This window comes from Xanthobacter autotrophicus (assembly GCF_030015065.1).
GTDB classification, from domain to species: domain Bacteria; phylum Pseudomonadota; class Alphaproteobacteria; order Rhizobiales; family Xanthobacteraceae; genus Xanthobacter; species Xanthobacter autotrophicus_D.
The window spans coordinates 1-56242 of the sequence record NZ_JAIVFN010000004.1 but is presented as its reverse complement, the minus strand read 5'-3'; the positions used below and the strand labels follow the sequence as shown (position 1 = coordinate 56242).

General features: G+C 66.4%; 54 protein-coding genes (1 of these 54 cut by a window edge). 41 read left to right on the top strand and 13 right to left on the bottom strand.

Features of this window, described 5'->3' with window-relative positions:
* The 11 genes from K9U40_RS02160 to K9U40_RS02110 form a co-directional block, all read left to right on the top strand.
* Nucleotides 1–1630, top strand: partial view of a UvrD-helicase domain-containing protein gene (locus tag K9U40_RS02160; RefSeq protein WP_282888608.1) — the 3' portion only. Its footprint begins 1769 nt before the window's first position; only the last 1630 of its 3399 coding nucleotides appear in the window; the start codon falls outside the window, past its left edge; its stop codon occupies nucleotides 1628–1630.
* A gap of 4 nt (nucleotides 1631–1634) precedes the next feature.
* Nucleotides 1635–2813 (top strand): DUF6361 family protein, encoded by a 1179-nt coding sequence (locus tag K9U40_RS02155; RefSeq protein ID WP_282888607.1) that lies wholly within the window; start codon nucleotides 1635–1637, stop codon nucleotides 2811–2813.
* Entirely contained in the window at nucleotides 2803–4659 is a 1857-nt protein-coding gene (locus tag K9U40_RS02150; RefSeq protein WP_282888606.1) for a phospholipase D family protein, read from the top strand. The genes K9U40_RS02155 and K9U40_RS02150 overlap by 11 nt, the downstream gene beginning before the upstream one ends.
* Nucleotides 4649–7801 carry a helicase-related protein gene (locus K9U40_RS02145; RefSeq protein ID WP_282888605.1) on the top strand — a complete coding sequence of 1051 codons (3153 nt, stop codon included), beginning with the start codon at nucleotides 4649–4651 and terminating at the stop codon, nucleotides 7799–7801. Before K9U40_RS02150 ends, K9U40_RS02145 begins: the two co-directional genes overlap by 11 nt.
* Nucleotides 7802–8196: 395 nt before the next feature.
* The gene (locus K9U40_RS02140; protein WP_282888604.1) at nucleotides 8197–9165 is read left to right on the top strand and encodes an ArdC family protein; all 969 of its coding nucleotides are present in this window, start codon (nucleotides 8197–8199) and stop codon (nucleotides 9163–9165) included.
* Nucleotides 9166–9325: 160 nt separating this feature from the next.
* Nucleotides 9326–11470 (top strand): ParB/RepB/Spo0J family partition protein, encoded by a 2145-nt coding sequence (locus K9U40_RS02135; protein ID WP_282888603.1) that lies wholly within the window; start codon nucleotides 9326–9328, stop codon nucleotides 11468–11470.
* 105 nt (nucleotides 11471–11575) lie between these two features.
* Entirely contained in the window at nucleotides 11576–11992 is a 417-nt protein-coding gene (locus K9U40_RS02130) for a hypothetical protein (RefSeq protein WP_282888602.1), read from the top strand.
* Nucleotides 11985–12629 (top strand): hypothetical protein, encoded by a 645-nt coding sequence (locus K9U40_RS02125; RefSeq protein WP_011579882.1) that lies wholly within the window; start codon nucleotides 11985–11987, stop codon nucleotides 12627–12629. The genes K9U40_RS02130 and K9U40_RS02125 overlap by 8 nt, the downstream gene beginning before the upstream one ends.
* A gap of 118 nt (nucleotides 12630–12747) precedes the next feature.
* Nucleotides 12748–17082 (top strand): strawberry notch-like NTP hydrolase domain-containing protein, encoded by a 4335-nt coding sequence (locus K9U40_RS02120; protein ID WP_414114857.1) that lies wholly within the window; start codon nucleotides 12748–12750, stop codon nucleotides 17080–17082.
* Nucleotides 17082–18143 carry a DUF7146 domain-containing protein gene (locus K9U40_RS02115; RefSeq protein ID WP_282888600.1) on the top strand — a complete coding sequence of 354 codons (1062 nt, stop codon included), beginning with the start codon at nucleotides 17082–17084 and terminating at the stop codon, nucleotides 18141–18143. The genes K9U40_RS02120 and K9U40_RS02115 overlap by 1 nt, the downstream gene beginning before the upstream one ends.
* A gap of 354 nt (nucleotides 18144–18497) precedes the next feature.
* Nucleotides 18498–19421 (top strand): DUF2493 domain-containing protein, encoded by a 924-nt coding sequence (locus K9U40_RS02110; RefSeq protein WP_282888599.1) that lies wholly within the window; start codon nucleotides 18498–18500, stop codon nucleotides 19419–19421.
* A gap of 7 nt (nucleotides 19422–19428) precedes the next feature.
* On the opposite strand, the gene K9U40_RS02105 is transcribed toward K9U40_RS02110, so the two are convergent.
* Complete coding sequence (locus tag K9U40_RS02105; RefSeq protein ID WP_282888598.1) at nucleotides 19429–20181, bottom strand: hypothetical protein; 753 nt, start codon at nucleotides 20179–20181, stop codon at nucleotides 19429–19431.
* Nucleotides 20182–20475: 294 nt separating this feature from the next.
* Between K9U40_RS02105 and K9U40_RS02100 the strand changes: the two genes are divergently transcribed.
* From K9U40_RS02100 to K9U40_RS02015, 18 genes are all read left to right on the top strand, one after another.
* Complete coding sequence (locus K9U40_RS02100; RefSeq protein ID WP_011579877.1) at nucleotides 20476–20640, top strand: hypothetical protein; 165 nt, start codon at nucleotides 20476–20478, stop codon at nucleotides 20638–20640.
* Between the two features lie 141 nt (nucleotides 20641–20781).
* A complete protein-coding gene (locus K9U40_RS02095) occupies nucleotides 20782–21222 on the top strand; it encodes a hypothetical protein (protein WP_282888597.1) in 441 nt (146 codons plus the stop codon).
* 607 nt (nucleotides 21223–21829) lie between these two features.
* Nucleotides 21830–22156 (top strand): DUF736 domain-containing protein, encoded by a 327-nt coding sequence (locus K9U40_RS02090; RefSeq protein WP_011579875.1) that lies wholly within the window; start codon nucleotides 21830–21832, stop codon nucleotides 22154–22156.
* A 189-nt stretch (nucleotides 22157–22345) separates the two neighbouring features.
* Nucleotides 22346–22609, top strand: coding sequence for a helix-turn-helix domain-containing protein (locus K9U40_RS02085; protein ID WP_011579874.1), 264 nt, complete (start codon nucleotides 22346–22348; stop codon nucleotides 22607–22609).
* 120 nt (nucleotides 22610–22729) lie between these two features.
* Nucleotides 22730–22996 carry a DNA -binding domain-containing protein gene (locus K9U40_RS02080; protein ID WP_209351235.1) on the top strand — a complete coding sequence of 89 codons (267 nt, stop codon included), beginning with the start codon at nucleotides 22730–22732 and terminating at the stop codon, nucleotides 22994–22996.
* A gap of 115 nt (nucleotides 22997–23111) precedes the next feature.
* On the top strand, nucleotides 23112–23435 hold the full coding sequence (locus tag K9U40_RS02075) for a transcriptional regulator domain-containing protein (RefSeq protein WP_282888596.1): 324 nt from the start codon (nucleotides 23112–23114) through the stop codon (nucleotides 23433–23435).
* Complete coding sequence (locus K9U40_RS02070; protein ID WP_282888595.1) at nucleotides 23362–23886, top strand: DUF2285 domain-containing protein; 525 nt, start codon at nucleotides 23362–23364, stop codon at nucleotides 23884–23886. The genes K9U40_RS02075 and K9U40_RS02070 overlap by 74 nt, the downstream gene beginning before the upstream one ends.
* A 125-nt stretch (nucleotides 23887–24011) precedes the next feature.
* Complete coding sequence (locus tag K9U40_RS02065; protein ID WP_011579870.1) at nucleotides 24012–24293, top strand: helix-turn-helix transcriptional regulator; 282 nt, start codon at nucleotides 24012–24014, stop codon at nucleotides 24291–24293.
* Between the two features lie 10 nt (nucleotides 24294–24303).
* Nucleotides 24304–25365, top strand: a complete 1062-nt coding sequence (locus K9U40_RS02060) for a replication initiator protein A (protein WP_282888594.1) — start codon at nucleotides 24304–24306, stop codon at nucleotides 25363–25365.
* On the top strand, nucleotides 25362–26000 hold the full coding sequence (gene parA / locus K9U40_RS02055) for a ParA family partition ATPase (RefSeq protein WP_282888593.1): 639 nt from the start codon (nucleotides 25362–25364) through the stop codon (nucleotides 25998–26000). Before K9U40_RS02060 ends, parA begins: the two co-directional genes overlap by 4 nt.
* A complete protein-coding gene (locus tag K9U40_RS02050; protein ID WP_282888592.1) occupies nucleotides 25997–26236 on the top strand; it encodes a ribbon-helix-helix protein in 240 nt (79 codons plus the stop codon). Before parA ends, K9U40_RS02050 begins: the two co-directional genes overlap by 4 nt.
* Complete coding sequence (locus tag K9U40_RS02045; protein WP_282888591.1) at nucleotides 26233–26748, top strand: DUF2840 domain-containing protein; 516 nt, start codon at nucleotides 26233–26235, stop codon at nucleotides 26746–26748. Before K9U40_RS02050 ends, K9U40_RS02045 begins: the two co-directional genes overlap by 4 nt.
* A complete protein-coding gene (locus K9U40_RS02040) occupies nucleotides 26745–27290 on the top strand; it encodes a S26 family signal peptidase (protein ID WP_282888590.1) in 546 nt (181 codons plus the stop codon). Before K9U40_RS02045 ends, K9U40_RS02040 begins: the two co-directional genes overlap by 4 nt.
* Before the next feature lie 45 nt (nucleotides 27291–27335).
* The gene (locus K9U40_RS02035) at nucleotides 27336–27674 is read left to right on the top strand and encodes a DUF736 domain-containing protein (protein ID WP_282888589.1); all 339 of its coding nucleotides are present in this window, start codon (nucleotides 27336–27338) and stop codon (nucleotides 27672–27674) included.
* Nucleotides 27675–27677: 3 nt separating this feature from the next.
* Nucleotides 27678–28442, top strand: a complete 765-nt coding sequence (locus K9U40_RS02030; protein ID WP_282888588.1) for a lytic transglycosylase domain-containing protein — start codon at nucleotides 27678–27680, stop codon at nucleotides 28440–28442.
* A 247-nt stretch (nucleotides 28443–28689) separates the two neighbouring features.
* Nucleotides 28690–30453, top strand: a complete 1764-nt coding sequence (locus K9U40_RS02025; protein WP_282888587.1) for a relaxase/mobilization nuclease domain-containing protein — start codon at nucleotides 28690–28692, stop codon at nucleotides 30451–30453.
* Between the two features lie 27 nt (nucleotides 30454–30480).
* On the top strand, nucleotides 30481–32469 hold the full coding sequence (locus K9U40_RS02020) for a conjugal transfer protein TraG (RefSeq protein WP_282888586.1): 1989 nt from the start codon (nucleotides 30481–30483) through the stop codon (nucleotides 32467–32469).
* 7 nt (nucleotides 32470–32476) lie between these two features.
* Complete coding sequence (locus K9U40_RS02015) at nucleotides 32477–32899, top strand: CopG family transcriptional regulator (protein WP_282888585.1); 423 nt, start codon at nucleotides 32477–32479, stop codon at nucleotides 32897–32899.
* A gap of 18 nt (nucleotides 32900–32917) precedes the next feature.
* On the opposite strand, the gene K9U40_RS02010 is transcribed toward K9U40_RS02015, so the two are convergent.
* Genes K9U40_RS02010 through K9U40_RS02000 form a run of 3 tightly spaced genes read right to left on the bottom strand, consistent with a single transcriptional unit; the run spans nucleotide 32918 to nucleotide 35009 of the window.
* Entirely contained in the window at nucleotides 32918–33454 is a 537-nt protein-coding gene (locus tag K9U40_RS02010; RefSeq protein ID WP_282888584.1) for a gamma-glutamylcyclotransferase family protein, read from the bottom strand.
* Nucleotides 33451–34770, bottom strand: a complete 1320-nt coding sequence (locus tag K9U40_RS02005) for a type II toxin-antitoxin system HipA family toxin (protein ID WP_282888583.1) — start codon at nucleotides 34768–34770, stop codon at nucleotides 33451–33453. The genes K9U40_RS02010 and K9U40_RS02005 overlap by 4 nt, the downstream gene beginning before the upstream one ends.
* On the bottom strand, nucleotides 34767–35009 hold the full coding sequence (locus K9U40_RS02000; RefSeq protein WP_282888582.1) for a helix-turn-helix transcriptional regulator: 243 nt from the start codon (nucleotides 35007–35009) through the stop codon (nucleotides 34767–34769). Before K9U40_RS02000 ends, K9U40_RS02005 begins: the two co-directional genes overlap by 4 nt.
* Before the next feature lie 302 nt (nucleotides 35010–35311).
* On the opposite strand from K9U40_RS02000, the gene trbB reads away from it, so the two are divergent.
* The 11 genes from trbB to K9U40_RS01945 are packed head-to-tail and all read left to right on the top strand — an operon-like array spanning nucleotide 35312 to nucleotide 44875.
* A complete protein-coding gene (gene trbB, locus K9U40_RS01995; RefSeq protein ID WP_282888581.1) occupies nucleotides 35312–36301 on the top strand; it encodes a P-type conjugative transfer ATPase TrbB in 990 nt (329 codons plus the stop codon).
* Complete coding sequence (locus tag K9U40_RS01990) at nucleotides 36298–36630, top strand: TrbC/VirB2 family protein (protein WP_035599872.1); 333 nt, start codon at nucleotides 36298–36300, stop codon at nucleotides 36628–36630. Before trbB ends, K9U40_RS01990 begins: the two co-directional genes overlap by 4 nt.
* On the top strand, nucleotides 36630–36911 hold the full coding sequence (locus K9U40_RS01985) for a VirB3 family type IV secretion system protein (RefSeq protein ID WP_035599869.1): 282 nt from the start codon (nucleotides 36630–36632) through the stop codon (nucleotides 36909–36911). The genes K9U40_RS01990 and K9U40_RS01985 overlap by 1 nt, the downstream gene beginning before the upstream one ends.
* A 9-nt stretch (nucleotides 36912–36920) precedes the next feature.
* Nucleotides 36921–39359, top strand: coding sequence for a conjugal transfer protein TrbE (trbE, locus tag K9U40_RS01980; protein ID WP_282888580.1), 2439 nt, complete (start codon nucleotides 36921–36923; stop codon nucleotides 39357–39359).
* Entirely contained in the window at nucleotides 39356–40117 is a 762-nt protein-coding gene (gene trbJ / locus K9U40_RS01975) for a P-type conjugative transfer protein TrbJ (protein WP_086117941.1), read from the top strand. Before trbE ends, trbJ begins: the two co-directional genes overlap by 4 nt.
* Before the next feature lie 10 nt (nucleotides 40118–40127).
* Nucleotides 40128–40409 (top strand): putative entry exclusion protein TrbK-alt, encoded by a 282-nt coding sequence (gene trbK-alt / locus K9U40_RS01970; protein ID WP_099095808.1) that lies wholly within the window; start codon nucleotides 40128–40130, stop codon nucleotides 40407–40409.
* 3 nt (nucleotides 40410–40412) lie between these two features.
* On the top strand, nucleotides 40413–41762 hold the full coding sequence (gene trbL / locus K9U40_RS01965) for a P-type conjugative transfer protein TrbL (protein ID WP_099095807.1): 1350 nt from the start codon (nucleotides 40413–40415) through the stop codon (nucleotides 41760–41762).
* Nucleotides 41759–42448 carry a conjugal transfer protein TrbF gene (gene trbF / locus K9U40_RS01960; protein WP_066662412.1) on the top strand — a complete coding sequence of 230 codons (690 nt, stop codon included), beginning with the start codon at nucleotides 41759–41761 and terminating at the stop codon, nucleotides 42446–42448. The genes trbL and trbF overlap by 4 nt, the downstream gene beginning before the upstream one ends.
* Complete coding sequence (trbG, locus tag K9U40_RS01955; RefSeq protein WP_282888579.1) at nucleotides 42445–43425, top strand: P-type conjugative transfer protein TrbG; 981 nt, start codon at nucleotides 42445–42447, stop codon at nucleotides 43423–43425. Before trbF ends, trbG begins: the two co-directional genes overlap by 4 nt.
* Complete coding sequence (locus K9U40_RS01950) at nucleotides 43422–44621, top strand: TrbI/VirB10 family protein (protein WP_282888578.1); 1200 nt, start codon at nucleotides 43422–43424, stop codon at nucleotides 44619–44621. The genes trbG and K9U40_RS01950 overlap by 4 nt, the downstream gene beginning before the upstream one ends.
* Complete coding sequence (locus tag K9U40_RS01945; protein WP_011579845.1) at nucleotides 44621–44875, top strand: DUF2274 domain-containing protein; 255 nt, start codon at nucleotides 44621–44623, stop codon at nucleotides 44873–44875. The genes K9U40_RS01950 and K9U40_RS01945 overlap by 1 nt, the downstream gene beginning before the upstream one ends.
* Here K9U40_RS01945 and K9U40_RS01940 read toward each other — a convergent pair.
* Entirely contained in the window at nucleotides 44793–45791 is a 999-nt protein-coding gene (locus K9U40_RS01940) for a LysR family transcriptional regulator (RefSeq protein WP_282888577.1), read from the bottom strand. The genes K9U40_RS01945 and K9U40_RS01940 overlap by 83 nt on opposite strands.
* Before the next feature lie 412 nt (nucleotides 45792–46203).
* Here K9U40_RS01940 and K9U40_RS01935 point away from each other — a divergent pair, with 412 nt between their 5' ends.
* On the top strand, nucleotides 46204–46476 hold the full coding sequence (locus K9U40_RS01935) for a helix-turn-helix transcriptional regulator (protein ID WP_282888576.1): 273 nt from the start codon (nucleotides 46204–46206) through the stop codon (nucleotides 46474–46476).
* Here K9U40_RS01935 and K9U40_RS01930 read toward each other — a convergent pair.
* The 8 genes from K9U40_RS01930 to K9U40_RS01895 form a co-directional block, all read right to left on the bottom strand.
* Nucleotides 46454–47710, bottom strand: coding sequence for a tyrosine-type recombinase/integrase (locus K9U40_RS01930; RefSeq protein ID WP_282888575.1), 1257 nt, complete (start codon nucleotides 47708–47710; stop codon nucleotides 46454–46456). The genes K9U40_RS01935 and K9U40_RS01930 overlap by 23 nt on opposite strands.
* A gap of 294 nt (nucleotides 47711–48004) precedes the next feature.
* Nucleotides 48005–49579: a glutamine-hydrolyzing GMP synthase gene (guaA, locus tag K9U40_RS01925; protein WP_282888574.1), complete on the bottom strand. Its 1575-nt coding sequence runs from the start codon at nucleotides 49577–49579 to the stop codon at nucleotides 48005–48007.
* Nucleotides 49580–49693: 114 nt separating this feature from the next.
* A complete protein-coding gene (locus tag K9U40_RS01920; protein WP_282888573.1) occupies nucleotides 49694–49918 on the bottom strand; it encodes a hypothetical protein in 225 nt (74 codons plus the stop codon).
* Between the two features lie 600 nt (nucleotides 49919–50518).
* Nucleotides 50519–51820, bottom strand: a complete 1302-nt coding sequence (locus K9U40_RS01915; protein ID WP_282888572.1) for an RsmB/NOP family class I SAM-dependent RNA methyltransferase — start codon at nucleotides 51818–51820, stop codon at nucleotides 50519–50521.
* A 10-nt stretch (nucleotides 51821–51830) separates the two neighbouring features.
* Entirely contained in the window at nucleotides 51831–52490 is a 660-nt protein-coding gene (locus K9U40_RS01910) for a 5'-methylthioadenosine/S-adenosylhomocysteine nucleosidase (protein WP_282888571.1), read from the bottom strand.
* A gap of 79 nt (nucleotides 52491–52569) precedes the next feature.
* Nucleotides 52570–52917 carry a hypothetical protein gene (locus K9U40_RS01905; protein WP_282888570.1) on the bottom strand — a complete coding sequence of 116 codons (348 nt, stop codon included), beginning with the start codon at nucleotides 52915–52917 and terminating at the stop codon, nucleotides 52570–52572.
* Nucleotides 52918–53146: 229 nt separating this feature from the next.
* Complete coding sequence (locus K9U40_RS01900) at nucleotides 53147–54871, bottom strand: tetratricopeptide repeat protein (protein WP_282888569.1); 1725 nt, start codon at nucleotides 54869–54871, stop codon at nucleotides 53147–53149.
* A 172-nt stretch (nucleotides 54872–55043) separates the two neighbouring features.
* Complete coding sequence (locus tag K9U40_RS01895) at nucleotides 55044–56123, bottom strand: UDP-N-acetylglucosamine-peptide N-acetylglucosaminyltransferase (protein WP_282888632.1); 1080 nt, start codon at nucleotides 56121–56123, stop codon at nucleotides 55044–55046.
* Nucleotides 56124–56242 lie beyond the last annotated feature (119 nt).

Here is a 56242-nt window from a genome sequence, read left to right as displayed (position 1 = left end):
TATCCCCGTGGCAACGCAGGCCGGCAAGGGGCTGTTCCGCCGCCAGGAGATCCAGGATCTGATCGCGTTGACCCGTGTTCTGGCTGATCGCCGTGACACGCTGGCGCTCGGCGCGCTGCTGCGCGGGCCTCTGGTCGGCCTTACTGAAGAAGAATTGCTGGATATCATCTGGGCGCTTCCACGTTCGGAGGAAGAGCCGGATCGGATTCCGCGCCTGGATCTCAGCATCGATCCGGCCGTCATCGCCCACCCGCTCGCGCGCGAGATCATTGAGCGGCTGCAATCGCTCTCCCGGCGCAGCAACAGCACGACGCCGCATGCACTGCTCTCGCAGGCCGTGGACGTGATGCGCGTCCGTCCGCTCCTCCTTGAACGTCATCGCGGCCAGGCCGAGCGCGCACTCGCCAATGTCGATCTCTATCTCAGCCTGTCGACTGGTTACGCAGTGCGCGGCCTGCGCGCCTTTGCCGAGGCGATGGCAGCTGCGTGGTCTGACGAGGCCCGTGCTGTCGAGGGACGGCCCGACGCGCAGGAAGAAGCGGTGGCGCTCTTCACCATGCACGCTGCCAAGGGGCTGGAATGGCCGATCGTCATTCCGGTCAACACCATGACCAGCGTCATGGCGCCCGACAGCGCCGTCATCGACCGCCAGCGCGAGACCTTCTATTGCCCGGTCCTCGGCGTCGCGCCCGAAGGCTACGAAACCGCGCGTCAGGCGGAAAAGGAGGAGCTGGACCGCGAACGCATCCGGCTCTGGTATGTCGCGGCCACCCGCGCTCGCGAACTCCTCGTCCTTCCCCGGCTCGACGTCACGCCGTCGAAATCGGCCTGGATCGGTCTCGTCGATCTGTCGCTCGCCGGCCTGCCAGGCCTGGACGTCTCTCACCTGCCTGCCGGCATCACGGCCGGAGGTGCAGGCGCGGGCAACATGCAGACGCGCGCCAGCTTCGCCGCCGAAGCCGAAGCCATCGCGGCCGCGCAGACGCGGTTGACCTGGCTTGCGCCCAGTCGCGATGAAAGCACCGCCGGGACCGTGTTGCGAGAAGAAGAAGCCGCGCTCTGGACGGGGGCGGCCGACGAGCAGCCTCCCGAACTAGAAGCCGCGGTTCTCGTGCAGGGCGGCCGCGAACGCGGGCTGATCCTCCATAAGCTCATGGAAGAGGTACTGACCGGCGAAACCCCAGAGACGGAGGCTGCCCTAATCGAGCGAGCAGCCGACCTTATCCGTGCTCTCGGTCAGTCTCCGGTCGCCGACCCGGCGACGGGACTGTCGGCTGATGAACTAGCTGAATGTGTCGTGCGGACGCTGGCCCTGCCCGACATCGCGGCCCTGCGACCGGGTCTGCTGGCGGAATTTCCCGTTTATTCTGCGCAGGCAGCCGACGGCGTGGAAACCGCAAAGGCCGGGATCGCCGACGCCCTGACCCTTACGACCGAGGGCCGCCCCGCCGTCGTTGTTGACTGGAAGAGCGATGTGACGCCGGCGCCGGGGACACTCGATCACTATCGCGCGCAGGTGCGAGCCTATCTCGACATGACCGGCGCCGAGCGCGGACTGATCGTGCTGATGACCTCCGGTTCCGTCATTCCCGTCCTGCCGACGAAGCCGACCGAGAGCGAGGCAGCCTGAGCCCATGTCATCTCTTGCCTGGATCGATTTCGATGAAGCTGAGCGGCAGCGTGCGCAACGCATCATGGCGCTCTTTCAGGAGCGCGAGACCCGCGACGAGCTGGGGCTGGGGGCGATCCGCGATTCCATCGCCGATCACCTCTTTCCGGGTACGAGCACGATCCAGACGCGCCTGCGATACATGCTGTTCATCCCCTGGCTCTATCGGGCGCTGGAGAAACGCGAAGTCCCCGAAGCGCAGCTCCGCGCCGAGGCGCGCGACACCGAAATCCGGCTTGCCGACGCCTTGAAAGCCGGCGGCGAGTCCAACGGCATTATCGGCCGCGATGCGGGACCGCGGCTCCAGCGGCTGCCGAGTTCCGTCTATTGGGCCGGGCTCGGCGCGTGGGGCATCCGGGTCTTTCCCGGCTCGCTCGACAGCTTGTTCGTCACCTTACGGGGCCGTGGCCGTTCGCGCGGCGCATCCGGCGGCGAAGACGCCCTGGCCGGCGCGCAGGCGCCCGCCGTCTGGAATCCGGCCTTGCCGCAGATGCCCGGCGACCTGCTCGAACGCGCCATCTTCCGCCTGACCACGGACGAGGCGCAATTCCTGATCGATCGCCTGGTCGCCAGCCAGCCCACCGCGCTACTCACGATGCTCGCGCGCGAAGGAAGCGACGCGGACTGCGACTATATCTGGACGCATCCCCATCTGTCGGCGTTTCCACCTGCCGCGCGCCGCCTAGTCCAGCATGGGGAAATCTTCTCCCATGTGATGCACGGCGCAGCGTTGCTCTACAACCTCGCGCTCAGTGAACTGCGCCAGCGCGACGACTGGATCGACAACTATCGCGGTCGGCTTGACGCCTGGAGCGACGAACTCGATGCTAGCGCCGTCCGCGCGTGGTCGCTCGATGATTTCTGGAGCGTCGTGGAGCACCCGGCGCACGCCGTCCGACCGGCCGCCAAGCGCTTCGTGACCGAGTGGCGTGAGCTGGTTCTTGCCGGGACGGAGCAGGTGCTATCAGCACCCACGGCGCGGCATCTCGTCGAGGAGCGAGAACGCCGGCTCAAGACCAGCCAGTCCCGCTACGCCAATCACGCTGTCCGCGACCGCTGGACCGGCGCATCGGGCGCCGACCGCCTCAGCTTCCGCTGGGCGCAAGCCAAATCCCACCTGCGGGACCTCGCCCATGCTGAATAGGCGCAGCCTCGATCCCGAACAGCGAACGCTCTACGGTGCCAATCTTCAGCCACCGGCGGGCTACGTCTTCGACGCGGCGGTCGCTACGACCTTCTCGCTCGACTTCGAGACCACGCTCGCCGTGCCGGTCAGTCTGGCGCTCTTCGCCGCCGAGAACCGCGACGACATTCTCTCTCACCCTCTGGCGCTGCTGGAAGGGGCCGAGCGCATCGCCGGCCGCCTCGTCGTCTTTACCGACGCCGGCCATATCCAGGCGAGCGCCCGGCCGCATTCTCGCCTTTGCTCTTTGCTCGAACGCATCATCGTCGAGGTCGCCGCCCCTCAAGGCGGGGCCTTCCATCCCAAGATGTGGGCGCTACGCTTCACGCCGCTTCGGCCCGAAGACCCGGCGCGCCTGCGCCTGCTCATCCTCTCCCGAAACCTGACGCGCGACCGCTCCTGGGATATTGCCGCCACCCTCGACGGCGTGATCACCAAGCAGCCCAAAGCCGTCAACCGCCCGGTCGCCGACTTCCTTCGCCAGCTCCCGAACCTCGCGACCGCCGGTGCTCCCGACGGAACGAAGACTCTCGTCGATGAACTGGCCGAAGACATGCGGCGCGCCGAATGGAGTCTACCCGAGCCGTTCCAGAGTGTCTCCTTCGCGGTCAACGGCCTCGGCGGCAAGCCATGGCGCCCGGAACCCTGCGCTCGGCTGGGCGTGGTGTCACCGTTCTGCGACGATCAGACCCTGTCGATGCTCGCTGGCCTAGCCAGCGCCGAAAAGCCCATTTTCATCGGGCGATCCGACGAACTCGCTCAGGTGCCCGGCGTCACGTTGGATGGCTTTGCCCGCGTGGCCGTGCTCGACGAGATGGCTGCCACGGAAGATGGCGAAGAGGAGGACGCGACGGCCCTGCAAGGGCTCCACGCCAAGGCGTTCATCGCCGAGCGCGGCTGGGACACCGCGATCACCGTCGGCTCAGGAAACGCCACCCGGCCGGCGCTGCTGACCGGCAGCAATGTCGAGATCTTCACGACCCTGACCGGCAAGCGGTCGCAGGTCGGAAGCGTCGAGGAAATCCTTGGCGACAAAGGATTCGGCCGGCTGACGCGGCCGTTCGTCCGCGACGAGACGAGCGCCGCCGATGCCGCACAACGAGCCGCCGAGGCGCGTTTGGACCAGGCCCGGCGCGAGATTTGCCGCAGCGGCCTCAAGCTCTGTTGCGAGCGTGGCGAGCCCGCCGCCGATGGCTCGCCAGTCTGGCAGGTCTGGCTGGTCCCGTCCGAACCGCTTCCGCTTGCCGGGGTCGGCGTCTTGCGTGTTTGGCCGATCACGCGGGGCGAAGGGCATGCACGCGATGTGCTGGAGCCGCTTCGGCAGGGACAACCCGCCGACCTTGGCGCAATGCCCTTGGTCGACCTCACGCGCTTCCTCGCTTGTCACCTGACGGACGAGACGGAAGACGTCTCGATCCTGTTCAGCACCGGGCTCATGATGGAGGGACTGCCGGCCGAGCGTCACGCAGCCATCCTGCGCTGGGTGATCGACAGCAAGGACGCCTTCTTCCGCTATCTCCGTCTGCTCCTCTCCGAATTGGGCGATCCCTTCGCAGCGGCCCTTGCAGCGCAGGACGGTGCGGGTCAGGGCGCCTGGCGCGTGGCAAGCGATGACGCGCCGATCCTCGAGGAGATGGTTCGGGCCTTCTGCCGGGGCGGCGACCAGCTCCGCGCCATCGAACGGCTGATCGCGCGCCTAGAAGCCGGCGACGGCGTCGATACCGATCTGATTCCGGCTGAGTTCCGCGCGCTCTGGAACACCTTCCGAATTGCGCTCGCCACCCAGGATGCCGCGCATGCCGAATAAACGGTTCCGCGCCGATGCGGCGCTCGCTCCTCTCAAGGCATTTCAGCGGCGCACCGTCGATTATGTCTTCGATCGGCTCTATGGCCAGGACGATCCAGTCCGCCAGTTCCTGGTCGCCGACGAAGTCGGCCTTGGTAAAACGATGGTGGCGCGCGGGGTCATCGCCCGCATGATCGAGCACCTGTGGGACACCACCAAACGGATCGACATCCTCTACATCTGCTCGAACCAGGCGATCGCCGCCCAGAACCTCAACCGCTTGAACGTCCTTGGGCGGCGCGAGCTGGCCTTGCCAACCCGCATGACCCTCGTTCCCCTGCAACTGCGCGACCAGGTGGGCCTCGACGCCAACAAGGTGAACTTCATCAGCCTGACGCCGGGCACGACCTTCGATCTGCGCTCCGCGACGGGCGTGACCCAGGAACGCGCTCTGCTGTGCCATCTCCTGCGCGATCTCGTGACGCGCCCGCGGGGCCTGCACAACCTGTTGCAGGTCACAGCCGGCATCGACGGCTGGAACCGCGCCGTGGACAATCTCACCCTCGAAGGCGTCGACAAGCGTATCATCGAGCGCTTCCGCCGCGACGTGCAGGCGGATCGCGACCTCTTCGAGGAACTCGAACGGGTTTGCGAACTCTTCCCGCGCCGCCGGGACGCCTATCCCCCGGAGATGACACAGCCCCGCAACAGCCTGGTCGCCCGACTCCGCGCCAAACTGTCCCATGCCTGCGTGGACGCGCTGCAACCCGACCTCATCATCATGGACGAGTTCCAGCGGTTTCGGGATCTGCTGCACGGCGACAGCGACGCGGCAATCCTCGCGCGCGAACTGTTCGACTATTCAGGAGGCGACGGGCACGCCGCCCGCACCCTGCTTCTCTCCGCCACGCCCTATCGGATGCTCACGCTCGCCGGCGACGAGCCAGACGAAGGCGATCACTATCAGGACTTCCTGGAGACACTGAGTTTCCTCTACGGCCGGGAAAAGGGGCCGGAGGTTACGGCCACGCTGGCGCGAGAAATGCGCGCCTTCCGTGGTCTCCTGCATGCCCTGCCGCAGTCACACGCCTCAGCGGTCGAGACCCGCCAGACCATCGAACGGCGCCTGCGCCGGGTGATCGCGCGAACCGAACGGGTCGCGTCCACGGTCGAGCGCGACTCCATGATGAGCGAGCCCGCCGTCACAGTCTCGGTCGCGCCCGCCGACCTCGCGCAGGCATCGGCCGTTTCCCAGGTGGCGCGCACGCTCGATGCCCCCGAGATCATCGAATACTGGAAATCCTCGCCCTACCTGCTCAACTTCATGCGCCACTACAGCCTGAAACGGCTGCTGGAAGACCAGGCCAACGCTCCTTCGGCCGCGCTCCGCACCGCAATCCAGGCGGCTCGACCGGCCATGCTCGATCACGACGCCATCGACGCCTACGCGCCGCTGGACCCTGCCAATGGCCGTATGCGCGCGATCATGGACGACATCTTCGGCCTGCACCTCGAACAAAATCTCTGGCTGCCTGCCGCTATGCCCTACTACGGCGACCCGAGATCCGGGGCGCCGCTGACCAAGGCGCTGATATTTTCGTCCTGGTCCATGGTGCCCGACGCGGTCGCAGCCCTCCTGTCCTACGAAGCCGAACGGCGAATGGGTGTCGGCGAATCCGGCCGACGCTATTTCGAGCAGCATCGCCTGCGCCCCTTGCAGTTTCGGCAGGATCACGGTCGGCTCGCGGGTCTGCGCGCGCTGCTGCTGATCTATCCTTCGCCATCTCTGGCCGAACTGGCCGATCCGCTGGCAGTGTTCAGCGAAACCGAGACCGCCTTGTCGCTGGAGGGAATGCGCGCCGCTGTCGGCGACCGCCTCAAGCCAGCCATCGGTGCTTTGCAGGAGGGAGCGGTATCGCATCAAGACGCGAACAGCGCCGAGTGGGCCGCCCCTGCCGTGATCGATGACCTGCTGGGCGTGCGGTCCCGCGCGTGGCTGGAGATGCCCCACGGCATGCGCGCGCTGGCGCGCGAAGACGCCTTCCACGATCATGTCGCCGAACTGGCCACAGCGGTGAAGACGCGCGACATTGGCGCTACGTCCGCTGATCTATCGGATCTGCTGGTTGACGTCGCGCTCGGCAGTCCGGCCATATGCGCGCTTCGCGCTCTCAAACGGATCGCTCCCGAGTTGGCTTGGGACGACCCGCGCATGCTCAGCGCCGCCGCCGAAGTCGCCTGGTCGTTCCGCACGCTGTTCAATCAGCACGACGCGGTCGCCCTGCTGCGGCGGGATACCGACGATCACTACTGGCGCCGCGTGCTGGTCTATTGCGCCCAGCACAATCTTCAGGCCGTCCTTGACGAATACGCCCACTACCTCGTCGACGCCGAAGGTCTTGGCGCCCGTCCGGCCGATGAGCGCGCAATCGGTGTCGCTCGCGCCATGGCCCAGGCCCTGGCAATCCGCCCGTCACAGATCGACGTCGATGACGTGCATGTCGATGGAGAGGCCCTCGCCATCAGCAAATTCCAGATGCGCGGACGCTTCGCGATGCGGCTCGCCGACTACAAGGACGAAGACGGCGCCGTCGCGCGGCTCGGAGGCGTGCGCGATGCGTTCAACTCACCGTTCCGGCCGTTTGTTCTCGCCACCACGTCGGTCGGCCAGGAAGGGCTGGATTTCCATCCCTACTGCTATCGCGTCTATCACTGGAACCTGCCGGGCAACCCGGTGGACCTCGAACAGCGCGAAGGCCGCGTACACCGCTTCAAAGGCCACGCGGTGCGCCTCAACCTCGCCGAGCGCCAAGCTGCTGTGGTCCGGGGAAGTGGGAAAGCTCCTGACGATCCGTGGAAGCTGATGTTTGAACGCGCGCGATCTGAAGCGCCGATCGACAGCGATATCATCCCATACTGGATCTACGAAGGTTCCGTGCGGATCGAACGGCGAGTGCCGATGTTGCCGTTCAGTCGGGAGGTTTCGCGTCTAGCCTGGCTGAAACGCAGTCTCACCGTTTATCGTCTGGCATTCGGACAGCCACGCCAGGATGATCTACTTGACTACCTGCAAAATCTGGCGGGCGAGGGCATGGAAGCCAGTCTGCTCAGCGACTTGCAAATCCGCCTCGAGCCCGAGCTTTCTGATAAGTCAGGAAGATAGCCGAGCAGAAGCGGCTGTCGACAATCACACATTATCCACCGATTTCCGCGCCATGCCGCCTTAGCTGCTTCATGAACGCGGTGATGCACGTCTGAAGCCCCTCTCGCGTCATTGGGTCGGCGCTTCGGAAACCACATTTTCTTCAAGACCGGTGATCCTGAGGCCATCCGAAGGGTCGGCAGATTTGTAGTCAACACCCCGCCGATTGGTTTCGTCAGCGGCGTGATATGGGAACCGAGGGAAAAGCCTTCCCCTGCTGCTGAGCTATTTCTCAGCCGACCCCTTCTGCGGAAAGCTCCCCGCAACGACCCCGAGAGTGAGAGTGCAGGCTGGCTGTGCCGTGACGGGTTGAAGGCTGGGAGAGAGGCTTCCGGCGCCCGTCGCGGAGACCCGCGATGTCGAAACGTGATCCACGCAGCCGGCCGAGCGCCGACCGGACGAGCCTGTATGACGAAATCACCGGCAAGATCCTGGCCGAACTGGAGGCCGGACGGTTGCCCTGGGTCCAGCCCTGGGGGACGGCCGCGGCCAAGGCGCCGCTCGCCATGCCGACCAACGCCGCAACCGGGCGCGGCTACTCGGGGATCAATGTGCTGATCCTCTGGGGCGCGGTGATCTCGCACGGCTTCCCGAGCCAAGGCTGGCTGACCTTCCGCCAGGCCCTGTCGCTTGGCGGCAATGTCCGCAAGGGCGAGCGCGGCACCACCGTCGTCTATGCCGACCGCTTCGTGCCGGACGATGAACGCCGTCGTGCGCGAGAGACCGGCGACGAGGCACAGGCGATCCCGTTCCTGAAGCGCTTCACGGTCTTCAACGTCGCTCAGTGTGCCGGCCTGCCTGAGGACCTCGTTGCCGCCGTGCCGGCGCCCGAACTTGGGCTGATCGAGCCCACGGTCGACGCGCTGATCCGGGCCAGCGGGATCGACTTTCGCATCGGCGGCGACCGGGCCTACTACGCGCCGGCACCTGACTATGTGATGGTGCCGCCGCCCCAAGCCTTCTTCGAGCCCATCAACTGGCATCGCACGGCGCTACATGAATGCGCCCATGCCAGCGGCGCGGCCCATCGGCTGGGACGCGATCTCACAGGATCGTTCGGCTCCAAGAAATACGCGTTCGAGGAACTGGTTGCCGAGATCGCCTCGGCCTTCTGCTGCACCGCCCTCGGCATCGCCCCGACCGTCCGCCACGCCGACTACATCGGATCCTGGGCCGAGGTCATGCGCGAGGACAATCGCGCCATCGTCCGTGCAGCCAGTCAGGCAAGCAAGGCAGCGGACTGGTTGCTGGCCTTCGCCCCAAACGCCGGAGAACCGGGTCAGGCAATTGCCACCACCCCCGAGGCCGCACGCCAGGCGGCATGACCCACTCGCATACGCTCCAAGCATCGGCGCAGTCCCGTCTTTCCGGCTCTACGGCGTTCCGGCTATCCGGAAGCGATGAGAGGAAGAGGGCTGCGCCGATTTTCGTGACGGGTTGGAGGTCGGGAGAGAGGCTCCCGGCCGCCCGTCGCGGAGACCTGTCATGGCCACTGCCATTCAGAAGATCATCCTCTCGCCATCGCGCGACATCCCCTTCAACAAGCTCTCGCTCTCGCAGGCGAACGTCAGGCGCATCAAAGCCGGTGTGTCTATCGAGGAACTCGCCGAGGACATCGCGCGCCGCGGTCTCCTGCAGAGCCTCAACGTCCGTCCTATCATCGATGCCGATGGCGCAGAGACCGGCCTGTACGAGATCCCGGCCGGTGGGCGTCGCTACCGGGCGCTCGAGCGTCTGGTGAAGCAGAAGCGCCTCGCCAAGACAGCCGCAGTGCCGTGCGTGGTGCGCGATCCCGCGACGCCGATTCTGGCCGAAGACGACTCCCTGGCAGAGAACCTTCAGCGTGCTCCGCTCCACCCGCTCGATCAGTTCCGGGCGTTCCAGGCGCTGCGCGACAAGGGCCAGTCCGAGGAAGACATTGCCGCGGCCTTCTTCACTTCCGCTCATGTGGTGAAGCAGCGTCTGCGCCTTGCCGGCGTCTCGCCGAGGCTTCTCGACGTCTATGCCGAGGACGGCATGACGCTGGAGCAGCTGATGGCCTTCACGGTCAGCGCCGACCATCCGAGGCAGGAACAGGTCTGGGAGACGATCGCAGGCTCCTGGTCCAAGGAGCCCTATCAGATCCGCCGCATGCTGACCGAGAAGACGGTGCGCGCGTCGGACCGCCGCGCCATGTTCGTCGGGCTCGATGCCTATGAAGCCGCTGGCGGCACGGTCCTGCGCGATCTCTTCCAACAGGACGATGGCGGCTGGCTCGCCGATGTCGCCCTGCTCGATACCCTGGTTGCCGCCAAGCTGAAGACAGAGGCTAAGGCCATCGCGGCCGAAGGTTGGAAGTGGATCGAGGTCGCTGCCGACTTCCCCTACGGTCACACCCACGGTCTGCGCCAGATCGAGGGTGTCGCCGCCGAACGATCGGCTGACGAGCAGGCGACGATCGACGCGCTCAACGCTGAGTATCAGCGGCTCGAAGCCGAGTATGAAGGTGCGGACGAATTGCCAGACGATGTCGATGCGCGGCTCGGCGAGATCGAGGCCCTGCTGGATGAGCTCGACACCCGGCCGGTGATCTTTGATCCCTGCGATATCACGCGTGCTGGCGTCTTCGTGAGCATCGGCGCGGACGGCAGGCTCGTGGTCGACCGCGGCTATGTTCGCCCGGACGACGAGGCGCCCCTCGTCCTGCCCGATGACGAGACCGATGACGCTACGGCGGCCACCAGCGCCCAAGCCGGCGAACCCGGACCGAGCGGCACGTCCCGCACCGTCATCACGGTCGGCGGGCAGCCGATCGAAAGCGAGGACGACGAGGACGACGTGATCAAGCCGTTGCCCGAGCGCCTGGTGATCGAACTGACCGCCCATCGCACGCTCGCGCTGCGCGACGCCGTGGCGAGCAACCCACAGATCGCGCTGACGGCGCTGCTGCACAAGCTCGTCATCGACACATTCCAGCGCACCAGCACTGGCGGCGGATGCCTCGAAGCGTCCGTGCGACACGTCTTCTTCCCCGCGCAGGCCGCCGACCTCAAGGACAGCCCCTCCGCATGCGCGATCGCGGAGCGTCACGACGCCTGGAAGGCCGATTTTCCGCAGGGCGATCAGGCGCTCTGGGACTGGCTGTCGGCACTCGACGATGCGAGCCGACTCGCGCTGCTCGCTCATTGCGTGAGCTTCGGCGTCAACGCGCTTTACGAGAAGCCGAACCCCTACGGCGGGAACGGCGTGTCCCAGCACGGGCTCGAACGCCGTCTCACCCAGGCCGACCGGCTCGCGCGGGCGACTGGTCTCGACATGGTGGAGGCCGGATGGCGTCCTTCGGTCGACAGTTATCTCGGCCGGGTGCCGAAGCGTCGCATCGTCGAGGCCGTGCGTGAGGGCGCGGGAGACCGGGCGGCGCAGCTCATCGAGCATCTGAAGAAAGCTGAAATGGCCAAGGAAGCCGAACGACTTCTCGCCGACGCCCGGTGGCTGCCCGAGCCGCTGCGGCTCGCCGACACGGACATATCCTCCGAACCGGCCGAACCCGAAGCTGAGGCAAGGTCCGTGGATCTGCCGGCGTTCCTCTCAGGCGACGAGGAACCTTCGGACGAAGATACCGAGCCGCTCCCGGCCATCGCAGCCGAGTAGCCGATCCAGGCGGGACCGCTCCGGTGGTCCCGCATCTTTCCTCAGACGCCCCTTCCATAAGCCCAGTCGCCGCGCCGGGCTTTTTCATTTTCGTGGGAGACTGTCATGGCAGACTATTTCACGCACTTCTCGTGCCTGCTCGACGTCGGCACAGCTCAGAACGCCGCGCGCGCACTCGATCTCTACAATGCCCTGTCCGAAGCGGGCGCGTCGGAAGAACCGCCGTCGGAGGGCTTCCTTGTCTCCATCCAGCCGGAGCACGGCGGCTCGCAGCTCTGGCTACGGGATGACGTCTCCGGCGATCCCGAACGGCTGATCCAGTTCGTGAAACTCTGCGCGGCGGAATTCAGCCTCAAGGGCCGTTGGGGCTTCCAATACGCCAATACCTGCTCGCGGCCCCGGCTCAATGGGTTTGGCGGCGGTGCGCACGTCCTCGACCTCGGCACGGGTGAGACCCTCGGATGGATCGACACCGATGGCTGGCTCGCCGCCGCGGTGGATGGAGGTAATCCCGATGCCTGAGATCATCGAAACCACCGTCTATCGCCTCGACGAACTCTCCGCTGCGGCGAAGGACGCCGCGCGCGGATGGTACCGCGACGGCAGCTTCGATTATGACTGGTTCGAGTTCGCCTATGACGACTTCGAACGCATTTGCATGATCCTCGGCATCAGCCTCAGGAGGCGCCCTGTCCGGCTGTTCGGCGGTAGCACCCGCTCGAAACCCTGCATCTGGTTTTCGGGCTTCTGGAGCCAGGGCGACGGAGCCTGCTTCGAGGGCGACTACCGACACGCGAGATCCGCCGCCGGCCGCATCCGGGCCTATGCACCGACGGATACCGCGCTTCACCGGATCGCCGATACCCTCCAGGCCGTTCAGCGGCGCAACTTCTACCAGCTCCGAGCCACGATGACCCACCGGGGGCGCTACTATCACGAGCATTGCATGGCCATCATGGTCGATCGCGACAGTCCCGTAGGTCAGGACATGACCGCCGATGCAGAAGATGCCGTCTCGGAAGCGCTCCGCGATCTGGCCCGCTGGCTCTACCGCCAGCTCGAACGGGAATACGAGCATCTGACCTCGGACGAGGTGGTCGACGAGGCGATTGCGGCGAACGGCTACACCTTCACCGAAGCGGGCCGGCGCTTCGGCTGATTCAGCCTACCGCTCGCACGTCGAGAGGCAGAGGGGGCCGGGACGGGTTTGAGCCCGGACGGTCGAGAGAGAGCGGCCGAGGGCTCGCCCTGTTCCCGCTCTCCTCGAGGTCTTCCCCATGCACGATCGTTCCGCACCATGCGCGCAAGAACATAGGCCGGCGTCTCATCTGCCACGCGTCGACCGAATGGCGGCCCTGCTCGATGCCGCCCGATCCATCCTCGTCCATCTCGAAGCCGGCCAACGTGTCGACGCCACCCTGCTTCGTGACGCGATGGGAGCGAGCTTCAACGCGAGCGACGCTGCCGGAGCCTGGGACTGGAAACTGGCCTACGACGCCTGCGAGGCAGCAACCGTTCTTTTCCTTCGGAAATACGGCAAAGCGCTTTTGCAAAAAGCCGGCTCTCCGGCCGCTGCCCTGCCGCTGGTCGCAAAAGTCGCCGGTCTGCTTCCCACGCACACGCGCCGCTCCCTCGAAAGCGAGACGTTCCAGCAATTCTCGACGCCCATCCCGCTCGGATTCATCGCGTCGCGCGCGGCCGCTTTTACACCTGCCGACCGTGTGCTCGAACCGTCCGCCGGGACCGGTTTGCTCGCCATTCTGTCCGAGATTGCGGGCGCTAGTTTGATCCTCAACGAACTGGCGGAAACCCGCGCCAGCCTCCTCTCCTCCCTCTTCCCGGCGGTCGCAGTCACGCGCTTCGACGCAGCGCAGATCGACGATCATCTGCACCCGGCCGTGGTCCCGTCGGTCGTGCTGATGAACCCGCCATTCTCGGCGATGGCGAACGTCTCCGGTCGCATGGCCGACGCAGCGCTGCGACACATCGCATCCGCGCTCGCCCGCCTCGCCGAGGGCGGGCGCTTGGTGGCCATCACCGGCGCCAATGTCAGCCCGGAGCATCCAGCCTGGCGCGACGCGTTCATTCGACTGCAGGAGCGCGGACGCGTCGTATTCACCGCGAGCATCGACGGCGCCGTCTACGCCAAGCACGGCACAACCATCGAGACGCGGCTCACCGTCTTCGACAAGCTGCCAGCAGACGATCCGGCCCGGTTTCCCGCATCACAGGGTCAAGCACCCGACACGCAGACGCTTATGGGCTGGGTCACGGAACACGTTCCCCCACGGCTCACATTGGCGGGTTTGGTCGCCCTGCCGGCGCCGTCGGCGATGGCGCCGAAGCAGGTTGCCTGTCCGATTGCGCGCGGCACCGCGAACGCGCCGCAGAGGTCGTCACTCGAGGAGCCGGTTTACCTGGACCTCGCCTATGAGACCCTCGACTGGAAGCCGGCCGAAGATGGTCGGCTGACCGACGCCATCTACGAGAAATACGGACTTCAGACGATCCGCATTCCCGGCTCTCAGGCCCATCCGACCAAGCTCGTGCAATCGGCGGCCATGGCGTCGGTCGCGCCGCCCAAGCCAAGCTATCGTCCACGCGTGCCTGAACGGCTCATCAACGAGGGCGTACTGTCGGATGCGCAGCTCGAAACCGTGATCTATGCCGGCGAGGCGCATATGGGCTTCCTCAGCGGCGCCTGGACTGTCGACGCGACGTTCGATGTCGTCTCTGCCGCACCTGACGAGGCGGCATCCGCCGTCCGCTTCCGGCGCGGTTTCATGCTCGGCGACGGCACGGGCGCGGGCAAGGGGCGCCAGTCCGCCGCCATAATCCTCGACAACTGGCTGCACGGTCGGCGCAAGGCCGTCTGGATCTCGAAGTCGGACAAGCTGATCGAGGATGCGCAGCGCGACTGGTCGGCCCTGGGCATGGAGCGCCTGCTGGTGACGCCGCTCTCCCGCTTCCCGCAGGGACGGCCGATCACACTGCCGGAAGGCGTCCTATTCACCACCTATGCCACGCTGCGGTCCGATGAGAAGGCCGACAAGGTTTCGCGCGTCCGCCAGATCGTCGATTGGTTGGGCTCCGATTTCGACGGGGTGATCATCTTCGACGAGAGCCATGCCATGCAAAACGCCGGCGGCGGAAAGGGAGAACGAGGCGATGTCGCTCCGTCGCAGCAGGGCCGTGCCGGCTTGCGGCTCCAGCACGCCCTCCCCGGCGCTCGAATCGTCTACGTCTCGGCGACAGGCGCCACCACCGTCCACAATCTCGCCTATGCCCAGCGTCTCGGCCTGTGGGGCGGCGAGGATTTCCCGTTCGCCACCAGGGCCGAATTCGTCGCTGCCATCGAGGCCGGCGGTGTTGCAGCGATGGAGGTGCTGGCCCGCGATCTTCGCGCCCTCGGCCTCTATACCGCCAGATCCCTGTCCTATGACGGGGTCGAGTACGAGCTGGTTGAGCACGCGCTCACCGACGAGCAACGCCGCATCTATGACGCCTATGCTGGCGCGTTCTCGATCATCCACAACAACCTCGATGCGGCGATGCGCGCCGCGAACATCACCAGCGAGACCGGCACGCTCAACCCGCGCGCCAAATCTGCCGCCCGTTCGGCCTTCGAAAGCACCAAGCAGCGCTTCTTCGGGCACCTGCTGACCTCGATGAAGACCCCAACGCTGATCCGCTCGATCCAGCGCGATCTCGATGACGGGCACGCGGCTGTCGTCCAGATCGTCTCCACCGGCGAGGCACTGATGGAGCGGCGACTGGCCGAGGTGCCGACCGAGGAATGGAACGACGTGCGCGTCGACATCACGCCGCGCGAATATGTGCTGTCTTACCTTCAACACTCCTTCCCGGTGCAGCTCTACGAGCCGTTCACCGACGCGGATGGCAATCTCTCTTCGCGACCTGTCACCCGCGACGGCCAGCCCGTCGAAAGCCGTGAAGCGGTCGCCCGGCGTGACCGGCTGATCGAGAAACTCGCAAGCCTGCCGCCGGTGCCTGGCGCGCTCGATCAGATCGTCCAGCGCTTCGGAGTGGACTTGGTTGCCGAGGTGACCGGGCGATCGCGGCGCATCATCCGCAAAGGTGATCGGCTCATGGTCGAGAACCGTCCGGGCTCCGCTAACCTCGCCGAGACCGCTGCCTTCATGGATGATGCCAAGCGCATCCTCGTGTTTAGTGATGCTGGCGGCACCGGGCGCAGCTATCACGCCGATCTCGCGGCGCGTAACCAGCGCCTTCGCATCCACTATCTCCTCGAGCCGGGCTGGAAAGCCGACGCCGCCATTCAGGGCCTTGGTCGCACCAACCGCACCAACCAGGCGCAGCCGCCGCTGTTTCGTCCGATCGCAACCGACGTGAAAGCCGAGAAGCGCTTCCTGTCGACCATTGCCCGCCGGCTCGACACGCTCGGGGCAATCACCCGCGGCCAGCGCCAGACCGGCGGACAGGGCCTCTTCAGACCCGAGGACAATCTCGAAAGCCCGCACGCGCGCGACGCGCTGCGCCAACTTTACCTGCTGATCGTTCGCGGCAAGGTCGATGGCTGCCCGCTCCAGCTCTTCGAGAGCGCCACCGGCCTCAGCCTGATGGACGACACGGGCATCCGCGACGAGCTGCCGCCGATCACGACCTTTCTCAATAGGTTGCTGGCGCTGACGATCGACCTGCAGGGCATATTGTTCACCGCCTTCGAGCAGCTTCTCAATGCCCGGATTGCCGGAGCACTGGCCAGCGGCACCTATGACATCGGGCTGGAAACGCTGAAGGCCGAAAGCTTCGTCGTCACCGACCGGCACACCATCTACACGCATCCCGCCACTGGCGCGGAAACCCGCTTGCTGACGATCACCCAGCGCGAGCGCAACCGGCCCCTGTCGCTCGACCAAGCCTTCGAGCTTCTCGCCGATCCACGTGCAGCTCTGCTGATCAACGAGCGATCCGCCAGGGCGGCGGTTCAGGTGCCTGCCCCGAGCATCATGCTGGATGATGGCGAAATCGAACGCCGGGTGCGCTTGCTCCGGCCGATGGAACATCACCATGCATCGCTGGCGTCGATGGCGGAAAGCCATTGGCGGGCGGCCGATCGCGAGGTCTTCGCGGCGGCGTGGCAGCGCGAACTGAGGCAGATCCCCGAGTTCACCGACAGCACGATCCATGTCGTCGCCGGGCTCCTGCTCCCGATCTGGAAGCGTCTCCCGGATGAGTGCACGCGTGTCTATCGCCTCCAGACGGACGACGGTGAACGCATCATCGGGCGACGCGTGTCTCCAGCCTGGGCGGCCAACGCACTCGCGATCGGAGCGCCCACGCTGACGGCTGCCGATGCCTTTGCAGCCTTGGTGGCAGGCAGCACCGTCCTCGACCTCACCGAGGGCCTCCAGCTTCATCGCGCTCGGGTGATGGGCATCCACCGCATCGAGCTATCGGGCTTCTCCGAAACGATGCGCGATCGCCTCCGGTCCTACGGCCTGTTCCACGAGATCATCTCCTGGAAGCTCAGGATGTTCGTTCCCACCGACGCGACCGGCGTGGCCGTTCTTGCCAAGGTGATGGAGCGCTATCCGGTCACGCGGATCTCTGAACGGGAGGCCGCGTGATGGCCAGCTTGGACGCATCCGATCTTGCGGCCCGCCTCGCCGGCCAAGCCGAAGCCGTGTGCCGGCACTATTTGTCCAACGGCACAAGGCAGGGAGGCTACTGGCTGGTAGGCGACGTTCGCAACACGCCGGGCCGCTCAATGTTCGTGCGGCTCAAGGGGCCGCAGACGGGTAAGGGCGCCGCCGGCAAGTGGACCGACGCCGCCACCGGCGAGCATGGCGATCTGCTCGATGTCATTCGCGAAACCTGCGGCCTTCCCGACTTCAAGCAGGTCGCCGAGGAGGCGCGGCGCTTCTTGAGCCTCCCGCATCCAGAGCCCGCACGAGAGTCGCGGCGGGCTAGGACGTCCTTGGCGCCAATGGGTTCACCAGAAGCGGCGAGGCGTCTCTTCGCGATGGCACAGCCTATCAGCCGTACACTCGGCGAGACGTATCTGCGCAGACGCGGCATTACGTATTTGCACGAAACCGGATCGCTGCGCTTTCATCCCCGCTGCTTCTTCCGCCCCGATGAGCATTCCCCGACCGAGATCTGGCCGGCGATCATCGCAGCCGTCACGGATCTCAATGGCGAGCTCACCGGCGCACAGCGGACCTGGCTCGACCCCGACGGCTTCAACGAAGCTACATTAGGCAAGGCGCCAGTCGACGCACCGAGACGGGCGATGGGCAATCTCCTCGGGTCTGCCGTGCGCTTCGGACTGCCGGGCTCGGTGATGGCGGCCGGCGAAGGCGTCGAGACCATGCTGTCGCTGCGCTGCGCCCTGCCGACCATGCCAATGGCAGCTGCGCTGTCGGCGGCGCATCTCGCCGCTATCCAGTTCCCCGACACCCTGCACCGGTTGTATGTCGCGCGTGATGACGATCCCGCCGGCGATGCGGCGATGATGACCTTGATGACCCGCGCGGAGGAAGCGGGCATCGAGGCGGTCATCCTGTCTCCGACGCTTGGCGACTTCAATGAAGACCTCCGGCTGCTAGGACTCGCAGCGCTCCGGGCGGCCATCCGTGTCCAGATCGCGCCCCAGGACGTCGCACGCTTCATGGAGCATGCAGCCTAACCGGGATGGAGGCAGGCGGTTGTTGGTCGAGCACTTCGTACAAAGCCCGCATCTGGGATCACCATTGCGCCAGAGGACTGCGCCCCGGCCTTCCAGAGGGCGATCGGCCATCAGACGGTCCGCCCGGGCAACCTTGTGGCCGACTATTTTCCGGCGGCCCGCTCCACCCCACGCGGTCAAGCCGCGCGGGGACCCCGGCTCGGGCCTTTCCATCGCGAGACAAAATAGCCGGCCCCGGCGGTCCTTCGCTCACGCTGCGGCCCCTCGCTTCGCTCCGGGTGCCAGTCCAGCCCGTCCGACGGCTTCGTCGCCATGAAGGCCGCGGCGGTCGCGGTCCAGCGAACGGAGCTTCCCATGAGCGAACATGACGAATTTGAGCCCGACCACATCTCCTCTCCAACCGATCATGTCCTGACTGAGCTTCAGCTTTATGGCTTCCACCCTCGCGAGGATGAACCCGATCCGCGGCCTATCCCAGAAGATCGCATGATCGCCGGCGCCGTCGCCGACATCTTCGACGCGCTGATAGCCACCATGGCCGATACCGGCCTCGACGCAGATCTCGACGACCTGCTGTGGTCAACGGTCAACACCTTCCACCGCGCCGTCGAACGGGTCGAACGCACACTCGACGACAACGAGCAGGCGCAGAAGCAGGGGCAGCGCGAACAGGATGGCTCCGAGGTGAAGGCCGTGCAGCTCGAAGCGCTGATCTCCACCGGACAGCGGCTCATCGAACGCCGCGACGCCCTCGAACTCTTTCGTGACACCGGCGCCGACCTTTACCGGAAAACGACCGGCTCGAACTGGTCTCCCCGCCACGGCTCACGCGTCAACCATCGACAGCTCACCTCTGCGATGATCGACAGCCGCGACTTCATCGCCGCCCGCAAACGCGCCGATCGAGAGGTGCTGCTGCCCGCCGGACCGAAGATCGCGCTGACCGGCGGGCTCGACTTCAACGACCATCAACTGATCTGGGCCAAGCTCGACCAGGTCCGCATGAAGCATCCCGACATGGTGCTGATGCACGGCAAATCTCCGAAAGGGGCCGAGAAAATCGCCGCCCGCTGGGCCGACCACCGCGGCGTCGCGCAGATCGGTTTTGCCCCCGACTGGACCAGGCACGGCCGTTCAGCACCGTTTAAGCGCAACGATCAGATGCTGGACGTGCTGCCGATCGGGGTCATCGTCTTCCCCGGCACCGGCATCCAGGACAACCTGGCCGACAAGGCGAAGAAGCTCGGCATCCCTGTCTGGAGATTCGGCGGCGCGTGAGCGCCGCCTATCCCAAATCGACTTTCCAGAACTTCAGAACATTCTCGACCTCAGTCTTCGGATAGTGAAGCAAATTGGCACTGGCGAGAGCGGACCGAATCTTCGACTTTCGCTTTTCGATTTCGCGTTCGATGCGCGGCGTGAACGGCGCGGTCCCCGGAGGCAAGACGCCTCGCCGATCCGCGTTGGGCCAACTCTTCGGGTAGTCGGGAGGTGTCCAGCCAGATCGCACCTGTTCAGCCTGTTCGGCGACCGCCTCGTGCTCGCATGCCCATCCGTACAGATGGAAAGCGCATACGCGCAGCATGGCTTTGATTTCAGGAAGTGTGTCGGTGAAGCCCTTCAGCGACGTGGGCAGCCACACCATGTTCGCGACACAGGAGAAATAGCGTGGATCCTGCACCACGCTGCTGCCCTGCGCGAACGATGGATCGTCGTAACCCCAGATGTGACAGACGGTCCAGTTTTTCGGCCTTGGAGACGCTACGTCGAGCGCGGCGACAAGGGCGTTCAGCGCAGCCACATTTCCTTCGAACTTTTCCGCCGTGACGCCGGTCAGCTTGCGCGTGTTCGTGTATCGCCGCGCCCACCCGGCATCAAAGAGCGGCCGACCGCGCGCAGTGTGCGGTGCCCAGACCGGCAGCGCGCGAAACGTGTCGGGATGTACCCAACGTGCCGTCCGCTCGATGAGTTCGACGATGGCAGGAATATCCGACCTCAAGGCCTCGTTGCCATCCGGCACATGGAAACCGCTTGCCATTTTCCTCCCAGACGAAGTTGTCGCCTCGTATGCGCGAGACGTCCGTTTGAGGTCTTGGCGGCAAGGCTGTTGAGAACATCACAGCTACCATTTCAGACCGGCCGACACACCCCCGCTTATCTGCGCTGATCCTTGGTCAGACTGATCGCTTAACGCCATCAACCCGTAAAGGGTCGGCTATGCGAGCATGCCGCCGCTTCGGCTGCGCCTGCGCGGTGATTGCAGCGCTCAGTCCGACACTTCGGGCGCCTGTCAGCGGGGGATGGTCCTCCGCTCGGAACAGGAGCCGGACCGATGTCCCTCGACGCCGCTTATGCCTTCGCAAACAGCCTCGCTGGCACCCTGATGGTCGCCATCATCATCTTCCGAGCGGGCGACGGCACGCTGTCTGTCACTCCCTGCAACGAGTTTGACGGCGATGCCGAGGTCGTGGCCGAGATCGATCCGTTCGACGTCTGACGTCTGGCCGAACAGCTTCGCGGGCGGAGATCGGTTCGATTTCCGCTCCCGAAGCACGTCGAATTTCGCTATACTCTGCAATGCGCCTTGGTGGTGGTGGTTGGCGCACCCGTCAGACCTATTCTCACGGAGGCCACCACCATGATCGTCTTCGCCATTCTCGGTTCGCTTGCCGCCATCGGCGTGCTTTGCTGGCTTTTGTTCACGCTTGCCGTCTTTGCGCTTCCAGCTTTCATCGGCGTCAGCGCGGGGATCTGGGCGCATGAGACCGGCGCTGGCCTGCTCGGTGCCATCGTCATCGGCGCCGTTGGCGCCGGTATCGCACTCGGCGTCGGCCAGCTTCTGCTCGCCATCCTGCGGCCGGCCTGGCTGAAAATCCTCGTCGCTTTGGCTTTCGTCGCGCCCGCAGCCATCGCGGGCTTTCACGCGACGCATGGCATCGTGAAGCACACCATGCCGTCGGAAACCTGGCAGCTCGTGTTCTCGGTCATCGGGGCGATTGCCGTTGCGGTCACGACCTTCATCCGCGTGACGTCACTTACCCCGCCAGGATCGACCAGCCGGGGCGTTGCCAATGCCTGAATGCCGAACTGACCGAAGAGCCGGACCAGAAAGCGGACGTGCGCCACGCACCAACCGTCGACCGACCTGATGTGGGATCGGGCGAAAGGGCGCACGTCAGCGCGCAACCTGTCATGGCGCAGGGCTCGCTGATCGTCTGATCCCAGGCTGCTCATTCGCCGACTGACCAAACGCAGGCTGATGGGCGGAACCGTCAGGCGCTCCTCATCAGCAGGACGAGACGTGTCAGCTCAGCGCTCAGAAACGCCGATCGCGTAAGCCGCGCGTGCCAATTCGGCCGATGCCCTGCGCCGCCACGTCATCCCCTCGGGATCTTGCCAGATCGAGCGCACCCGAGCGGCCTCTTCAATGGCCTGATCTGGCCGAAGACCGGCTCACGCCTCGCTCGCCAATGGCGCAACAGCGGCGTCACAACTTTCTTCCCCTGCCGGCTGCGCCGTCATTCCTCGCGGGACAAGAAAGTTCCTCCTTTGCTGTCAGGCCCCAAGCCTACCCCAGCGAACTGGGGCCCCGAGGCTGGGGTGCGCCGCCGAGCGTCTCCGGCCCGCCGATCGCCATCGAGGCCGCAATGGTGCGGGCTCGAGACTTCAGATCGAGGAGAAATGACATGGCCACCATCGGCACCTTCAAGAAGACCGGCACGAACGAGTTCACCGGCGAGATCGTCACCCTGAGCGTTCAGGCCAAGAACGTCCGAATCGTCCCCGAGACCCGGGCCACCGGCGAGAACGCCCCCAGCCACCGCGTCCTGGTCGGTCGCGCCGAGATCGGCGCCGCCTGGTCCAAGCGCTCCAACGAGGGCCGCGACTATCTTGGTCTCAAGCTGGACGACCCGAGCTTCAACGCCCCGATCTACGCCAACCTGTTCGACGACGAGGACGGCGAAGCTTTCAGCCTCATCTGGTCCCGCCCCAGCCGCCGCAACGGCGACTGAGGCTCCGGCGACGCCCCGTCCGGTCGATCCGGACGGGGCCTTCGTCGACCAAAGCATCCGAATCAGGTTGCGGCCTGAACTACTCGAGCGACCGCAATAGACGCTCTTCAGTCTGGCCCGAGAAGCCAAGAACGACTATTATAGTCGTAGTTCTGGCGTGCGCTGAGGTCCGAGTGGAGGTGATCATGCATGATCACCGCCCGACTGTCGCGGGCCGCACGCGCGCTGCTGGGTTGGACACAGGAGACGCTCGCTGACGAAGCCCGTGTATCACTGACCGCGCTCAAGCGCCTCGAGTCGGAGAGCGACTTGAAGGTCTACGAGAGCACGCGCGATCAGGTGCGCCGGGCATTTGAAGCGCATGGCATCGTCCTCTTGCAGTCCGACCAAGGTGAAGGGGTGATGCTCGTCCATGGCCGAAAAGCCGCCAGCGACATGCGGAAGAGAAACTAGCGCCGTTCCACGACGGCCAACCCGCGTTGCGAGCCAGCAGCCATACCAGTTGCCGTCGAAGTCGGGCTTGGTTAACGCCATGCCGACACGCAGGGGCTCTGTGATTCCAGGTGGGGCGTCGTGACCAAGGCAGACTTCCTCGAACGGCCGCCGGAGAGCGCGTCGGTCACCGACTATGATCGGGCGCACATGACGCTCTACCTCCGTCTCCTTGATGCCGCGTCGGACGGCGCTGCTTGGGAAGAAGCCGTGTCAATCCTGTTCGGCATAGACCCGGCCGCCGAACCGGAGCGGGCCCGCCGCATCCATGACAGCCATCTCGATCGTGCCAAATGGATGACCCAGCACGGCTACCGCGAGCTCGCACATGAGCACCCGCGTCGTTGATGCGGGGGTGATGCCGCGGCGGCATCGCCCGTTTCCATTTCTCCGGCTTCCGCTTGCGCTTGCGTGGCGGAATCCTGCGCAGCGAAGCTGCTGCAGGTTTGCTGGCGGAGGATTCATGACCCCCGACATCTCGCACTGGCGATCATCCGAGCGCTACGAATACGTCGAAGGCCTCGTCTCGCCCGAACTCGCCTGGGAATGGCTGCGCCGGAACGAAGACTATCAGCGCGACTTCGAGGCCGCTCAGCTGGAACCGAACGCCGACACCGCAGCAACCGAGGCGACGAGGTCTCGATGGGGGCTGCGATTTCCTGTTGTCGCCGGCCCTCGACGCCAAAGAGGCCGCGCCCATCTGGGCACCCACCGTGAACACCGGCGTCGTACTACTGACCGCACCGCCCACCATCCTTCCGAAGGACGAGACGTCACAATCCATTGACGCGCAGGCGCCCGGCCAGTCAGACGCGCAAGGCTCCCACTTCGTCCACACCCTCACGAATGGCGAACGGCTTCAGATCGTGCGTCTCGGCGGATTAGGCGCAGACGAAGGCACGGCGGCCGTCATCCCGCTCGGCCCCGAAGGCTTCGATCGGCTCGAGGCCGTAGCCCGTCTCCTGAGTTCGCTCCATGGCCGCTCGATTCCTGCCGACACGCGGCTGACCAAGCAGCAGCGTCAACGTGCTCGACGGATGTTGCAGGCCGTCGACGGTCGTCTCAGCGGCGCCAGCTACCGCGAGATCGCGGCGGCACTGTTCGGCGCACGCGACCTCGCCGATGAACCCTGGAAAACATCCTCGCGCCGGTTCGCCACCATGGACCTCGTGCGCGGCGGCCTCGCCATGATCGCCGGCGGCTATCGACGCCTGCTGAGCCATCGCCGTCGACGCTAGCACGCCTCGTGTGGGGATTTGCTCCCGCCAGCTTCCCACTCCCTCCGCAACTTCGCGGTCCGCCAGGGTAGCCGCCAACCGCCGCTGTCCCCCTGCGGCTCTCGCGCAACCTCGGAGGCCCGATCATGTCACCCAATGGCGCCGGCGTGCCGCAACGCTTTCTCCGCACGCCTGAAGCGGCCCGCTTTCTCGGTCTCTCGGATCGCACGCTCGAGAAGCACCGGACCTACGGCACCGGTCCCGCCTATCGCAAGCTTGGCGGGCGCGTCGTCTACGCGCTCGAGGACCTGAAAGCGTGGGCTGACCGCGGGTTTGTCACCTCGACGTCCGATCCGCGCGGGAGTGTCCTTCCCGCCAAGCGCCATGCCGCCGTCACGCCTGCCTTCGGCGGCGGCCAAGCCCGCTGAGCCGTCCGACATGTCCCCGCGGCAGCGCCCCCTCTCCTTGAGCGAACGATCGCGGCTCGACCCGTTCGTCGTCGCCTCCGGCGACGCCAGTCCGCGCGACCAGCGCGATCTGATGGAGCGGCCCTTCTTCTCGCTCGCCAAGGCCAAGCGTACCTCACCGATCCACTACCAAGCCGGCGACATCCGCGTCGAAGTCTTCGCGGTCCCCGAGCATGGCATGGCGACCATCTGGGATGCCGACATCCTGATCTGGGCCGCGAGCCAGATCGTCGAGGCCGCAAACCTCGGCTTCCAAACGTCACGCTTCCTGCGCTTCACGCCGTATCAACTCCTGACCGCCATCGGGCGCCAGACGGGATCGCGCGACTATCGGCTCCTCAAGGGCGCTCTGGCGCGCCTTCAGTCGACGGTCATCCGCACCACGATCCGCAACGGCGAGCATTGGCGGCGTCAGCAATTCTCCTGGATCAACGAGTGGGGGGAATGCACGACGCGCGACGGCCGCGTAGAGGGCATGGAGTTCGTCCTGCCCGACTGGCTCTATCGGGGCGTCATTGACCGCTCGCTCGTCCTCGCCATCGATCCCGCCTATTTCCGACTGACCGGCGGCATCGAGCGCTGGCTCTATAGGGTCGCCCGGAAGCATGCCGGCCGTCAGCCAGCGGGCTGGACCTTCGAAATCGCGCACCTGCACGCCAAATCGGGCAGCCAGGCGCGTGTTTCCGACTTCGCCATCGACATCCGTCGCATCGTCGCCCGCCAGCCGCTGCCCGGCTATCGCTTGGCTCTGGAGCGCACCGGTCGTCAGGAACGCCTGCACATCCGCCCCATCAACTTGTCCACAGGCCCTGTGGATGGTGTTGTGGATGCGATCGGGACTTCGGGCGCAAATGGTATCGGGATTTCGGGCGTTGCCGGCTCGGGACTTCGGGCGCGGAAATCGCAACTAACCCTCTGGCCTGAAACGGCGATTCCGAGCCTTAACTTAGAATCTAACAACGAATCTAACTTCTTGTTGGAGCGGGGCGACGGTGGAAAACCACCCCGCGGCCGACGGAGCGCGCGGTCATGATCGTCGCGTTGCTCAACCAGAAAGGCGGCGTTGGCAAAACGACGCTCGCCCTTCATCTCGCCGGCGAATGGGCCAGCCGCGATCAACGCGTCATGCTCATCGACGCCGATCCGCAGGGTTCTTCACTCGACTGGTCCGAAGCCCGCGCCCGTGAAGGCCTGCCCCGCCGGTTCGCCGTCATCGGACTGGCGCGTGACACCTTGCACCGCGAAGCGCCCGAACTGGCGCGCGGCGCCGATCATGTGGTGATCGATGGGCCGCCGCGCGTCGCCGGCCTCATGCGCTCGGCCCTGCTTGCCGCCGATCTCATCCTGATCCCGGTTCAGCCGTCGCCCTTCGACGGATGGGCGTCGGCCGAGATGCTGGCATTGCTCCGCGAAGCACGCCTGTTCCGCCCGTCGCTTGTCGCGCGTTTCGTGCTCAACCGCTGCGGCGCGCGCACCGTCATCGCACGCGAAACCGCCAAGGCGCTCGCTGAACACGATCCGCCGGTGCTGGCGAGCGCCATCGGCCAACGCGTCGGCTTCGCGGATGCAGCGCAATCGGGCCGCCTGATCTCCGAACTCGATGGCCAGCGCGCCGGTGCGCGCGAGATCGCAGCGCTTTGCGCCGAAGTTGGAAGGCTCGCACCATGACCAGGCGCAGCTTCGCCGCGCGGCCCGGCAACCCGGACACCTGGATCAAGGCCGCCGACGATCCGCGCGGCCGCAGGGCTGACGCCATCGCCTACACCGCGCGCCTCACGATCGACGTCACGCCGGACCTGCGCGGCCGGATCAAGGTCACCGCGTTCCAGCGCGGCCAAACCGTCGCGGACATGCTGCGCGAGCTCCTCGCGGGCGCGTTTCCTGCCGAGGGGGACGCGCCATGAGCGCACCGGCAATTCATGGCGCAGCGGGCGTTCGGCCGTCATCACCTCCCGGTCGGCTCACCGAGGTCGAACTGGTTTGGCGCGAGAAGCAGATCGAGCACTGGATCCGCTTCGGCCATGCGGTCCACGAACAGATCCTCGACCGACGGCGCCGCGTCCTCAGCTTCCCCGCCGGGGCTGTCTTCGCCTTCGTCCGCTGGGCATCGAATGGCTTTGGCACCGTCGTCTCGCGCATCGACATCCTGCGCGCCGTCAGCGCGGGCGAAGGCTATCAGACGCTACCCTCGGTGCGGCCCGGTGGTGAAATCCTGCTGCAAACGAGCGGCTGGCCGAGCGTCGAGCAGGTGCTGCTTCTGATCGACGCGATCGAAGCGCTCGACATCGATCCCGCCGAAGCTGCGCCTGACTATTGGTGCCATGTCCATAACCGGCTCGCCGTCGGGCACGCCCCGCGATCCTACTGCCGACAGCAGCACCGCGCCTGGCGCTTGCGACAGAGGGCCGAGCCATGACGCGCGCCGGCTACCTGCTGACGGCCACGGGCGCCGCGCTCCTGCTGATCACGCCGGCCATGGTGCACGTTGCACCGCGGCTCGTCTGGAACGCATCGGCCAGCGTCCCGGTCGGTCTCTACGAGATCGGCCCGGCGACATCGCTCGAAGTCACCGACCTTGTCGCGGTCAATGCGCCGGAGCCGCTTGCCGCATTCCTCGCGGACCGGGGCTATCTGCCACGCGGCGTGCCGCTCTTGAAGCGCGTTGCCGCACTTCCCGGGCAAACGGTCTGCCGTTCGGGCGCTGACATCACCGTCGACGGAATCACAGTCGGCAATGCGCTCGACCGCGACCGTCTGGGACGCACGCTGCCTATGTGGAGAGGCTGCCACCCGATCGGCGCGAGCGAACTCTTCCTCATGAACATCGGCGTCCGGGACAGCCTGGACGGCCGCTACTTCGGGCCTCTCGCCGTCAACACCGTGATCGGCCGGGCCACGCCTCTCTACACCGACGAAGACGGCGACGGTCGCTTCGTCTGGCGCGCGCCGACGCGGTGACGGCGCAGCCATGACCTGTTCCACCGCATCGCCAAGGAGGTTGCCATGAGCCTGATCGGACAATTCACCCGCACCAAGAACGGCTATGGTGGCCGCATTCGCACACTCGCCCTCGACGCCGCTCTGGTGCTCGTGCCGGCGGAGCACTCCGACGCCGAGAACGCGCCCGACTATCGCGTTCACCTCGGCGATGATGCCGATGGGCCGGAAGTGGGGGCGGGATGGAAGCGCACCGGCGAGAAGGCCGGCGAATATGTGTCGTTGCAGCTCGACGATCCGACCTTCGCGCAGCCATTCCGAGCCAACCTGTTCCAGTCGGCCGACGACAAATCAGCATGGGGTCTCTACTGGAACCGGCCGACCAAGCGCAGCGAGCGGGACTGATCGATGCGCGTCTCCCGTCGCCAGCCCGCTGCCGGAGCGAAAGGGGCCGCCCGCCGACTGCCCTTCCTTCTCCTTTCCGGCCTGGCCTTTGCCGGCGCGATGCCCGCGCCGTCTCTGGCGCAGACCTCGGTCATCGAGCGACCCGCGGCAGGCTCGGCTTACACACGAGCGGTCGCCGAGGCAGCGCAGCGGTTCGGCATTCCCGAACGCTGGATCTGGGCAGTCATGCGCGTCGAGAGCGGCGGTCGTGTCCGCGCGGTCTCACCCAAAGGCGCGATGGGACTCATGCAGGTCATGCCCGCGACCTGGGCGGATCTGCGGGCGCGCCACGGTCTGGGGGCCGATCCCTTTGACCCGCGCGACAACATCCTTGCTGGCGCAGCCTATCTGCGCGAAATGCACGATCGCTACGGCGCGCCGGGCTTCCTCGCGGCCTACAATGCCGGCCCCGGGCGCTACGATGACTATCTCTCGGCTGGCCGCGCGCTGCCCGCCGAGACCATCGCCTACGTGGCCGCGATCGCGCCGTTGATCGGCAGTGAGCCGCTCGCTGCCGGCGTCGCTGTCGCGACCGTCGACCCGCTTGCGTGGACTCGGTCTCCATTGTTTGTCGCGCGCTCCGACGGCAGCGTTGCAGCAGAACGATCGCAGCCCGACCGTCAAAGGAACGGCAGCCGAACGGCAGATCCGCAGCAGCCCCCGATCGCCGGTTCGACGCAAACGGCAGGCATCTTCGTGACCCGCGCAGATGATGGGGGGCGCCCATGACCAGAATCGCACTCCGGCGCGGTGTAGCGATCTCCCGGAAAGAGGCGGCATCGGGCGGTTGGGGCGAGGCAGACACGACCAACAGACGGCGAGATAAAAGCGGCTCGCCACTCGCGTGCAAGCCATTGCTTTCGCATGGCTTTTCACGTGCCGGTCGGTCGGGGGCAGTGCTGGTTCCGGCTATTTTCCACGCTATTTCAAGGACATTGCCGGCACTGTCCTGCGTTTGGCCCGCCGGAGGCCGGCGATGAGCGACGGCGACAGCGACTTCCGAGTCCGGCCAGGCCGGATCGGTTCGACGCGGGCGCCGAAGCCCAAGAGCTTCATCAACCAAGTCCTGCGCGCCGCCAAGCGCTCGGGGCATGTCGGCACCGGCGGCGGTCCGGGTCGCAAGGCGTCCGGCTATGGCCGTTCGAGCTTCGGGCGCGGACGGATTGCCTTCAGCCGCGCGCGGCTTTTCAGCTCGTCGCGCCGCGTCGTCGTCAAGGCGCGGATCGCCCGCCACCAGGGCCGGGCCTTTCGGTCTGCGCCGCTCAATGCTCACCTCTCTTATCTCAAGCGCGACGGCGTCACGCGCGACGGTGAAAAGGCCGTGATGTTCGATGCCGACAGCGACCGCGCCGATGACGCTGGTTTCGCCGCGCGCTCGAAGGACGACCGGCACCATTTCCGCTTCATCATCTCGCCCGAGGACGCCGGCGAGATGACGGATCTGCGCGCCTTCACGCGCGACCTCGCGCGCCAAATGGAAGCCGACCTCGGGACCCGGCTCGATTGGGTCGCGGTCGATCACTGGAACACCGACAATCCCCACGTCCACCTGCTGGTGCGAGGCGTTGACGCCCAGGGCGCCGACCTCGTCATCTCACGCGACTACATCAGCCGCGGCTTGCGATCCCGGGCCGAGGATCTCGTGTCGATCGAACTCGGCCCGAAGCCGGAGCACGAGATCAAGACGGCGCTCGAGCGCGAAATCACGGCCGAGCGCTGGACGCGCCTCGATGTCGAGATTCGCATCGCCGCCGACGAGACCGGCTTCATCGATCTTCGTCCCGAGCAATCCGGTGCCGGTGATCCCCAGACCCGCCGGCTCATGATCGGCCGACTCCAGCACCTGGAGAAGATGGGCCTCGCGTCATCCGCCAGCCCCGGCGAGTGGATGGTCGGCCTCGACGCCGAACGCCAGTTGCGCGACCTCGGGCTTCGCGGGGACATCATCAAGACCATGCACCGCGCCTTCGCCGAGCGTGGTGAGGATCGCGCTGTCGCCGACTATGTCATCGAAGGGGGGAGCGGACAGGCGCCGATCATCGGGCGGCTGGTCGATCGCGGCCTGCACGACGAGCTGACGGGCGAAGCCTATGCGGTGATCGACGGCACCGACGGCCGCGCCCACCATGTCCGGTTCCGCGGTGTCGAAGCCTTCGAGCATGCGCCTGCGATCGGCGGCATCGTGGAAGTTCGGCGCTTTGGCCGATCCGATGAGCCGCGCCCGACGCTTGTTCTCGCTCCCCGGTCAGACCTCGAACTCGGTCAGCAGATCAAGGCGCCGGGGGCCACCTGGCTGGACCATCGGCTCGTGGAAGCGGATCCCATGCCGCTGTCGATGGGAGGCTTTGGGCGGGAAGTGCGCGACGCCCTGCAGGCACGGGCCGAGCATCTCGCCGACCAAGGCCTCGGTCGCCGCCAAGGCCAGCGGATCATCCTGCAACGCGACCTCCTCGCCACGCTGCGGCGGCGCGAACTGGATGCGGTCGGGGCGCACCTCTCCGCCGAGACCGGTCTGGCGCACTTGAAGCCGGCCGCCGGTGATCAGGTCGCGGGCATCTACCGCCAGCGTCTCGACCTCTCCTCCGGCCGGTTCGCGATGATCGACAACGGCCTCGGCTTCCAGCTCGTACCCTGGTCCCGCGAGATCGAACGCAAGCTCGGCCAGCATGTCGCTGGCGCCGTGAAGGACGGCGGCGGCATCGAATGGGGCCTCGGCCGCAAGCGCGGGCTCGCCCTCTAGCCAGCAAGGAAGAAAGGACCGCCGCCGATGTCCGCGACGAAAATCCTCTGGGGCCAGATCACCACCGTGTTCCTCATCGTGCTGCTCACGACCTGGGGCGCGACCCAATGGACCGCCTGGCGGCTCGGCTTTCAGGCTCAGCTCGGCACGCCGTGGTTCGAGCTGGCGGGTTGGCCAATCTACTACCCGCCTGCTTTCTTCTGGTGGTGGTATTTCTACGACGCCTATGCCCCGCCGATCTTTGTTGAAGGCGCAATGATCGCCGCCTCAGGCGGCTTCATCTCCATCGCCGTCGCCATCGCGATGTCGGTATGGCGTGCCCGTGAGGCGAAGAATGTCGAGACCTATGGCTCGGCCCGCTGGGCTGAACTCCGGGAGGTGAAGGCAGCGGGCCTGCTCGGACCCGATGGCGTCGTCCTCGGCAAGCTCGGCGACGCCTATCTCCGGCACGATGGACCGGAGCATGTCCTGTGCTTCGCACCGACCCGATCGGGCAAGGGTGTCGGCCTCGTCGTTCCCACGCTCCTCACGTGGCCGGGCTCCGCCATCGTCCACGACATCAAGGGCGAGAACTGGCAGCTGACCGCCGGCTTCCGCGCGAGGCACGGCCGCGTCCTGCTGTTCGATCCCACCAACGCCAAATCGGCCGCCTACAACCCGCTCCTGGAAGTGCGACGCGGCGAGTGGGAAGTCCGCGACGTGCAGAATGTCGCCGACGTTCTCGTCGATCCCGAGGGCTCGCTCGACAAGCGCAATCACTGGGAGAAGACGAGCCATTCTTTGCTCGTCGGCGCCATCCTGCATGTGCTGTACGCGGAAGAGGAGAAGACGCTCGCCGGTGTCGCCTCCTTCCTGTCGGACCCGCGCCGTCCGATCGAAGCCACGCTGAAGGCGATGATGACGACGCCGCATCTCGGACCCAGCGGCCCTCATCCCGTCGTGGCATCGACGGCGCGCGAGCTCCTCAACAAGAGCGACAACGAGCGCTCGGGCGTCCTGTCCACCGCCATGTCCTTCTTGGGCCTCTATCGCGACCCGGTGGTGGCGGAAGTGACGCGCCGCTGCGACTGGCGGATCGCCGACCTCATCGCCGATGAGAAGCCAGCAACGCTCTACCTCGTGGTTCCGCCATCCGACATCTCCCGGACGAAGCCGTTGATCCGGCTCGTGCTCAACCAGATCGGCCGACGCCTGACCGAGGATCTGCATGCGCGAGACCGGCGGCATCGCGTGCTAATGATGCTGGACGAGTTTCCAGCTCTCGGCCGCCTCGACTTCTTCGAGAGCGCGCTCGCCTTCATGGCGGGTTACGGCCTGAAGTCATTCCTCATCGCCCAGTCGCTGAACCAGATCGAAAAGGCCTATGGCCCGAACAACGCGATCCTCGACAACTGCCACGTGCGCGTGAGCTTCGCCACCAATGACGAACGCACCGCCAAGCGCGTGAGCGACGCCCTCGGTACGGCGACCGAGATGAAGGCGATGCGGAACTATGCCGGGCATCGGCTCAGCCCCTGGCTCGGTCATCTGATGGTCTCGCGCTCGGAGACGGCACGACCGCTCCTCACACCCGGCGAGGTGATGCAGCTGCCGGCCACAGACGAGATCGTCATGGCCGCCGGTGTCCATCCCATCCGAGCCAAGAAGGCCCGTTACTTCGAGGATCGCCGCTTCAAGGAGCGCATCCTGCCATCGCCCGACCCAGCGAAATGTGGGCGTTCGGCCCGAAAGGATGCCTGGTCCGAGTTGAAGCCGCAGCGGCCCGACGCAGTGCTCGCGGCTGAGCTCGACAAGGCGGAGGACGCTGCCAATGGCGGGCTGCGGCGCGAGCCGGAGCTGCCCGACCATGTCGCGATCGCCAAGGAAACAACCGGACCTGCCGCGGCCGACGAGTTTTCCATCATGCTGGACGATGAGCCGGAAGACGCGGCGCGGCAGCGTCAGGCGCTGCGCCAGCAGATGCGCGGCGTGGCGAGACAGGTCGCGCTCGATCCCAATGACGGCATCGATCTGTGAGGCAACCATGCGCGACCGGATGAACGTTTATTTCCCGCCCGAGATGCTCCGCCAGATCGCCGATCTCGCCGACCGCAAGAAGCTCTCCCGCTCCGCGATCGTCGAAGCGGCGGTTGCGTCATTCCTGTCACCTGATGGCGCGGACAAGCGCGAGGCCGCGTTCGCGCGCCGCCTCGATCGCCTGTCGCGCCAGGTCCAGCGCTTGGAGCGCGACCTCGGCGTGACCGCAGAGACACTGGCCCTCTTCGTCCGGTTCTGGCTGACGATCACGCCGCCCTTGCCGAACGATGCTCAAGCATCAGCACAGGCCAAAGGGCGGGAACGCTACGAGGGATTCATCGAGACGCTAGGGCGGCGCCTGCAAAAGGGGCAGAGCTTCTTGAGGGAGATTCCCGACGATATCAGCGGGGTGGACGCACCAGATGGCTAACGTACCGTTCGGAGTGGCTTATCCCAGGCGTTCAAGGAGAGTTCGGTAATCCTCAATGCCATGCTCTCGCATCGCCTCAATGGCTTCGACGCGGGTCCTTCGACCCAATTCGGTATCCTCGACGAAGCGCGTGCCCCTCAGCGCGGCGACATGAGCTGTGGCCAGCCCATGATATTCGGCGCCGGCAATGACGGTCGCGAGGTACCAATCGAAAGGCCGTAATGTGTGGTCCAACGAGGTGCCCAGATAGCTGCTCGCCGGAACGGTGCTTCCCTCGATGGCGAAAGTGTCGTCGCGCCGGTAGCCAGAGCCTACCCCCTCGTGCCGGTCCAACCGCTCTCGTTCGGCCAGATCAATCTCGAAAATGACCCCGGGCACGGCAGAATTCGGGGCGATAACCAGGGTCGCCTTTCCTGAACCGTCCTTACTCGCCTTCGAAAACGCAAGACTCCAGGCGCGTGCAACTCCCGTCCTGACGACCTTCGCCGACGGGCAACGGCCAAGCAGACGTGCCGGCAACATGTTGGAGCCATAAGCGAAGTAGAGAAATGTCATTGGCCATTGCTCCCTTCGACATTCTCCCCATCGCGCAGATGGCTGGCCGAGCGGCCGGGCTCCACCACTGTCAGTGCGCAGCGCTCCGCTCGTTCGCGGACCATCGCGGCAAGGCTTTCGATGGCCGCCCGATCGAAGCCGGGGCGCACCAACTCGGCGGCAACCTGGCCTGTTCGCGCAATCATGCCTTTGCTGATCTCCGCGATCCGCCTGCGTATCAGCGGCAGGCCGACACCCGCTTCCGCCGCGAACGCTGCCCACCCCTTCGCGTCCAGTTCGGCAAGCGTCGCCCGTTTCCCGATCTTCATGGCGAATTTCGGCGACAGATCGGGATAGGCGACGGTCGCAAGCAAATCATAGAGCGGGGCGAGGCGTGGACCTTCGGCGTCATAGAGGATCGAGAAATTTTTGCCGTGTGCGTCGGCGTTCCCGGCGATCACATTGAAGATCACCGCATCGAGAAGCTTCAGGACATCGACAGCGGGCCTTGCGGCGACGCGGCGGAGCAGCGCGAAGCAATCCTTGAAGGTCGGGCCACCTTCGCTCGCATATTTGGTCTCCGGTGGCACGCCGAGCGCCTGGCAGAAATCTTCCTGGTGGATGCGACGCACCCCTTCATCGTCGCCGATGACGCGGTCATAGCGCTGGACCAGCAGAAACGTTCGATCCTGAACAATGCGCGCTTCCACCGGCGCGACATCGAGACCAATTGCGGCAGCAAGGCGCATCACGAACGCCTCGTTCTCGGTCGTGGCCGTGAAGCGGGATATTGGCGGCTTGAGAATATGCGTCGTGGGCTGGCCCGGCGCAGGCAACGCCACCGCCCCGTCCACCAGAACCACAGGCACCTTCGATTGCGCGCCAGCGAGAGAGAGACGGAGTCCTTCCTCGCCTGCGAGCAATGGGCGGACGGGCAGCGCGTCCAGCACCCGGATCAGGCCCGCATCGTCAAGCCGGGTTGGCCTTTGATCGGGGGCAAGAGTGGCCGGTACTTCGCCGGGCGGCAGAAGCTGGAGCGCGCCTGCCACATCGCCGCCGAGGCGATCAAGAAGGGCGAAATCATTGGCGCGCGACACGCCGAGTGCCTGAGCCGCAGCGTCGCGCTGGCTTTCCTCCGGCAAGAGACCGCCGAAAAACGGTCTGCACTCGCGACGACTGAACGGCTCCGCCCGCTTTGGCAGTGAGGCGGACAAGGGCTGCGCCGCCTCATCACTCAGCCACTCCAGCGCATAGGCGAAGCCGAGTTCACCGTGCTTGTCCTGCGTCAGCTGACCCACCAGGCGCCCGTCCCACCAGATATCGAGGGTGCGCGTCATCCCTTCCGCGCTCCTTTGGGATCGGGCGGCGGTGTGATATCGAGCGAGCAGCCCAACGCGGCTAGGACCTGAAGTGTCTTGCCGATCTGCGCGGTCGACTTGCCCGCTTCGAGATCGACGATGAAGCGCAGGCCGACGCCAGCTGCGCCGGCAAGCTCGTCCTGCCGCAGGCCAGCGGCCTTGCGGGTTGTCCGGACAATGTCGCCGATCTCGGCGGTGGTGAGGTTGCGTCTGGTCATGATATTTACCGAACGGGAAAGTATCATGGATTTCTGAAGAATGTCTATAAGAATTTCCCGCTCGGGAAAGCTTGCGCCTCAGGGTAGCTCCTGGGTCTGAATTATTCCCGCTCGGGAAAACGCGCCGGTCGGGAGCCTCAGATGCTGCCGCGGCTCGACGCCGGTCCGCCGATCACCTGTCTTTCTTCGCCACAGTACGATGACCCCCTGAGCGTTGTTGCAACGCCCCAATTCCTGCCTTTCTTACTCATCCCCGATCCAGGGCCGCGCATCGCGCGGGCCCGCAAGCGAACGGGGACGACGTGGCGGTCAACCATCAGCAATCGGAAGCAGCCTCACGCGGTGCACGCATGCTGCGCACCGCGCTGGGGCCTGCGGTCGCCCGATTCCTGGAAGACCCCGCGATCGTCGAGGTCATGCTCAACCCCGATGGGCGGCTCTGGGTCGACCGGCTCTCTGACGGCCTGTCCGATACGGGGGAACGACTTTCGGCCGCAGATGGCGAACGCATCATCCGCCTCGTCGCCCATCATGTCGGTGCCGAGGTGCATGACCGACGGCCGCGTGTCTCGGCTGAACTGCCCGAAACCGGCGAGCGCTTCGAAGGCCTGCTGCCGCCGGTCGTAACGGCTCCGGTCTTCGCGATTCGCAAGCCTGCAGTCGCCGTCTTCACGCTCGACGACTATGTCGCCGCCAGCATCATGACGGCCGACCAAGCCGTCATCCTCCGGCAGGCGGTCGCAGCGCGCGCCAACATCCTCGTCGCCGGCGGAACCAGCACCGGCAAGACCACGCTGACCAATGCCCTGCTGGCCGAGGTCGCGAAGACAACCGACCGCGTCATCGTCATCGAAGACACCCGCGAGCTGCAATGCCGGGCGCAGAACACCATCGCCATGCGCACCAAGGACGGCGTCGCGACCCTGTCCGACCTCGTGCGCTCCTCGCTGCGGCTGCGGCCGGATCGGATACCGATCGGCGAGGTGCGTGGGTCTGAGGCGCTCGATCTCCTGAAAGCTTGGGGCACCGGCCATCCTGGCGGGATCGGGACGATCCACGCGGGCACCGCGCTCGGCGCGCTGCGCCGCCTCGAGCAGCTCATCCAGGAAGCTGTCGTCACCGTCCCCCGGGCGCTGATCGCCGAGACCATCGATCTGGTGGCCGTGCTCTCCGGCCGCGGCGCTGCGCGGCGTCTCACAGAACTCGCCCGCGTCGAAGGGCTCGGGACGGACACCGACTACCGCCTTTCCCCCGCAACCCAGCCTCCCGACCCAAAAGGAGAACCCGCATGATCCGACATATCGCGCGCGGCCATCAGCGCCTCGCAACTGCCGCCACGGCGCTGACCCTAAGCTTTCTTCTGGCGCCCGCCGCCCACGCATCCGGCTCCTCGATGCCCTGGGAAGCGCCGCTGCAGTCCATCCTCCAGTCGATCGAGGGACCGGTCGCCAAGATTATCGCGGTGATCATCATCATCGTCACAGGCTTGACGCTGGCGTTCGGCGACACGAGCGGAGGATTTCGGCGTCTCATCCAGATCGTCTTCGGCCTGTCGATCGCCTTCGCGGCGTCCAGCTTCTTCCTGTCGTTCTTCTCATTCGGCGGCGGGGCACTCGTCTGATGGCGGGCCTCCTGCAACATCCCGATGAGGTCGCGGGCTTCTCGGTTCCGGTCCACCGCGCGCTGACCGAGCATATCCTGCTGGGCGGCGCACCGCGCAGCATCGCCATCATGAACGGCACACTCGCCGGCGCTGTCGGTCTCGGATTGCGGCTATGGCTGGTTGGTCTCCTCATTTGGGCGATCGGCCATTTCGCCGCCGTTTGGGCAGCAAAGCGCGATCCGCTCTTTGTCGAAGTGGGCCGCCGGCATCTGCGCATTCCGGGCCATCTCTCGGTGTGAGGCGTGGCCATGATGAACCTCGCCGAATATCGCCGTACCGCGACCCGTCTCGCTGATTTCCTGCCCTGGGCGGCGCTGGTCGGCGAAGGGGTCGTGCTCAACAAGGATGGCAGCTTCCAGCGCACCGCGCGTTTTCGTGGTCCCGATCTCGACTCAGCTGTGGCCGCTGAACTGGTGGCCGTCGCCAGTCGCCTCAACAACGCCTTCCGGCGTCTGGGCTCGTGCTGGGCGATCTTCGTCGAAGCGCAGCGTCACGAAGCCGCCTCCTATCCGGCAAGCCGCTTCGCGGACGCCGCCTCCGCCCTCGTTGATGCGGAGCGCAAGGCCGACTTCGAGGAAGCGGACGCGCATTACGAGTCGAGCTACTTCCTGACCTTTCTCTATCTCCCGCCTGCCGAGGACGCCGCGCGGGCGGAGACCTGGCTCTACGAGGGTCGCCAACAGTCCGGCGTCGATCCCCATGAAGCCCTCGCGGCCTTCATTGACCGCACAAACCGCGTCCTCCAGCTCGTCGATGGCTTCATGCCGGAATGCCGGTGGCTCGATGACGCCGAGACCCTGACTTACCTGCACTCGACCGTCTCGACGAAGCGCCACCGCGTCCGCGTGCCCGAAACGCCGATCTACCTCGATGCGCTTCTCGCCGATGAGCCGTTGACCGGCGGCCTCGAGCCACGGCTCGGCGCCGCTCATCTGCGCGTGCTGACGATCAACGGCTTTCCGACGGCGACGACGCCAGGGATTCTCGACGATCTCAAGCGGCTCGCCTTTCCCTATCGCTGGTCCACGCGGGCGATCCTCCTCGACAAGACGGACGCTACGAAACTGCTGACGCGCATCCGGCGGCAGTGGTTCGCCAAGCGCAAGTCGATCGCCGCAATCCTGAAGGAGGTAATGACCAACGAGGCCTCCGCACTCGTCGATACGGACGCTGCGAACAAGGCCGCCGATGCCGACATGGCCCTGCAGGAGCTTGGGGCCGACTATGCCGGTCAGGCCTATGTGACCGCCACGGTCACAGTCTGGGACGCCGATCCGCGCACCGCCGACGAGAAGTTGCGCCTCGTGGAAAAGGTGATCCAGGGCCGCGACTTCACCGCGATGTCCGAGACCATCAATGCCGTCGATGCCTGGCTCGGTTCGCTGCCCGGCCATGTCTACGCCAACGTCCGCCAGCCACCGATCTCCACTCTAAACCTCGCCCACATGATTCCGCTCTCGGCGGTCTGGGCCGGGCCGGAACGGGACGAGCATTTCGGAGCGCCGCCGCTGCTGTACGGCAAGACCGAAGGGAGCACGCCGTTCCGCTTTTCGCTGCATGTCGGCGACGTCGGCCACACACTGGTCGTCGGGCCGACAGGCGCGGGCAAGTCCGTGCTGCTCGCGCTCATCGCACTTCAGTTCCGGCGCTATCCGGGCAGCCAAGTCTTCGCCTTCGACTTCGGCGGCTCCATTCGCGCGGCCGCGCTCGCCATGGGAGGCGATTGGCACGACCTCGGTGGCAGCCTGACGGACGGCGCCGCGTCGTCGGTCTCCCTCCAGCCACTCGCACGCGTTCACGAGACCCATGAGCGTGCCTGGGCAGCCGACTGGATTGCCGCCATCCTTGCCCGCGAGAGCGTCACGATCACGCCGGAGGTGAAAGAACATCTCTGGACGGCGCTGACCTCGCTGGCGTCCGCGCCGATCACAGAGCGCACGCTGACGGGCCTCGCCGTCCTCCTCCAGTCGAACGATCTCAAGCAAGCGCTGCGCCCCTTTTGCGTTGGCGGTGCCTACGGACGGCTGCTGGACGCCGAAGGCGAGCAGCTAGGGGAAGCTGCGGTCCAGGCCTTTGAAACCGAGGGGCTGATCGGCGGCGGCGCGGCGCCGGCGGTCCTCGCCTATCTCTTCCATCGGATCGGCGACCGTCTGGATGGACGGCCCACGCTCCTGATCGTCGACGAAGGCTGGCTCGCGCTCGACGATGAAGGCTTCGCGGCGCAACTGCGCGAATGGCTGAAGACGCTGCGCAAGAAGAACGCGTCGGTCGTCTTCGCCACGCAATCGCTGGCCGACATCGATGGGAGCGCGATCGCTCCGGCCATCATCGAAAGCTGCCAGACGCGCCTTTTGCTGCCGAACGAACGCGCGATCGAACCCCAGATCACCACGATCTACCGGCGCTTCGGCTTGAACGACCGTCAGATCGAGATCCTCAGCCGGGCCACACCCAAGCGCGACTATTACTGCCAGTCGCGGCGCGGCAACCGGCTGTTCGAGTTGGGGCTCTCCGAAGTCGCCCTCGCGCTCTGCGCGGCATCCTCGAAAACTGATCAGGCCGCCATCGAGGCGATCCTCGCCGAGCATGGCCGCGACGGCTTCCTGTCCGCCTGGCTGCGCGCCCGCGATGTCGGATGGGCCGCCGACCTCATTCCCGATCTCACCAACCTGGAGCCCAAGCCATGATGATCCGACGCTCTCGCGCGGCGCTGTTCGCCGCAACCATCCTGTCGCTGCCCGTCGCCTTCTCGCCCGTGTTCGTGACCCCGGCAGCGGCGCAGTGGGTCGTTTATGATCCGACCAACTACGTCCAGAATGTCCTATCGGCCGCGCGGGCGCTCGAGCAGATCAACAACCAGATCCAGAGCCTCCAGAACGAAGCGCAGATGCTGATCAACCAGGCCCGCAATCTCGCGAGCCTGCCCTATTCCTCGCTTCAGCAGCTCCAGCAATCGGTGCAGCGCACGCAAGCGCTTCTGGGTCAGGCACAGCGCATCGCCTTCGACGTGCAGCAGATCGACCAAGCCTTTCAGAGCCAGTACAGCAACATCTCGCTGTCCACTTCGGATCAGCGTCTCGTCTCCGATGCACGATCGCGCTGGCAGAACACGGTCGGCGGCCTTCAGGACGCGCTGCGCGTGCAGGCCGGTGTCGTCGGCAATATCGACACCAACCGCGCCGAGATGGCGGCTCTGGTCGGGCAGAGCCAGGGTGCGACCGGCGCGCTTCAGGCAACCCAGGCCGGCAACCAGTTGCTCGCATTGCAGGCGCAGCAACTCGCAGACCTGGTCGCTGTGGTCGCTGCGAACGGCCGAGCGCAGGCGCTTGTCGATGCCGAGCGAGCCGCAGCCGCCGAACAAGGCCGTGAACAGCGCCGCCGGTTCTTGACGCCCGGCTCCGGCTATCAGCCCGGCAACGCCCGGATGTTCCCGAACGGCAACTGAGGACAGCAGGATGGACGGCAAGACGCTGGCCCGCGTGGGCGCAATCATCTTCGTCTCCGTCGCGATCACGGCAACGGCGATCGAGATGACCCGGAAAGAGGAAAGGCCAGCGGCTCGGCCGACGCCCGTGCTTGAGGAGGCGCCGGACCCGCTGCGCGAGGGCCAGCGTCGGTGCCAGCAGATGGGGGAAGCCGCCGCAAGGGACGGCGAGTGTCTGCGCATCTGGGCCGAAACCCGCGACCGTTTCCTTGGCACCCGCACCGCGCCGCGACGCGCCGACGAAGGGCGGTGAGCCATGGGCGGCAGCGGCGTCATCGACAATTTCCTCGGGGTCTTCACCTCCTACATCGACAGCGGATTCGGCCTGCTCGGCGGCGAGGTGGCGTTCATCGCGACGACGCTGATCGTCATCGACGTCACGCTGGCCGCCCTGTTCTGGAGCTGGGGCGCGGACGACGACATCATCGCACGCCTTGTGAAGAAGACGCTGTTTGTGGGCGTCTTTGCCTACATCATCGGCAACTGGAACAACCTCGCGCGGATCGTCTTCGAAAGCTTCGCCGGCCTCGGACTTCAGGCGTCTGGCACCGGGTTTTCCATCCAGGACCTGATGCGCCCGGGCCGGGTCGCGCAGACGGGTCTCGATGCGGCGAGGCCGCTGCTCGAATCCATCTCAAACCTGATGGGCTGGATCGCCTTCTTCGAAAACTTCATCCAGATCGCCTGCCTGCTCTTCGCCTGGGCGCTGGTGCTGCTCGCCTTCTTCATCCTCGCCATCCAGCTCTTCATCACGCTGATCGAATTCAAGCTGACCACCCTGGCCGGCTTTGTCCTGATCCCGTTCGGCCTGTTCGGGAAGACCGCCTTCATGGCCGAGCGCGTGCTGGGAAACGTCATCTCGTCAGGGATCAAGGTGCTGGTGCTCGCCGTCATCATCGGCATCGGCTCGACTCTGTTCAGTCAGTTCACGGCAGGATTCGGCGGTCAGCCACCGACCATCGACGACGCGATGGCCGTCGTATTGGCAGCGCTGTCGCTTCTCGGTCTCGGCATCTTTGGTCCGGGTATCGCCAACGGCATCGTTTCCGGCGGCCCGCAACTCGGCGCAGGCTCCGCCATCGGCACCGGCCTCGTCGCGGGCGGCGCAGCCATGGCTGCCGGCGGCGCGGCCGGGCTCGCCTTGCGCGGTGGCGCGAGCGCCATTTCCGGCGGCGCCGCCGCCGTGCGCGGTGGAGCCACCGCGGCGGGAGCCGCCTCTGCTGCCTACAGTCTCGGTTCCCTCGGCCAGTCGGGCGCCGCCGGCGTCGCGTCGGGCCTCGGCGGCGTCGCACGAGCGGCCGGCGGCGCGGCAGCCTCTCCGCTGCGCCGGGCCGCGCAAAGCGTTCGCTCGAGCTTCGCCGACGGCGTCAAAAGCGGCTTCGGAGCCACCGGCGGTTCCTCGAGCATGGGAACGGTCGCGAATGATGCCGGTTCGGCCGCACCGGCAGCCACAGGCTCTGCCGCCAGCCCGCCGGCTTGGGCGCAGCGCATGCGACGTGGGCAGACCATGAGCCACGGCGTCACGCTCGCGGCACACGCGATCCGATCGGGCGACAGCCACGGCGGCGGCTCTTCCATCAATCTCTCCGGAGGCGACCGCACATGAGCTTCTTCAAGCGACCCGCAACCCACTATGGAAAGACGCCCGAGCCCGAGACGCCGTATCAGCGCGCGGCGCAGATCTGGGATGATCGAATCGGCTCAGCGCGTGTCCAGGCCCGAAACTGGCGGCTCATGGCCTTCGGCTGCCTGATCCTCTCCGCCGGCTTCGCTGCCGCGCTGGTCTGGCAGTCGGCGCGCGGGACCATCGTCCCGTGGGTGGTGCAGGTCGACAATCTCGGCCAGGCGCAGGCGGTCGCGCCAGCGCAGGCCGACTACCGCCCCACCGACCCGCAGGTGGCCTGGCATCTGGCGCGGTTCATCGAGCAGGTCCGCTCGATCCCGGCCGACGCCATCGTCGTGCGGCAGAATTGGCTGCGCGCCTACGAGTTCACGACCGATCGCGGCGCGGCGGCCCTCAATGACTTCGCCCGCGCCAACGATCCGTTCACCCGCGTCGGGAAGCAGCAGGTGTCGGTCGAAGTGTCGAGCGTGATCCGCGCGTCTCCTGACAGCTTCCGCGTTGCCTGGACCGAACGCCAGTACGAGAACGGCCAGCTCTCCACGACACAGCGCTGGACAGCCATCCTGACCATCGTGATCCAACCCCCGCGCGACGCAGAGCGGCTGCGGGCCAATCCGCTTGGGATCTACGTCAACGCCATCAACTGGTCTCGGGAGATGGGGCAATGAGAAATCATCTCCGCCGACCCGCGAGCCTCGGCTTCCGCCTATCCGGCTCTGCGCTTTTGCTGATCTCCGGATTGGCGCTGGCCGGCTGCGCGACCAACCGACCGCCACAGATCAGCTATGACGCCGATGTGCCGCCGCTTCCCCCTGTGCCGGATGCCGTCACGGAGGCGCCACCTAGGCCGCTTCACGCACCGCCCGCCTGGACACCCGCGCGCGGTGGCGCTGCCGCAGGGACGCCGGCGGGCCGCGTGGAGAATGCCAATGCCGCCGCGCGCGTCGAGCCTCGACGCGAGGGCTACTACAACTCGATCCAGATCTATCCCTGGAGCGAGGGCGCGCTCTATCAAATCTATGCCGCGCCCGGGCAGATCACCAACATCTCGCTGGAACCAGGCGAAAGCCTGACTGGCGCCGGCCCGATCGCTGCGGGCGACACAGCGCGCTGGATCATCGGCGACACCGAGAGCGGCTCGGGGATCACTCGCCGCGTCCATGTTCTCGTGAAGCCGACACGGCCAGACATCACGACCAATCTGGTCATCACCACCGACCGTCGCATCTACATGATCGAGCTGCGCTCGGGCGAACGCCCTTATATGCCGGCCGTCGCCTGGGCCTATCCGCAGCCGCCCGCCTCGCAGAGACAGGCAGTGCCCGCTACGCCAGTGCTCCCGGCCGTTGCGGCACGGAACTATCGCTACGGCCTCACGGGCGACGCGCCGCCGTGGCGGCCAATCTCGGTCTACGACGACGGGCGCCGCGTCTATGTCGAGTTCCCGCGTGGGATCGTTCAGGGCGAGATGCCGCCGCTCTTCGTCATCGGCGCAGATGGCGAACCGCAGATCGCCAACAGCAGGATCCACCAGAACATACTGATCGTCGACCGCCTGTTCGGCGCCGCCGAGCTCCGTCTCGGCAGTGGCGAGCGCCAGCAGACGGTCCGGATCGTTCGCACCGATGGGAAGCCCGCGTCATGAGCGAGCGCGACACGCCCAACGAAGCCGACGCATCGCTGGTCGGCACACCGCCCGACGATGCCGCTGCGCCCATGCGGCTGCGCGCCGCACCGCCCCGGGTCACCCGACTGTCGCGAAAGGTGCTGGGCGGTATCAGTCTCGTCGCCGCCCTCGGGGTCGGTGGCGCGCTCATCTATGCGCTTCAGACGCGCAGTATCGGCCCTGGCAGTGAGGAGCTTTACTCCACGCAAAATCGGCGAACCGCGGACGGGCTTGCCGGCCTGCCACGCGACTACACCGACCCGGTGCTCGGGCCTCCGCTGCCCGGAGATCTGGGGCGACCCATCCTCGATGCGCAGAATCGTGGCCAGCCCGTCACGCCGCCGATGGCGGCAGCGCCCACCGTCGATCCGGTTGAGCAGCGCAGGCGCGCGGAAGAAGAAGCTGCCCGAACGAGCCGCGTCTTCTTTCAGACGGAGGCGCGCGTCGCAGCTCCGATTGCGACAGCTGGCGGACCAGGCAGCCCGAGCCTCTCTGGGCTAGGTCTTCCGGGCCAGCCGGGGGCAGCGACGGCGCAGGATCGCCAGCTCGCGTTCCTGAATGCGGGCGTGGACCGCCGCACGGTCTCGCCAGATCGCGTGATGGGTCCGGCGTCGCCCTATGTGCTTCAGACCGGCGCCGTCATCGCCGCGGCCCTCATCACCGGCATCCGATCCGACCTGCCGGGCCAGATCACTGCGCAGGTCACGGAGCATGTCTACGACAGCCCGACCGGGCGCATCCTCCTCGTCCCACAGGGCACGCGGCTGATCGGCGAGTACAGCAACGATGTCGGCTTCGGTCAGCGCCGGGTGCTGCTCGTCTGGAAGCGGCTCATCCTCCCGAATGGCCGTTCGATCGTCCTGGAACGTCAACCCGGAGCCGACGCGCAAGGCTATGCGGGTCTCCAGGATGGCGTCGACTATCACTGGTGGGATCTCGCCAAGGCTGCCGGCCTGTCGACACTGCTGTCGGTCGGCGCCGAACTCGCCGTTGACGATCAGGATCGGCTGCTCCGGGCGATCCGCAACGGCGGGCAGGACACCATCAACGACGCAGGGCAGCAGATCATCCGTCGGCAACTCAATGTCGCGCCGACCCTGACGATCAGACCGGGGTTCCCCGTGCGCGTCATCGTCACCCGCGACCTCGTGCTCGAACCTTATGGAGGGTTGTGATGACCAAGCTGAAGCTCGGCCCGATCATCGACGACAAGCCGGTCAAGGTGACGATTGAACTCCCTGCGCCGCTGCATCGGGACCTCGTCGCCTACGCCGCAGCACTCGGCCGCGAACAAGGCCAGACCATCGGCGACCCGACGAAGCTGATTGTGCCCATGCTCGAGCGCTTCATTGCAACCGATCGGGGGTTCGCCCGCGCGCGCCGCGATGGCAGTCAACGTGCGGCACGCGCCGATGCTCAGGGCGCATGAGCCGTTGCCGGGCGAACCAAGCGTCATCTCGCTCCGAGAAAGACTTTGCCAGCGCCAGCAGGCGCTCGAGGTTCCGATGGAGCGCCCCTCGCGGGTGGACAGCACCATAGCGGAGAACAGCATCCTCGATCAGGCGAAAAGCAATGCCTGGCAGACCGTGACGGACATGCGCGCTGCCTGCGATGGTGACGCCGTCCCCATGCGCGACGATCTGCATCAGAGATTCCCGAGTGACGGACAATTGCTCGATCTGGAGGTCTCCGGGCGAAGTCTGGAGGTTTCGCATCAGGTAACCCTTCGCGAAATCGCCGGTCGGTAAATCAGTCACCACAAAGTGCCGATCACGCAGGTCATCCCACCGGAGCGCCTTCTGATCGGCGAGTGGGTCGCCGTCCGGCAATGCCGCGTACACGGGCTCGGCCCACAAATGCGTAACGTCAAAGCCCTTCCCGGGCGATGCTTCGGCGACGACACCGATATCAAGCTGCCCCCGCCGCACGGCCGCGATAAGTTCGGGACAGCTGCCCTCGCTGAACCGCAGCTTGACCCCCGGGCGGTCACCCCGAAAGGCCCCGAAGAGCTCAGACAGAAAGCCCATGGTCAGAGGCCCGAACACGCCGATCCGAAGATGCCGTCCTCTGTTCGCCACCGTTCTTGCGCCGTCGAGCGCCGATCCGATCTGGCGAGCCCCAGGGGCGGCCTGATTTAGGAACTGTTTGCCGATGTCCGTCAGGTCGACGCCGGCAGGATGACGGCGGAACAGCTGTGCGCCGATCTCATCCTCGACATCCCGGATGCGGCGGCTGATCGCCGACTGCTCGACGCCGAGATCTTGCGCCGCGCGCCGGAAGCTGCCGCTTTCCGCAGCGGCGATGATGTAACGCACATGGCGTAGCTCGATCTTCGATCTCGGCACGATGGTTCCCCATGATGCAAAGGTCTTTGCAAACGTAGCCCCGTCAGCCCCCGAGAACTGTTCCGATCAGATTATGGGTCTTCTCCGTCTCCTCGCTACCGCCGCCCACGAAATCCTTAAGTGTCACACATTCGACTGTTGTTACGTCGCTAGCGGACTTCCGGATCGCATCTCGCCGGTGCAAGCAGTAAATGGTGCGTGATCTGAACAGCGCAATTACGGCGCGGAACGCGTGCGGCGAGTCGTGCAGATTCTGTGGGCTGACGGATGTCCGGCCGCGCTGTCAGGACTGAAAATGACCCGCCGATTTCTACGCCAGAGCCCGAAATTGCCGCACGCCACTCGGGAGGGACTTCCGGCATCGGCACCTATCGTTCTCAATCGCCAGCGACAGCCGCTAAGGAGATTGGGTATGGGTCAGAGCGAGCCTTTGGAGATCAGGAAGACCATCCGGCGGCACCAACTGCGCGAGATGGTGCCCCTGGCCGACAGCACAATCTACGAGATGGAGCAGCGCGGCGAATTCCCACGCCGCTTCGCGCTGTCGCCGCGCTGCATCGTCTGGGACCTCGCCGAGGTCCACGCCTGGTTGCTAGCGCGGCGCGCGAAGCCAATCCCTCGCGCACAGCATCCCGACGTCACCAAGCGCAAGTCCCGCCCAGTCAAAGGGCAGGATCGAGTGTGATAGACGGCATGACTGTCGGCAGCAGCGTCGGAACATACTTCCGCCCCTCGACCCAGGCATCGACGGTGTCGGCCCATTCCTGCATCATGTGGCGACGCTGAACCTCGTATTCGGCCTTGTTGTAGACGCCGCGTGATGAACGCCCGTCCTCGTGCGCCAGGCACTTTTCGATCCAGTCGCGGTTGAAGCCCAGCTCATTGAGCAGCGTCGAGCCCGTGCGGCGCAGGTCATGCACGGTGAACGGCTCCAGCGGCAGCCCCTCCTTCTGGGCCTGTTCGACGACCGCGTAGGTGACCCGGTTGAAGGTCGCCCGCGACATCGGCGCATCCGCATCGTAGCGGGACGGCAGCAGATACCGGGAATTACCGGCGCAGGTCTTGAGCGCGATCATGATGTCGAGGGTCTGCCGGCACAGGTAGACATTGTGCGGCTTCGATCGCTTCATGCGCTCCTTCGGGATCGTCCAGACGGCGTTTTCGAAATCGACCTCATCCCAGACCGCGTCCTGTAGTTCGCTCTTCCGGACCATGGTGAGGAGGTAGAGCTTCATGCCGAGCCGGATCGTCGGCAGCGTCGCGACATGCTCCAGTTGCTTGAGCATGATGCGGATCTCGGTCGGCGAAAGCGCCCGGTCCTTGCGCGTGAATGTGGCGATCGACGCCGGGCCGACGTCATCGGCCGGGTTCGCGACCTTCTCGCCGTGGAGGATGGCGAAGGCGTAGATCTGCTTCAGGATATCCCGCACATGGATGGCCGTCGCGGGCGCGCCCCGTTCCACGATCTTGGCGCAGTGGGCGCGCAGGTCATCAGGCGTGATTTCGGTCAGCAAACGGTTCTGCCAGACCGGCTTGAGTTCACGCTCGAATATGGCGCGGCGCATGGCGCGCGTGCTGTCCGCCATGGGCGCGCCCGTCAGCCACTTCTCGCCGAACTCGCCGAAGCTCTTGGCCTCCTTGATCCGGCGCTTCTCCCGCTGCTTCTCGATGGCGGGGGACCGCCCCTCGGCGATCATGCGTTTCGCGTCCAGGCACAATTCCCGCGCCCGGGCGAGCGAGATCCCATCTCGGGCGTACTTGCCGAGATGCACGGTCTCCCGCCTGCCGTTCAGCCGATAGTCGAGCCTGAACGAGATGCCGCCTGTCGGCGCGACACGCACATACATGCCGTCACGATCGGTCACCTTGTACATTTTAGCTTTTGGTTTCAGGCACTTGAGTGCCGCATCCGTCAACATTCTGGGCCTCCTCGCGGAAAAGTACCGTCACGCGGTTTTTGAAGGCTTTTGACGGGAATATCTGTTTATGTTCAGCGTGTTAGGCTGAAAAAAGTACCGTCATTAGCCTCGGTCGCTATGACGGTACTTTCGATTTTCCGGATGATCAACGGGGGCAGGGTCCGTCAGCGGGCACGACAGACGCGTTTGATGCCCACCGATAGCTCTCGATAGGTCTCGGCTTAAATATTTTTGTTTTTCAGGTGGTTGCGTCGTATTTTGGCGTAGTTTCGGATACCCTCGGATGGGCAAAAATTATTCCCACTCGATGGTCCCCGGTGGCTTGCTCGTGACGTCGTAGACAACGCGGTTCACGCCTTTTACCTCGTTGATGATGCGTGTCGCCACCCGGCCGAGGAAGGCCATGTCGAAGGGGTAGAAGTCGGCCGTCATGCCGTCCACGGAGGTTACCGCGCGCAGGGCGAGGACGTGGTCGTAGGTGCGCCCGTCGCCCATCACGCCCACGGTGCGCACCGGCAGCAGCACGGCGAAGGCCTGCCAGATCACGTCATAGAGCCCGGCATAGCGGATCTCTTCCAGATAGATGGCGTCCGCCTTGCGCAGGATGTCCAGCTTCTCGCGGGTGATCGTGCCCGGGCAGCGGATGGCGAGGCCGGGGCCGGGGAAGGGGTGGCGACCCACGAAGCTCTCAGGCAGGCCGAGCTCCCGGCCCAGCGCCCGCACCTCGTCCTTGAACAGGTCGCGCAGGGGCTCCACCAGCTTCATGTTCATGCGCTCGGGCAGCCCGCCCACATTGTGGTGGCTCTTGATGGTCACCGAAGGGCCGCCGGCGAACGAGACACTCTCGATCACGTCGGGATAGAGCGTGCCCTGGGCGAGGAAGTCGGCGCCGCCCACCTTTTTCGCCTCGGCATCGAACACGTCGATGAACAGCCGGCCGATGGTCTTGCGCTTCGCCTCCGGGTCCTCGACGCCCTCCAGTTCCTTCAGGAACAGGCCCGAGGCGTCCACATGGACGAGCGGGATATTGTAGTGGCCGCGGAACAGGGACACCACCTCGTCGGCTTCCGCCTGGCGCATGAGGCCGTGGTCCACGAACACGCAGGTGAGCTGGTCGCCGATGGCCTCGTGGATCAGCACCGCCGCCACTGAGGAATCCACCCCGCCGGACAAGCCGCAGATGACGCGGCCCGTGCCCACCTGCTCGCGGATGCGGGCGATGGCGCGCTCGCGGAAGGCGCCCATGGTCCAGGTGCCCTCCAGCCCGGCCACCTTGCGCACGAAATTGGAAAGCAGGCGCGCCCCGTCCGGCGTGTGCACCACCTCGGGATGGAACATGAGGCCGTAGAAGCGCCTCTCCTCATCCTCGATCGCCGCGAACGGGGCGTTGGCCGACGTGCCCATCACCTTGAAGCCGGGGGGCAGGGCGGTGATGCGGTCGCCATGGCTCATCCACACGGTGTGGCCCTCGCCGGGGTGCCACAGGCCGTCGAACAGCTCGGATGTGGCCTCGACCTGGAGGGTGGCGCGGCCGAACTCGCGGTGGTGGCCGCTCTCCACCTGCCCGCCCAGCTGCTCGGCCATGGTCATCTGGCCGTAGCAGATGCCGAGCACCGGGATGCCCGCCTCGAACACCTCCTGCGGCGCGCGGGGGCTGTCGCCGTCCGGAACGGAGGCCGGGCCGCCGGAGAGAATGACCGCCTTCGGCTTCAGGGCCCGGAACGCTTCCGCCGCCTTCTGGAACGGCACCACCTCGGAATAGACGCCTTCCTCGCGCACGCGCCGGGCGATGAGCTGGGTCACCTGGCTGCCGAAATCGATGATGAGGACGGTTTCCTGGCCTGCGGTATCCTGGGCGGAAGAGGGCATGAACGGGGACCTTGCGCGCGAAGGAGGAACGGTTGCGCCCTCCTTTAGCGGCAAAGCGGCCATTTAAAAAGTCAAGGCCGGCGCAGGTCCGCCTTGCGCCGGGCGAACGTCGGCTCAGAGGGTGGACCAATAGGCCTCGCAGCCGGCCGGCGGCGTGGTGGCGGTGGCTCCGTGGCGGCGTTTCAGCTCGGCGCAGGCGAAGGCGCGGGCGTCGGCGGGAAGGCGGGAATTGATGGCGGTGCCGATCTCGTCATAGGGCTCGCCGGAGACGTAGACGTAGAACGCCCAGTAGCCGCCGACGAGGACGACCACGAGGAGCAGCAGTCGGATGAGACCCATGGCGCGACGCCTTCTCCTTGGCCCGTGCGCGTCACGGGCAAGGTGGGAACGTCGGAGCTGCGGTGAAGGTTCACACCGGACTGTTGGGCGGAAGGGGAGCGCCAGAGGGGGGCGATGGGAGAGCAGAAGGCGAGCATGAGGAAGAGCGGGATTGCACAGACGAGGACCCAGGCCGTCGCGCCCATCCAGACGGCGTGGTCAAACTCCATTGTCCGGAACTCCTCCGGCGTCGTGAGAACAATATCCTCACTGATGGCGTAAGGCGGCCCCTTTTGATATTTGGCCTGCACTTCCGTCAGGATTTTACGCTCGGTCATGACTACGGCGCGCCAGCACCAGAAGACCGTGGGAGGCAAGCCAAAGAGCCAGGCCACCATCCAGATCGTCTCGTTGTTCTTGTCGATGACCCAGCCGGGGCAGTAGGTCCGGCTGGAATCAACCCAAGTTAGAATGCCGATCGCGGTGCCGAGGATCAGGAGGCACCCCAGCGCCGCTAGCCGCGTCACCTGCAGCTGGAACTTCGGCGTCAGTTTGGGAAACGGGTTCCAGTCTTCGCTGTAGCTCGGCATGGCGCCCCTCCGCCCCACATCTGAACCCGCCTCACCCCGCCCGCTTCATCACGCTCACGAAGAAGCCGTCCGTTCCGGTGCGGCGGGGGGTCATCAGGATGCCCTCGCGGCTGGTGAGGGCGGCTTCCGCAAGTGCCGGCCCTTGTGCGCCCAGCGAGAGCACGGTCTCGCTGGGCGGCACCACGTGGAAATCCTCTCGCTTGGAGAGCAGCGCGCGCACCTGCGCGCCGTTCTCCTCGTCCAGCAGCGAGCAGGTGACATAAGCGAGCCGCCCGCCGGGGCGCACATAATGGGCCGCTTCTTCGAGGATCTTGGACTGCTCGGAGGTGCGCTGGGCCAGCGCGCCGGGCCGCACCCGCCACTTGGCGTCCGGGTTGCGGCGCCAGGTGCCGGTTCCGGTGCAGGGCGCATCCACCAGCACGAGGTCCATGCGGCCTTCGAGGTCGTGGAGCACGTCCTCGGCGCCGCGGGGGCTCCTCACCTGCACGTTGCGCACGCCGGCGCGGGCGAGGCGCTCATGCATGGGCTTCAGGCGGCGGATGTCGCTGTCGTGGGCGTAGAGCTGGCCCTTGTTGTCCATCAGGGCGGCGAATTCCAGCGTCTTGCCGCCGGCGCCGGCGCACAGGTCCAGCACCTGGGATCCGGGCACGGGACGGGCGAGGATGGCGGCGATCTGTGAGCCCTCGTCCTGCACCTCCACCTCGCCCCTGAGGAAGGCGGGCTCGGCGGAGACGGGCGGAGCCTTGCCCTCGGAATCCAGCAGGATGCGCAAGGCGAGGGGTGAGAAGCGGCCCGGCTCCGGGTTGAGATGGGAGAGTTCGGCGCGGACCGCCTCTGGCTCGCCCTTCAGGGTGTTGACGCGCAGGTCCAGGGGTGCGCGGGTGGCCAGCGCGGCGCCTTCCGCCACCACGTCCTCGCCGAACACGTGGCGCAGGGAGGCGTGCAGCCATTGGGGATAGTCGCCGCGCACGAAGGGCGGAGCGCCCTTGACGCTCGGGTCGGCGAGGCGGGCGCGCTCCGCCTCGGTGAGGGGCGCCGGGGCGAAGCGGGAGCCGTCCGCCAGCGCGGCGATGGCCTCGCCATCCAGCGCCCGCATGAGCACGAGCATGCCCAACACCAGCGCCCGCGGCTCCTCGGAACCCATCACATGGGCGGCGGAGGCGCGCCGGCGCAGGGTGTCGTAGACGATGCCGGCGATGGCGGCGCGGTCGCCGGAACCGGCGAAGCGGTGGGAGAGGCCCCAGTCTTTCAGGGCATCGGCGGCGGGCCGGCGGCGCGTGGTGAGGTCGGCGAGGACCTCGATGGCGGCGGAGATGCGGGCGGCGGGGGTCATGGTCTGTCCGTCAGGGGCGCGGGGCGGGCTGAAGACCTTCCGCCTCCAGTTGCCGGGCGAAGAGGTCGAGGGCGGCGCCCAGCTTCTCGTCGATCACGTGGAGATATTCGGTCCAGTCGCCGTAGCCGGTCAGCTCGGCCTTGCCGTCGCTGATGCCGCGCAGGCCGATCAGGGGCAGGCCATGGCGCCGCGCGGCGCGCAGCACGGCGAAGCTCTCCATGTCCACCATATCCTCGGCGATGGCATCATAGGCCGCCCCCGAGATGATGGCGCCTCCGGTGGAGAGCGAGGCCTCCGGAACGCCGGCGATGCGATGGGGCAGCTCGATCACCGCGGGCTCGTCGAGGAAGGGGGTGCGCCCTTTCTCAAACCCCAGCGCCGAGGCATCCATGTCGCGATAGGCGACCCGTGCCACCTGGTAGACCTCCGCATGGTCGAGCCGGCGCGAGCCTGCCGAGCCAAGGGTGAAGACCACGTCGGGCAGGCGCCCCTGGTGGGCGAGGATGGCGAGCGCCCGTGCGGTTTCCACCGCCGCCTCCACCGGCCCGACCCCGGTGATGAGGGGATCGATGCGGGACTTCAGATGGGGGCCGTATTCCTGGCTGGTGGCCATCACGAACAAAATGGAATGGCCGCCGATGGAAGACAGGTGGCGGGCGGGGTCGGTCATCAAGATCACCTGGGACGCAAGGCTGAAGCGCAAAGCTCAACTCCTCGACCGCCCCGCCGCGCCTGTCAACCAGCCGCCTTCAGATGTTGAGCAGGATGGCGAGGGCAAACAGCACCCACATGATTGCCAGCACCGCGAGGCTCGCGAGGTCGAAGCCACTCGATCCGAGGCTGATGCGCCCGCGCGCCTCGGCGGAGAGCAGGTGCGGGAAGGCGGCGCCCATGCGCAGCAGCACGAAGATCCACGCGAGGACTACGAAGATGAGATCCGCCTTGCGGGTGAACAGGGCCAGCGTGGTCAGTGCATAGAACAGCAGCGCGGCGAGGCCGGCCCGAAGGCCGTCGGCCGTCACCTCGGTGGATTTGACGGCGCGCAGCAGCACCGCCACGTGCACGAACAGGGGCAGCAGGATCATCTGCACCGACATGTGGCTCTCCGTCCGGACGCGCGCAGGCTCTGGCGTCACCAGGAGAGGGAACCGCGGGCGCGGCGGTTCGTTCCCGTCGCGAACGCGGAGGAGCCCCTGGAGCGCCTGCGCCTCGAATCCGCCTTGCTCGCGGGCCGGGCGTCCGCGAGCCTCGATGCCGGATCGGCGCGCGATGCGGCCGCCCTCGCCCGCCGATCCGGCTCCTCCCGACGGGTGAGCGGACGCCGGTTCAGCCGCGGGGCAGCGGCTCCACGGCGAAGGCCTCGGGCGGCAGGCCGGCGCGGAAGCGCTCAACCATGGTCTCGTAGGCGCGCTCGATGTGGCGGGCGAACCGGTCGATGTCGAACAGGGGCGATGTGGCGCGTGCCGCCGCAAGGCGCGCGCGGGCATCCGCAAGCGCGGCAGGATCGTTGGCGAGGGCCACGGCCTTGTCGACGAAGCTGTCCACGTCGGTGGTGACGCAATCGGCGATGTCCATCTGCGCCATGATGCTCGCTGCGACGCGGGAGGCGAAGGAGCGGCCGGTGCGGGTCACCATGGGCAGGCCCATGCGCAGCATGTCGCTGGCCGTGGTATGGGCGGTGTAGGGGAAGGTGTCGAGGAAGAGGTCCGCGAGCGGCAGGCGCGCAAAATGATCCTTGAGGGCGATCATGGGCGCGAACACGAGGCGGTCAGGGTCGAGGCCCCGCGCCCGGGCCTCCCGGCGCAGGTTGTCGGCGCTGTTGTCGCGGCTCTGCAGCACCCACAGGACCGAGCCCGGCACCGCCTTCAGGATGCGGGCATAGGCCGAGAAGACCTCGGGGTCGAGCTTCCAGGCCGAATTGAAGGCGCAGAAGACGAACGCGTCCTCCGGCAGGCCGCACTCGGCTCGGGTCGGGCGCTCGCCCACGGGCAGGTCAGGGTCGTTGGGCTGGTAGCACTCGGGCAGATGGACGATCTTCTCCGTGAAGAAGGCGGCGTCCGAAAATGGCAGCACCACCGGGTCCGCGATCACATAGTCGATGAAGGGCGCGCCGCTGGTGCCCGGATAGCCGAGGAAGTTCACCTGCACGGGCGCCGGCCGCTCGGCGAAGGCGCCGAGGCACTCGCCGCTGGTGTGGCCCATGAGGTCGACGAACACGTCGATGCCGAGCCCGGCCACCTCTTCCGCGATGGCCGCCGGGGTCGCCTTCTCGCGGTCGAGGAAATGGTCCACCGCAGCCACGATGCTCTGGCGCTGGGGGGAATCGTCGTTGAAGCTCACCGATATGGCGGTCACCTCGAACCTGGTGCGATCATGCCCGGCCAGGAGCTTCGAGATCAGGAAAGTGGTGGCGTGGGTGCGGAAGTCCGCCGACAGATAGGCGATGCGGATCGGCCCCGAGGCCGTGCGCCGGGCCGAATGATCGAAGACCCGCGGGCGGGCTGGGATCTTCTCCTCCAGCACCTTGCGCCGGGCGGTGGCGAGGTGCAGCGCGGGATCGTCCACATAGAGCGTGACGAAGGGCAGGGCCGGCACGTTCGGGTCGGGCGTGCCGTGCTTCAGGAGATCGAACAGGCGGTCATGGCCGCGCCAGTCCCAGATCGCACGCCGGGGCGGCAGCAGGAGGTTGGCCGCCAGCGGCAGGCCGGGGTCGAGGTCGAAGGCCCGCTCCATGGCGGCCAGCGAATCCTCCGACTTCCCCAGCGCCCCGTAGGCGAGGGAAAGGTTGTGCCAGGCCTTGGCATCGTCAGGGCGCCGCGCCAGCACCTTCTTGTACAGCTCGATGGCCTCGTTCTCCCGGCTCTGGCGGGCGCGGACGATGCCGAGCAGGTGCACCACGTCCATCTGGTCCGGCGCCGAACGCAGGATCTTGCGGTAGTGGCGGGCCGCCTCCTCATACTGGCCGCGCAGCTGGTGCTGGTAGCCGTCATAGAGCAGCTTCTGGAGCGCGGGCGTCAGGGGCGCGGGGCCGGGCGGTGGGGAAGGAGGCATGGCGTCGTGTGGTTGGTCCCTGAAAGCCGCTTCTCAAGCGGGCTCGCGAAGAAAGCGCGTCAACTCAACACTCTAGAGGAGCTTCCGGGGATCGGCGAAAGACCCGTCCGCTCTAGCATGGGCTGGGCCGGGGCGATAGCCGAAGGCGCGGCGCGTTCCGGGCCCTGGCCGCTCAGCCGCCGGGCACCTGTCCCCGGGATGGGGCTACGGCTATATGATCCGGCGCCATGCCGGCCGTGAGGCGGTCCATCATGGCGAGATAGGCGGCCTCGATCTGTGCCCGGTAGCGCTGGATGTCGAGCAGGCACCCCCGTGCCACCTCGTCGGCGAGCCGGGCCCGGACGGCGGCGAGCCGCCCAGGGTCGCGGGCCAGCGACAGAGCGAGCGCCTCATAGGCTTCGGCGCTGTCGGTGACGAGATCCCCAAGGCCGGACAATTGCATCAGGCGACCGGCAACCCGCGAGGCGAAGGAACGGCCGGTCCGCGTCACCAGGGGCAGCCCCACCCGGAGCGCGTCGGTAGCCGTGGTGTGGGCCGTGTAGGGGAAGGTATCGAGGAAGAGGTCCGCCAGCGCGATGCGGGCGAGATGCTCGGGCAGCGGGCGATGGGGGGCGAAGACCAGGCGGTCGGCGGATACGCCGCGCGCCTCGGCCTCGCGCTTCAGATTGGCGCGGGCCGTCTCCCCCGCGATCAGCCAGAGCACGCTGCCCGGCACCCCGGCGAGAAGCCGCATCCAGATGGCGAAGGTCGCCGGGTCGAGCTTGCGCGCATTGTTGAAGGCGCAGAACACGAAGCCGGTTTCCGGCAGGCCGCATTCCGCCCGGCCGGGGCGGGGAGCGATGGCGAGGGTCGGGTCGTTGGGCTGGTAGGTGTCCGGCAGGTGTACCACCTTCTCGCTGAAGAAGAGTGCGTCGGACAGCGGCAGGACGAAGGGATCGGCGATCACATAGTCCATGAAATCGGCGCCGCTGGTACCGGGATAGCCGAGATAGCTCACCTGCACCGGCGCGGCGCGGCCGGCCAGGATCTCGATGCGGTTGCCATTGGTGTGGCCCATCACGTCGACCAGGATGTCGATGCCGAGGCGGCGGGCGCGCTCGACGGTCTGCGCCGGCGCGTCCTGCTCGCAGTCGATGAAGCGGTCGACGCTCGCCTCCACCCGCTTGCGGTAGGGGGAGGCGTCGTTCGGGCCGATGGAGAAGGCGGTGATGTCGAACCGGGAGCGGTCGTGGACCTCCAGCAGCCGGACCAGCAGGTGTGTGGCTTTCTCTTATATACATCTCCGAGCCCACGAGACTGCAGCTAGCCTCGTATGCCGTCTTCTGCTTGAAAAAAAAAAAAATGCCTGGAGACACAATAAAATGAACAAAA

What these genes read in the sequence shown, in the direction of transcription:
- K9U40_RS02155 (WP_282888607.1), top strand. Translation starts at nt 1,635, where the DNA reads ATGTCATCTCTTGCCTGGATCGATTTCGATGAAGCTGAGCGGCAGCGT.
- K9U40_RS02150 (WP_282888606.1), top strand. Translation starts at nt 2,803, where the DNA reads ATGCTGAATAGGCGCAGCCTCGATCCCGAACAGCGAACGCTCTACGGT.
- K9U40_RS02145 (WP_282888605.1), top strand. Translation starts at nt 4,649, where the DNA reads ATGCCGAATAAACGGTTCCGCGCCGATGCGGCGCTCGCTCCTCTCAAG.
- K9U40_RS02140 (WP_282888604.1), top strand. Translation starts at nt 8,197, where the DNA reads ATGTCGAAACGTGATCCACGCAGCCGGCCGAGCGCCGACCGGACGAGC.
- K9U40_RS02135 (WP_282888603.1), top strand. Translation starts at nt 9,326, where the DNA reads ATGGCCACTGCCATTCAGAAGATCATCCTCTCGCCATCGCGCGACATC.
- K9U40_RS02130 (WP_282888602.1), top strand. Translation starts at nt 11,576, where the DNA reads ATGGCAGACTATTTCACGCACTTCTCGTGCCTGCTCGACGTCGGCACA.
- K9U40_RS02125 (WP_011579882.1), top strand. Translation starts at nt 11,985, where the DNA reads ATGCCTGAGATCATCGAAACCACCGTCTATCGCCTCGACGAACTCTCC.
- K9U40_RS02120 (WP_414114857.1), top strand. Translation starts at nt 12,748, where the DNA reads ATGCACGATCGTTCCGCACCATGCGCGCAAGAACATAGGCCGGCGTCT.
- K9U40_RS02115 (WP_282888600.1), top strand. Translation starts at nt 17,082, where the DNA reads ATGGCCAGCTTGGACGCATCCGATCTTGCGGCCCGCCTCGCCGGCCAA.
- K9U40_RS02110 (WP_282888599.1), top strand. Translation starts at nt 18,498, where the DNA reads ATGAGCGAACATGACGAATTTGAGCCCGACCACATCTCCTCTCCAACC.
- K9U40_RS02105 (WP_282888598.1), bottom strand. Translation starts at nt 20,181, where the DNA reads ATGGCAAGCGGTTTCCATGTGCCGGATGGCAACGAGGCCTTGAGGTCG.
- K9U40_RS02100 (WP_011579877.1), top strand. Translation starts at nt 20,476, where the DNA reads ATGTCCCTCGACGCCGCTTATGCCTTCGCAAACAGCCTCGCTGGCACC.
- K9U40_RS02095 (WP_282888597.1), top strand. Translation starts at nt 20,782, where the DNA reads ATGATCGTCTTCGCCATTCTCGGTTCGCTTGCCGCCATCGGCGTGCTT.
- K9U40_RS02090 (WP_011579875.1), top strand. Translation starts at nt 21,830, where the DNA reads ATGGCCACCATCGGCACCTTCAAGAAGACCGGCACGAACGAGTTCACC.
- K9U40_RS02085 (WP_011579874.1), top strand. Translation starts at nt 22,346, where the DNA reads ATGATCACCGCCCGACTGTCGCGGGCCGCACGCGCGCTGCTGGGTTGG.
- K9U40_RS02075 (WP_282888596.1), top strand. Translation starts at nt 23,112, where the DNA reads ATGACCCCCGACATCTCGCACTGGCGATCATCCGAGCGCTACGAATAC.
- K9U40_RS02065 (WP_011579870.1), top strand. Translation starts at nt 24,012, where the DNA reads ATGTCACCCAATGGCGCCGGCGTGCCGCAACGCTTTCTCCGCACGCCT.
- K9U40_RS02060 (WP_282888594.1), top strand. Translation starts at nt 24,304, where the DNA reads ATGTCCCCGCGGCAGCGCCCCCTCTCCTTGAGCGAACGATCGCGGCTC.
- parA (WP_282888593.1), top strand. Translation starts at nt 25,362, where the DNA reads ATGATCGTCGCGTTGCTCAACCAGAAAGGCGGCGTTGGCAAAACGACG.
- K9U40_RS02050 (WP_282888592.1), top strand. Translation starts at nt 25,997, where the DNA reads ATGACCAGGCGCAGCTTCGCCGCGCGGCCCGGCAACCCGGACACCTGG.
- K9U40_RS02045 (WP_282888591.1), top strand. Translation starts at nt 26,233, where the DNA reads ATGAGCGCACCGGCAATTCATGGCGCAGCGGGCGTTCGGCCGTCATCA.
- K9U40_RS02040 (WP_282888590.1), top strand. Translation starts at nt 26,745, where the DNA reads ATGACGCGCGCCGGCTACCTGCTGACGGCCACGGGCGCCGCGCTCCTG.
- K9U40_RS02035 (WP_282888589.1), top strand. Translation starts at nt 27,336, where the DNA reads ATGAGCCTGATCGGACAATTCACCCGCACCAAGAACGGCTATGGTGGC.
- K9U40_RS02030 (WP_282888588.1), top strand. Translation starts at nt 27,678, where the DNA reads ATGCGCGTCTCCCGTCGCCAGCCCGCTGCCGGAGCGAAAGGGGCCGCC.
- K9U40_RS02025 (WP_282888587.1), top strand. Translation starts at nt 28,690, where the DNA reads ATGAGCGACGGCGACAGCGACTTCCGAGTCCGGCCAGGCCGGATCGGT.
- K9U40_RS02020 (WP_282888586.1), top strand. Translation starts at nt 30,481, where the DNA reads ATGTCCGCGACGAAAATCCTCTGGGGCCAGATCACCACCGTGTTCCTC.
- K9U40_RS02015 (WP_282888585.1), top strand. Translation starts at nt 32,477, where the DNA reads ATGCGCGACCGGATGAACGTTTATTTCCCGCCCGAGATGCTCCGCCAG.
- K9U40_RS02010 (WP_282888584.1), bottom strand. Translation starts at nt 33,454, where the DNA reads ATGACATTTCTCTACTTCGCTTATGGCTCCAACATGTTGCCGGCACGT.
- K9U40_RS02005 (WP_282888583.1), bottom strand. Translation starts at nt 34,770, where the DNA reads ATGACGCGCACCCTCGATATCTGGTGGGACGGGCGCCTGGTGGGTCAG.
- K9U40_RS02000 (WP_282888582.1), bottom strand. Translation starts at nt 35,009, where the DNA reads ATGACCAGACGCAACCTCACCACCGCCGAGATCGGCGACATTGTCCGG.
- K9U40_RS01990 (WP_035599872.1), top strand. Translation starts at nt 36,298, where the DNA reads ATGATCCGACATATCGCGCGCGGCCATCAGCGCCTCGCAACTGCCGCC.
- K9U40_RS01985 (WP_035599869.1), top strand. Translation starts at nt 36,630, where the DNA reads ATGGCGGGCCTCCTGCAACATCCCGATGAGGTCGCGGGCTTCTCGGTT.
- trbE (WP_282888580.1), top strand. Translation starts at nt 36,921, where the DNA reads ATGATGAACCTCGCCGAATATCGCCGTACCGCGACCCGTCTCGCTGAT.
- trbJ (WP_086117941.1), top strand. Translation starts at nt 39,356, where the DNA reads ATGATGATCCGACGCTCTCGCGCGGCGCTGTTCGCCGCAACCATCCTG.
- trbK-alt (WP_099095808.1), top strand. Translation starts at nt 40,128, where the DNA reads ATGGACGGCAAGACGCTGGCCCGCGTGGGCGCAATCATCTTCGTCTCC.
- trbL (WP_099095807.1), top strand. Translation starts at nt 40,413, where the DNA reads ATGGGCGGCAGCGGCGTCATCGACAATTTCCTCGGGGTCTTCACCTCC.
- trbF (WP_066662412.1), top strand. Translation starts at nt 41,759, where the DNA reads ATGAGCTTCTTCAAGCGACCCGCAACCCACTATGGAAAGACGCCCGAG.
- trbG (WP_282888579.1), top strand. Translation starts at nt 42,445, where the DNA reads ATGAGAAATCATCTCCGCCGACCCGCGAGCCTCGGCTTCCGCCTATCC.
- K9U40_RS01950 (WP_282888578.1), top strand. Translation starts at nt 43,422, where the DNA reads ATGAGCGAGCGCGACACGCCCAACGAAGCCGACGCATCGCTGGTCGGC.
- K9U40_RS01945 (WP_011579845.1), top strand. Translation starts at nt 44,621, where the DNA reads ATGACCAAGCTGAAGCTCGGCCCGATCATCGACGACAAGCCGGTCAAG.
- K9U40_RS01935 (WP_282888576.1), top strand. Translation starts at nt 46,204, where the DNA reads ATGGGTCAGAGCGAGCCTTTGGAGATCAGGAAGACCATCCGGCGGCAC.
- K9U40_RS01930 (WP_282888575.1), bottom strand. Translation starts at nt 47,710, where the DNA reads ATGTTGACGGATGCGGCACTCAAGTGCCTGAAACCAAAAGCTAAAATG.
- guaA (WP_282888574.1), bottom strand. Translation starts at nt 49,579, where the DNA reads ATGCCCTCTTCCGCCCAGGATACCGCAGGCCAGGAAACCGTCCTCATC.
- K9U40_RS01920 (WP_282888573.1), bottom strand. Translation starts at nt 49,918, where the DNA reads ATGGGTCTCATCCGACTGCTGCTCCTCGTGGTCGTCCTCGTCGGCGGC.
- K9U40_RS01915 (WP_282888572.1), bottom strand. Translation starts at nt 51,820, where the DNA reads ATGACCCCCGCCGCCCGCATCTCCGCCGCCATCGAGGTCCTCGCCGAC.
- K9U40_RS01910 (WP_282888571.1), bottom strand. Translation starts at nt 52,490, where the DNA reads ATGACCGACCCCGCCCGCCACCTGTCTTCCATCGGCGGCCATTCCATT.
- K9U40_RS01905 (WP_282888570.1), bottom strand. Translation starts at nt 52,917, where the DNA reads ATGTCGGTGCAGATGATCCTGCTGCCCCTGTTCGTGCACGTGGCGGTG.
- K9U40_RS01900 (WP_282888569.1), bottom strand. Translation starts at nt 54,871, where the DNA reads ATGCCTCCTTCCCCACCGCCCGGCCCCGCGCCCCTGACGCCCGCGCTC.